The 57,671-nt window shown below is 42.3% G+C and carries 54 protein-coding genes and 2 pseudogenes; 19 read left to right on the forward strand and 37 right to left on the reverse strand.

The genetic code is table 11. The features are described from left to right. Positions 1-279: 279 nt before the first annotated feature. From dtpB to ACGF5R_RS15930, 6 genes are all read right to left on the reverse strand, one after another. On the reverse strand, positions 280-1,749 hold the full coding sequence (dtpB, locus tag ACGF5R_RS15905; RefSeq protein WP_112876799.1) for a dipeptide/tripeptide permease DtpB: 1,470 nt from the start codon (positions 1,747-1,749) through the stop codon (positions 280-282). Positions 1,750-2,074: 325 nt separating this feature from the next. Then, positions 2,075-2,593 carry a 4-hydroxyphenylacetate 3-monooxygenase, reductase component gene (gene hpaC, locus ACGF5R_RS15910; RefSeq protein ID WP_387691692.1) on the reverse strand — a complete coding sequence of 173 codons (519 nt, stop codon included), beginning with the start codon at positions 2,591-2,593 and terminating at the stop codon, positions 2,075-2,077. Between the two features lie 19 nt (positions 2,594-2,612). Continuing rightward, positions 2,613-4,175: a 4-hydroxyphenylacetate 3-monooxygenase, oxygenase component gene (hpaB, locus tag ACGF5R_RS15915; RefSeq protein WP_112876797.1), complete on the reverse strand. Its 1,563-nt coding sequence runs from the start codon at positions 4,173-4,175 to the stop codon at positions 2,613-2,615. Positions 4,176-4,535: 360 nt separating this feature from the next. Next, positions 4,536-4,997 (reverse strand): hypothetical protein, encoded by a 462-nt coding sequence (locus ACGF5R_RS15920; RefSeq protein WP_112876796.1) that lies wholly within the window; start codon positions 4,995-4,997, stop codon positions 4,536-4,538. Between the two features lie 47 nt (positions 4,998-5,044). Beyond that, positions 5,045-7,495: an RHS repeat protein gene (locus tag ACGF5R_RS15925; RefSeq protein WP_387691694.1), complete on the reverse strand. Its 2,451-nt coding sequence runs from the start codon at positions 7,493-7,495 to the stop codon at positions 5,045-5,047. Between the two features lie 249 nt (positions 7,496-7,744). After that, positions 7,745-8,491 (reverse strand): SDR family oxidoreductase, encoded by a 747-nt coding sequence (locus tag ACGF5R_RS15930; protein ID WP_387691696.1) that lies wholly within the window; start codon positions 8,489-8,491, stop codon positions 7,745-7,747. A gap of 894 nt (positions 8,492-9,385) precedes the next feature. Here ACGF5R_RS15930 and ACGF5R_RS15935 point away from each other — a divergent pair. The 17 genes and pseudogenes from ACGF5R_RS15935 to ACGF5R_RS16015 form a co-directional block, all read left to right on the forward strand. Then, positions 9,386-9,479 (forward strand): annotated as a pseudogene (locus tag ACGF5R_RS15935) (IS1 family transposase); the annotation flags it as partial. A gap of 607 nt (positions 9,480-10,086) precedes the next feature. Continuing rightward, positions 10,087-11,352 carry a DegT/DnrJ/EryC1/StrS family aminotransferase gene (locus tag ACGF5R_RS15940; RefSeq protein ID WP_205068645.1) on the forward strand — a complete coding sequence of 422 codons (1,266 nt, stop codon included), beginning with the start codon at positions 10,087-10,089 and terminating at the stop codon, positions 11,350-11,352. Positions 11,353-11,375: 23 nt separating this feature from the next. Next, a complete protein-coding gene (locus tag ACGF5R_RS15945) occupies positions 11,376-12,029 on the forward strand; it encodes a histidine phosphatase family protein (protein ID WP_387691698.1) in 654 nt (217 codons plus the stop codon). Positions 12,030-12,048: 19 nt separating this feature from the next. Further along, positions 12,049-15,729 (forward strand): hypothetical protein, encoded by a 3,681-nt coding sequence (locus tag ACGF5R_RS15950; protein ID WP_262980222.1) that lies wholly within the window; start codon positions 12,049-12,051, stop codon positions 15,727-15,729. Between the two features lie 7 nt (positions 15,730-15,736). Beyond that, on the forward strand, positions 15,737-17,650 hold the full coding sequence (locus ACGF5R_RS15955; protein ID WP_387691701.1) for a hypothetical protein: 1,914 nt from the start codon (positions 15,737-15,739) through the stop codon (positions 17,648-17,650). Beyond that, positions 17,643-18,893 carry an aminotransferase class III-fold pyridoxal phosphate-dependent enzyme gene (locus ACGF5R_RS15960; RefSeq protein WP_112876791.1) on the forward strand — a complete coding sequence of 417 codons (1,251 nt, stop codon included), beginning with the start codon at positions 17,643-17,645 and terminating at the stop codon, positions 18,891-18,893. The genes ACGF5R_RS15955 and ACGF5R_RS15960 overlap by 8 nt, the downstream gene beginning before the upstream one ends. Then, complete coding sequence (locus ACGF5R_RS15965; RefSeq protein WP_112876790.1) at positions 18,890-19,663, forward strand: PIG-L deacetylase family protein; 774 nt, start codon at positions 18,890-18,892, stop codon at positions 19,661-19,663. The genes ACGF5R_RS15960 and ACGF5R_RS15965 overlap by 4 nt, the downstream gene beginning before the upstream one ends. Beyond that, the gene (locus tag ACGF5R_RS15970) at positions 19,648-19,923 is read left to right on the forward strand and encodes a DUF6137 domain-containing protein (RefSeq protein ID WP_112876789.1); all 276 of its coding nucleotides are present in this window, start codon (positions 19,648-19,650) and stop codon (positions 19,921-19,923) included. Before ACGF5R_RS15965 ends, ACGF5R_RS15970 begins: the two co-directional genes overlap by 16 nt. A 14-nt stretch (positions 19,924-19,937) precedes the next feature. Then, the gene (locus tag ACGF5R_RS15975; RefSeq protein WP_387691703.1) at positions 19,938-21,170 is read left to right on the forward strand and encodes a 2-deoxy-scyllo-inosose synthase; all 1,233 of its coding nucleotides are present in this window, start codon (positions 19,938-19,940) and stop codon (positions 21,168-21,170) included. Positions 21,171-21,327: 157 nt separating this feature from the next. Next, complete coding sequence (locus ACGF5R_RS15980) at positions 21,328-22,239, forward strand: radical SAM protein (RefSeq protein WP_112876787.1); 912 nt, start codon at positions 21,328-21,330, stop codon at positions 22,237-22,239. 16 nt (positions 22,240-22,255) lie between these two features. Then, positions 22,256-23,485 carry a glycosyltransferase gene (locus ACGF5R_RS15985; protein ID WP_112876786.1) on the forward strand — a complete coding sequence of 410 codons (1,230 nt, stop codon included), beginning with the start codon at positions 22,256-22,258 and terminating at the stop codon, positions 23,483-23,485. Between the two features lie 37 nt (positions 23,486-23,522). Then, positions 23,523-24,230: a radical SAM/SPASM domain-containing protein gene (locus ACGF5R_RS15990; protein WP_262980220.1), complete on the forward strand. Its 708-nt coding sequence runs from the start codon at positions 23,523-23,525 to the stop codon at positions 24,228-24,230. After that, a complete protein-coding gene (locus ACGF5R_RS15995; protein ID WP_387691706.1) occupies positions 24,220-25,236 on the forward strand; it encodes a hypothetical protein in 1,017 nt (338 codons plus the stop codon). The genes ACGF5R_RS15990 and ACGF5R_RS15995 overlap by 11 nt, the downstream gene beginning before the upstream one ends. Before the next feature lie 70 nt (positions 25,237-25,306). Further along, a complete protein-coding gene (locus tag ACGF5R_RS16000) occupies positions 25,307-26,854 on the forward strand; it encodes a GMC oxidoreductase (protein WP_158537755.1) in 1,548 nt (515 codons plus the stop codon). A 2-nt stretch (positions 26,855-26,856) separates the two neighbouring features. Next, positions 26,857-27,861 (forward strand): ATP-binding cassette domain-containing protein, encoded by a 1,005-nt coding sequence (locus ACGF5R_RS16005; protein ID WP_262980218.1) that lies wholly within the window; start codon positions 26,857-26,859, stop codon positions 27,859-27,861. A 12-nt stretch (positions 27,862-27,873) separates the two neighbouring features. Then, the gene (locus ACGF5R_RS16010) at positions 27,874-28,647 is read left to right on the forward strand and encodes an ABC-2 family transporter protein (protein ID WP_112876781.1); all 774 of its coding nucleotides are present in this window, start codon (positions 27,874-27,876) and stop codon (positions 28,645-28,647) included. After that, a complete protein-coding gene (locus ACGF5R_RS16015; RefSeq protein WP_262980217.1) occupies positions 28,647-29,435 on the forward strand; it encodes an ABC transporter permease in 789 nt (262 codons plus the stop codon). The genes ACGF5R_RS16010 and ACGF5R_RS16015 overlap by 1 nt, the downstream gene beginning before the upstream one ends. 69 nt (positions 29,436-29,504) lie before the next feature. Here ACGF5R_RS16015 and phoA read toward each other — a convergent pair whose 3' ends face one another. After that, positions 29,505-30,941 carry an alkaline phosphatase gene (gene phoA, locus ACGF5R_RS16020; protein ID WP_387691708.1) on the reverse strand — a complete coding sequence of 479 codons (1,437 nt, stop codon included), beginning with the start codon at positions 30,939-30,941 and terminating at the stop codon, positions 29,505-29,507. A 185-nt stretch (positions 30,942-31,126) separates the two neighbouring features. Here phoA and ACGF5R_RS16025 point away from each other — a divergent pair. Further along, a pseudogene (locus ACGF5R_RS16025) lies at positions 31,127-31,402 on the forward strand (IS30 family transposase); the annotation flags it as partial. A 176-nt stretch (positions 31,403-31,578) separates the two neighbouring features. Here ACGF5R_RS16025 and ACGF5R_RS16030 read toward each other — a convergent pair. From ACGF5R_RS16030 to ACGF5R_RS16140, 23 genes are all read right to left on the reverse strand, one after another. After that, a complete protein-coding gene (locus tag ACGF5R_RS16030) occupies positions 31,579-31,893 on the reverse strand; it encodes a hypothetical protein (RefSeq protein WP_387691710.1) in 315 nt (104 codons plus the stop codon). Positions 31,894-31,938: 45 nt separating this feature from the next. Next, positions 31,939-32,247 carry a contact-dependent growth inhibition system immunity protein gene (locus ACGF5R_RS16035; RefSeq protein ID WP_262980215.1) on the reverse strand — a complete coding sequence of 103 codons (309 nt, stop codon included), beginning with the start codon at positions 32,245-32,247 and terminating at the stop codon, positions 31,939-31,941. 45 nt (positions 32,248-32,292) lie between these two features. Then, a complete protein-coding gene (locus ACGF5R_RS16040; RefSeq protein WP_387691713.1) occupies positions 32,293-32,613 on the reverse strand; it encodes a contact-dependent growth inhibition system immunity protein in 321 nt (106 codons plus the stop codon). 3 nt (positions 32,614-32,616) lie between these two features. Further along, positions 32,617-32,937 carry a contact-dependent growth inhibition system immunity protein gene (locus tag ACGF5R_RS16045; protein WP_387691715.1) on the reverse strand — a complete coding sequence of 107 codons (321 nt, stop codon included), beginning with the start codon at positions 32,935-32,937 and terminating at the stop codon, positions 32,617-32,619. A gap of 3 nt (positions 32,938-32,940) precedes the next feature. Then, positions 32,941-33,249: a contact-dependent growth inhibition system immunity protein gene (locus tag ACGF5R_RS16050; protein WP_387691718.1), complete on the reverse strand. Its 309-nt coding sequence runs from the start codon at positions 33,247-33,249 to the stop codon at positions 32,941-32,943. A gap of 126 nt (positions 33,250-33,375) precedes the next feature. After that, a complete protein-coding gene (locus ACGF5R_RS16055) occupies positions 33,376-33,669 on the reverse strand; it encodes a contact-dependent growth inhibition system immunity protein (RefSeq protein ID WP_112879435.1) in 294 nt (97 codons plus the stop codon). 71 nt (positions 33,670-33,740) lie between these two features. After that, a complete protein-coding gene (locus tag ACGF5R_RS16060) occupies positions 33,741-34,061 on the reverse strand; it encodes a contact-dependent growth inhibition system immunity protein (RefSeq protein WP_112879434.1) in 321 nt (106 codons plus the stop codon). A gap of 3 nt (positions 34,062-34,064) precedes the next feature. Continuing rightward, positions 34,065-34,373 (reverse strand): contact-dependent growth inhibition system immunity protein, encoded by a 309-nt coding sequence (locus tag ACGF5R_RS16065; protein ID WP_112879433.1) that lies wholly within the window; start codon positions 34,371-34,373, stop codon positions 34,065-34,067. Positions 34,374-34,397: 24 nt separating this feature from the next. Then, on the reverse strand, positions 34,398-35,264 hold the full coding sequence (locus ACGF5R_RS16070; protein WP_387691720.1) for an RNase A-like domain-containing protein: 867 nt from the start codon (positions 35,262-35,264) through the stop codon (positions 34,398-34,400). A gap of 2 nt (positions 35,265-35,266) precedes the next feature. Continuing rightward, entirely contained in the window at positions 35,267-35,746 is a 480-nt protein-coding gene (locus ACGF5R_RS16075) for an Hcp family type VI secretion system effector (RefSeq protein WP_049583191.1), read from the reverse strand. 278 nt (positions 35,747-36,024) lie between these two features. Next, positions 36,025-36,336: a YjeO family protein gene (locus ACGF5R_RS16080; RefSeq protein ID WP_112879431.1), complete on the reverse strand. Its 312-nt coding sequence runs from the start codon at positions 36,334-36,336 to the stop codon at positions 36,025-36,027. A 16-nt stretch (positions 36,337-36,352) separates the two neighbouring features. Then, entirely contained in the window at positions 36,353-36,589 is a 237-nt protein-coding gene (locus ACGF5R_RS16085) for a hypothetical protein (protein WP_112879430.1), read from the reverse strand. A 231-nt stretch (positions 36,590-36,820) separates the two neighbouring features. Beyond that, entirely contained in the window at positions 36,821-37,705 is an 885-nt protein-coding gene (gene hpaA / locus ACGF5R_RS16090; RefSeq protein ID WP_112879429.1) for a 4-hydroxyphenylacetate catabolism regulatory protein HpaA, read from the reverse strand. 25 nt (positions 37,706-37,730) lie between these two features. Further along, positions 37,731-39,107: a 4-hydroxyphenylacetate permease gene (gene hpaX, locus ACGF5R_RS16095; protein ID WP_387691722.1), complete on the reverse strand. Its 1,377-nt coding sequence runs from the start codon at positions 39,105-39,107 to the stop codon at positions 37,731-37,733. 96 nt (positions 39,108-39,203) lie between these two features. Then, entirely contained in the window at positions 39,204-40,010 is an 807-nt protein-coding gene (hpaI, locus tag ACGF5R_RS16100; RefSeq protein WP_387691724.1) for a 4-hydroxy-2-oxoheptanedioate aldolase, read from the reverse strand. An 11-nt stretch (positions 40,011-40,021) separates the two neighbouring features. Then, on the reverse strand, positions 40,022-40,825 hold the full coding sequence (hpaH, locus tag ACGF5R_RS16105) for a 2-oxo-hept-4-ene-1,7-dioate hydratase (RefSeq protein WP_214054350.1): 804 nt from the start codon (positions 40,823-40,825) through the stop codon (positions 40,022-40,024). Between the two features lie 4 nt (positions 40,826-40,829). Beyond that, complete coding sequence (locus ACGF5R_RS16110) at positions 40,830-42,302, reverse strand: NAD-dependent succinate-semialdehyde dehydrogenase (RefSeq protein ID WP_262980211.1); 1,473 nt, start codon at positions 42,300-42,302, stop codon at positions 40,830-40,832. Beyond that, positions 42,292-43,521: a Bcr/CflA family multidrug efflux MFS transporter gene (locus ACGF5R_RS16115; RefSeq protein WP_192881055.1), complete on the reverse strand. Its 1,230-nt coding sequence runs from the start codon at positions 43,519-43,521 to the stop codon at positions 42,292-42,294. The genes ACGF5R_RS16110 and ACGF5R_RS16115 overlap by 11 nt, the downstream gene beginning before the upstream one ends. Positions 43,522-43,523: 2 nt before the next feature. After that, positions 43,524-43,910, reverse strand: a complete 387-nt coding sequence (locus ACGF5R_RS16120) for a 5-carboxymethyl-2-hydroxymuconate Delta-isomerase (protein WP_112879425.1) — start codon at positions 43,908-43,910, stop codon at positions 43,524-43,526. Between the two features lie 15 nt (positions 43,911-43,925). After that, complete coding sequence (hpaD, locus tag ACGF5R_RS16125) at positions 43,926-44,804, reverse strand: 3,4-dihydroxyphenylacetate 2,3-dioxygenase (protein WP_387691727.1); 879 nt, start codon at positions 44,802-44,804, stop codon at positions 43,926-43,928. 64 nt (positions 44,805-44,868) lie between these two features. After that, positions 44,869-46,335 (reverse strand): 5-carboxymethyl-2-hydroxymuconate semialdehyde dehydrogenase, encoded by a 1,467-nt coding sequence (gene hpaE, locus ACGF5R_RS16130; RefSeq protein ID WP_112879423.1) that lies wholly within the window; start codon positions 46,333-46,335, stop codon positions 44,869-44,871. Then, entirely contained in the window at positions 46,335-47,096 is a 762-nt protein-coding gene (locus tag ACGF5R_RS16135; protein ID WP_112879422.1) for a fumarylacetoacetate hydrolase family protein, read from the reverse strand. The genes hpaE and ACGF5R_RS16135 overlap by 1 nt, the downstream gene beginning before the upstream one ends. Next, positions 47,093-47,725: a fumarylacetoacetate hydrolase family protein gene (locus tag ACGF5R_RS16140; protein ID WP_387691729.1), complete on the reverse strand. Its 633-nt coding sequence runs from the start codon at positions 47,723-47,725 to the stop codon at positions 47,093-47,095. Before ACGF5R_RS16140 ends, ACGF5R_RS16135 begins: the two co-directional genes overlap by 4 nt. Positions 47,726-48,111: 386 nt before the next feature. On the opposite strand from ACGF5R_RS16140, the gene hpaR reads away from it, so the two are divergent. Beyond that, positions 48,112-48,558 carry a homoprotocatechuate degradation operon regulator HpaR gene (hpaR, locus tag ACGF5R_RS16145; protein ID WP_262980207.1) on the forward strand — a complete coding sequence of 149 codons (447 nt, stop codon included), beginning with the start codon at positions 48,112-48,114 and terminating at the stop codon, positions 48,556-48,558. Between the two features lie 76 nt (positions 48,559-48,634). Here the strand turns inward: hpaR and ACGF5R_RS16150 are convergent, their stop codons facing one another. The 7 genes from ACGF5R_RS16150 to ACGF5R_RS16180 all read right to left on the reverse strand — a co-directional run bounded on the left by ACGF5R_RS16150 (position 48,635) and on the right by ACGF5R_RS16180 (position 56,972). Then, positions 48,635-49,378, reverse strand: a complete 744-nt coding sequence (locus ACGF5R_RS16150) for a 4'-phosphopantetheinyl transferase (protein ID WP_262980206.1) — start codon at positions 49,376-49,378, stop codon at positions 48,635-48,637. Positions 49,379-49,423: 45 nt separating this feature from the next. Beyond that, positions 49,424-50,437, reverse strand: coding sequence for a fimbrial protein (locus ACGF5R_RS16155; protein WP_387691732.1), 1,014 nt, complete (start codon positions 50,435-50,437; stop codon positions 49,424-49,426). Positions 50,438-50,658: 221 nt separating this feature from the next. Next, positions 50,659-51,627 carry a fimbrial protein gene (locus ACGF5R_RS16160; protein WP_262980204.1) on the reverse strand — a complete coding sequence of 323 codons (969 nt, stop codon included), beginning with the start codon at positions 51,625-51,627 and terminating at the stop codon, positions 50,659-50,661. A 27-nt stretch (positions 51,628-51,654) separates the two neighbouring features. Next, positions 51,655-54,135, reverse strand: coding sequence for a fimbria/pilus outer membrane usher protein (locus ACGF5R_RS16165; protein ID WP_387691734.1), 2,481 nt, complete (start codon positions 54,133-54,135; stop codon positions 51,655-51,657). Positions 54,136-54,158: 23 nt separating this feature from the next. After that, positions 54,159-54,827, reverse strand: a complete 669-nt coding sequence (locus tag ACGF5R_RS16170) for a molecular chaperone (protein WP_112879415.1) — start codon at positions 54,825-54,827, stop codon at positions 54,159-54,161. Between the two features lie 64 nt (positions 54,828-54,891). After that, positions 54,892-55,401, reverse strand: a complete 510-nt coding sequence (locus ACGF5R_RS16175) for a fimbrial protein (protein WP_387691736.1) — start codon at positions 55,399-55,401, stop codon at positions 54,892-54,894. A 1,274-nt stretch (positions 55,402-56,675) separates the two neighbouring features. Continuing rightward, positions 56,676-56,972 carry a glycosyltransferase family 9 protein gene (locus tag ACGF5R_RS16180; protein ID WP_387691738.1) on the reverse strand — a complete coding sequence of 99 codons (297 nt, stop codon included), beginning with the start codon at positions 56,970-56,972 and terminating at the stop codon, positions 56,676-56,678. Between the last annotated feature and the right edge of the window lie 699 nt (positions 56,973-57,671).

A 57,671-nucleotide genomic window follows, 5' to 3' on the forward strand; every position in this document is an offset into this window, starting at 1 on the left:
TTTCGGTCAGTTGTGTATAGGCCATAGTGCATTTTCCTTTGGCGAGAAAGATGCCTACTATAGCAACTGACCGCCCTTCTGAAAAATTGCACTTATTAGTCGAATCTGCCAAATGATTGAATAATAACATTTGTAGTGCGGGGAATTACAACGAAAACGATTAGCGACGGTTAATTGGGGTCATGAAGAAGCCCCCACTATCACGGGTGATTGAGTGGTGGGAGCAAGTCACACGATCGGTATTTTCTCCTTTGGCGAGGTTTTTTATTTTGGATCAAATCATATTTTTTGTTTTTCATTCATCATACGGTTCAGCCACGGCACGGTGACCGACATGATGATGGCGACGATAAAGGTAGCAATACCAATTTTGCCGAATACGCTGGTATAGATTGGTAATGTTTGCAATGGGTCCGTAATACCTTTCGGTGCGGCCGTAAGGGCTGCGACATGGCCGCCGAGTAAGGAGGAAGTTGCTTGAGTTAAATACCACATTCCCAGAATAAAACCCATTAGGTACTGAGGAACAAGAGCCGCAATCATTGCCAGGCCCAGTGCGCTGATCATCAATTCACCGATGCTTTGGAAAAAATAAACTAGAACAATAAACCAAGGGGAGGTCAAACCTTGTTCATCTGCAAACCACAAACCGGCAGCGGCGGCAGTGAGGAAACCTAAAGAGCACAGGAACATACCAACTGCAAACTTAGCTGGCATTGTGAGGTCTTTACCTTTAGCGCCCCAGTGAGTGTATAAGGCGGCGAGTATCGGGCTGGCAACAACGATCCAGAATGGGTTAAGCGCCTGGAAACTGACCGGATTAATGTCAAAACCAAGCAACTGATGGTGAACGTTATGGATGGCAAAGAAATTGAGAGAAGTTGGCATCTGAGCATACAGAATGAAGAACACAATAGCTTGAAGCATCAAAATGAAAGCAACAAACATTTTGTTACGGCCAGCTTTATCCTGCTTTAATGCTTCACGGAAGAAGATAAATACCACGATAGCAGATAGGGTAATCAGCACAATATTGGCTATTTTCACGTTGTGCATCAGCCATGCACAGACGTAAACCATCGCAACACTTCCTGCTAATACCATGAATAGGTTTTTATAGTTGATTCGTTGATGGTCGGGTTCAGAACCAATATTACGTACCGTATTGCGACAGAAAATATAGACTAACAAAGCAATAATCAGACCAATACCACAAATATTGTAGGTAACGGCATAACTAAATTTTTCCGCAATAACAGGAGCGAGAGCGAGTGAGAACAGCGAGCCGAGGTTGATTGACATGTAAAACAGCGTAAAAGCTCCATCCAGACGAGGATCTTTGGGTGGATAGCATTTAGACAGCAGGCTGGCTGGGTTAGCTTTGAACAGGCCGTTACCAACGGCAATCGTTCCCAATGCGTAGAAAATTAAATCAGGGTGTAGAATAGAAAGGCCCGTCATAAAGTAGCCAATTGCCAGGACTATGGCACCCAACACAATGGTTCGTTTAGTTCCCAGTAAGTGGTCACCTACATAACCGCCAATCGAGATCAAACCATAAACTAACGCGGCAAATGCACCGAAGGTAATAAACGCTTGTTCCTGGGAAAATCCCAATTTTTGTACAAAATAGACAGCAAGAACGCCTTGTACACCGTAGTAGCCGAATCGTTCCCAAAGCTCGACGAAGAAAATCATAAAGAACGGTTTGGGTTGTTGTAATAAACCGATGGATGCGGGTTTATTCATAGTTGATTGCCTCTGATTAGCATTATTGGTTGAAATACACTCGGAAATGTACAGTGACATTCAGTGACATGATCTGTCGCTAAAGTGGTTTTTTTATGTACTTTATTCAAGTGATCGGAGGACGGTAGATTATTATATGGTTAAAATATGTTCCTGGTGGGCGATCACACTAATATAAAGATATTAGTATTGAATTTAATAGTATATTCATCAGGTGAATATCAAAAATAATCAGAAGTTTAATGGAAGTGTTGATAAAAAACGCTATTCAGGCCGTTCAAAGCCTGAATAGTGGAAGAACAATCACTGCCTGATGGAGAAGCAGTTAAACTGTGGCGGCTTCAATTTCCAACATAACTGGACGGAAATTACGCTTGAAATAGATGAGGCCGTGGCCTTGTTCGCTCACCGTGATATGTTTAATGTGAACCAGATACACGTTATGCGTTCCCACTTCTTGAACCTGTTCAATTTCACCTTCAAGGCTGGCGAGGGTGCCGGTTAACACCGGTTGGCCTAATGGCCCTGTCTGCCAGATATTCCAGCGAAAACGCTCTTCCATGCTGACTCCGGTCATACCGGCAAAGTGTCGTGCCATCAATTCTTGTTCGTGGTTTAAAATATTGACACACAGGCGGCCATTTTCCTGAAAAACGGTATTCATAGCACTGCTGCGGTTAATGCATACCATCAGCGTGGGTGGCGTATCGGTGATTGAGCATACTGCGGTAGCAGTGATGCCACAGCATCCGGCATGACCATCGGTGGTGACGATATTCACCGCTGCTGATAGGCTCGCCATCGCATCTCTGAAACGCAGGCGATGTTCATTTTCTACAGACATATTGGCCTCCTGCTACCGATTATTTCAGCAGCTTATCTAACTGGTTAATATCGCTATTGTTGTATAAATGTGGCCTACGCCAGCCATGCTGATCATAATCAGCAAGGCAGCGATCAACCATATCCATCATTTTTTTCATGTTGCCAGAGCCATGAGCATGGCGCAGACATTGCATCCGAATTTCATCCTGACTTCCGGCATAGTTGATTTCGTACAATTCGTGCCGACCACCAAATTCACTACCAATGGCATCCCACATCAGTTTTAAAATCTTAATGCGTTCAACGTGATCGATACCGTTGGAACCCCGAACATACCGGGCGAGATATTTATCAATTTCTGGGTTATTCATATCACGTACACTGGATGGCAAATAAATTAGGCCGCTGGTGACGTTACTTTCAATAATATTTTTAATTTTCGTGTAGGCCATTGGTGCCATAACGCGATAAGTTTGTATTGCCTGAGTATCTGGCAGATAAGCGCCGCCTTTCCACGGCTTGGCTTCTGCCCACATTGCATCACTCAGTGACCAAAACAGGTTACGCCAGGCAACCACTTCACCCAGGTTAGCTTGAACACCACGGAATTCTATCACGCCAGTGCATTCCAGGCTCTTTTGTAGCAGAGCGGTAATAAAATCCAATTTCACCGCCAGCCGTACACAAGCCTGTAATGGGAACAGACTAGTGAAACCCGCTTGGATGGCCCAGTTGCGTGCACGGTCAAAGTCGCGGTAAATCAGGACATTTTCCCAAGGGATAAGGACCTTATCCATCACCAGAATTGCATCGTTTTCATCGAAACGGCTGGATAAGGGATAATCGAATGGGGAACCTGTTGCGCCTGCTACCAATTCATAGGAGCCGCGGGAGATCAATTTCACGCCTTCCGCATCCATTGGCGCGACAAACATCAGGGCGAAATCAGGGTTATCCCCCATTACTTGTGCGGAGCCAAAACCGATAAAGTTATAGTGAGTCAGGGCTGAATTAGTTGCTACCACTTTTGCGCCGCTGACGATAATACCGGCATCAGTTTCTTTTTCTAGCTTAATATAGACATCACGTGTCTGATCGGCGGGTTTATGGCGATCGATTGGTGGATTGACAATGGCATGGTTAAAGTAAACGCCTGTTTCCTGAATACGTTTGTACCAGGTACGGGCGTTATCAGCAAACTGACCATAATATTCAGGAAATGCGCCGAGTACGTTACCGAAGGCCGCTTTATAGTCAGGTGAACGACCCATCCAGCCATAGGTTTGACGTGACCATTCAGCGATAGCATCACGTTGTTGGCGCAGCTCATCTGCACTGCTAGCAAAGCGGAAGAATTTGTGAGTATACCCGCCGTTGCCGGTATCGGTATTCCAGCACAAGGTATCATGGGTTTCTGGGGCGTGCAGGGCATCGTACAACTGACCGATTGAAGCAGCAGAATTGCGGAATGCGGGATGTGTAGTGACATCTTTTACGCGTTCGCCATAAATGTAAATTTCGCGGCCATCTTGAAGGCTTTTCAGGTACTCTTCACTGGTGAAAGGACGTTTTTTGTCGGCGCGAAAATCTTCTGGTTTCATGTCTACCTCACAGTCGTCATAAAAAGCGCCTGTCTTGATATAATATAATCAATATTGGCACATGGATGTTAATTTAATGTTTGTTTTGTGTTTCTTAATTGAAGCTTTAGAACGGCATTTCTTGAATAGATTTTCGGAAGGTTGACTGGTACTTTTCGTTGGAAAGGATGCTTTGTTATTTAAAGTGTGATCCAGACGATATTTTTATGATTGTTATTTCAAGGTCTATTTTTGGCTGGTTGAGTTAATCAGATTCATGGTGATTTTATTATTGAGTTTGGTGATCGTTTGCACGATCACCTTTAGGGAGATAACAGTTATACGAGCTTATGTACAGGACCCTTGATTAAGGCACAGAGATTAATGTACATGCAGTTTTTTATTTCTGGATGATGATGGGGCATCTTCTGGGATTGCCCGCTTTTTGGTTACTACCGGCTGACGTTTTTTAGCTGTAACTAATCCGATGCTATATTTATCTGCTGGGTAATCATGGCCTCGAAATTTGTCTACTTTTTTGAGAAACATTGCCGCTACTGTTTTCGTGCTTTGTAAATGCTCTCCTTCCCCTCTTTCAGGTTCAGATAGATCAGTGAGAATTGAAGCGGCTACTTTTTTATCCTCACCATATATAACAGCTATTGCGGCACCAAAATGAAAAGGATACGCTTTTCCTTTGCTTGTTACTTTTTCCGCTATCATTAACCCTTGTTTTAAATCTGGCAGGTTTGTTTTATCCGTGGATCTTCTTAATGGTAGAACATCTTCTTTTAAATCTATGTCTGATGCGTTTTCAATTGATTTATACCCGTTATCTTTCAAGTTGCCTCTTTGTTGGCTGCACTCACTCACCCCGGTCACATAGTTACCTATGCTCCCGGGGATTCGCTCCCTTGCCGTCGCGATGCATCTTGAAATCCATAGGGTATATTTCCAAATTCCACGGACATTATTACTTCCAGATCTGCTCCAATTGTTGCTTCACTTTCGTAGGAGAATGGTTTAGTTTCATTTTTGTTATATAAGATATCAAGGGTATACTCTGTGCTGCTAATACAGCTTATGGGTAGGTCTTTTTTGAAAGTTAATATCGATTCATCTTTTTCAATCTGTCTATCGAATAATTCTTCTGGTACATTGAGCCCATATTTTCTTTCTGCCGTTAAAGTATCTACAGAGCCGAAATTCAAGAATTTGTTTTTGACTCTTATCTGTGTTGATTCCCATTCTTCTTCTGGGTTATCTATTTGTATATTAAACCCGAAAATCTTGTGAATTTCAGAATTAAGCCCAGAAATATCAACCAGTGTTGACGGATTATTTCTCACCATTCGGTATAGATTCAGCCCATCGATTGTTCCAGCCGGATCGGCGCTTAACCATCTACCCACCCACGGTTGATAATAGCGATAGCCGTAATAGTAGAGCCCGGTAGCATCTCGTTCTTTACCTGAATAACGGAGGGTTTTATAGCTGGCTTCTATTTGGTTTCTTGCTGCCCATAACGCTGTGCCGCCAAATGGATAATACTCTTCCTGACTGATAATTTGTCCTTCATTATCCAGTTCAAGTTGACTGGAACCAATCAAATTATCATAGCTATAACGGAGCTGATTATTGCTGATACCGGCTGGTGGTGTGGTTTCCCAGTGAAGAACCCGTACCTGTGCGTGACCTGCTGCCCCTACGGTAATAACATGCAGGTCTTCCGATATCGCGGTTCCACTTTGCGTTGTACGTAGCTCTAATCCGGGAAGATAAGTGACTCGTTGTTGCTGCGTATTGTTGCCTGTCTGTTGTTCACTGACTTTTAACTGCCGCATGCCGTCGTTGCCATAACGATACCACTCCCGATCACTGGCATTTTCGCGGCTCACTGGCGTTACCTGTTGTAGTTCGCCCCGGGCATTCCAGCTCAGATCTTGCCCCGGTAGTAGTTTTCTTTGGTGACCACCGGCATCAAACAACGCATCTACCTGTGTTGAATCTGTGGCAAGTGAACTCAACACTGCTCGATTACTGCGATTCGAGACGGCTATATCTGTGGTGTAGTTATTTTGGGTAGCGGGCGAACTGTGCCGGATTTGAACCAGATTGCCGCCGCGATCGTAATTATAGTTGCGAGTATAGTTGGTATATGAGCTGTCATCAGTAGGAAGAGGGATGATTGGTGAAGGAAGTTGGTTGCTTTGCTGGTTGATATTAGCCATCTCACGTCCTGTTGCACTGATGAGCTGGTACAGGGAATCGTAGGTATAGATATTTTCAGGAACTATTTTCTGATTACGCCAGAAACGAGTGGCTTCAGCATCATTACGAACACTGATAATGTTTCCGACCGGATCATGTTCATAGCGTAGATCTTGTAACACCTTGTTATCGGCTTGACGACGGGTAGTCGTGCTAATCAATCGCAAAGTTTCTGGCTCATAGCGGTATTCGGTGACAACACCGTTGCCATGTTCTTCACGCAGTTTCTGCCCTGCGGCGGAATAGGTCAGGGATTTGATAATGACTTGCTCACTTTGGTTTTTCAATGTCAGCCAGCTACCTTTCAATTGCCCTGCCACATTGTAAGCCAGACGTTGTATGTTGCCTTTTGCATCGGTTTGGGTCAGCAAAGCGCCAGTAGCATCAAAGGTGCTTTGTGTCGTATAAACTTCGCTATTGAGTTTGGTCTGCCAGAGGGTTTCATCGTTACCCGTCCAGTCTGCTTCCTGACCATCGGCCAACAGCTTGCAGGACTGAGATAAGATATTTTCTGTCAACGACAAACTTTCCAGTTGCGTCACGCCTGCGGTGTCGTAGTGACGCACATACTGGCCGACAAGGTTATGATCTTTCTCTGTCTGTGTATTACCTGCCCAAATAAAATACTCAGTAACGCGGGGAGCCTTTTCTTCGGGAGCTTGTTCGCTTACGGATAATAGGCGGCCGGGCAGGGTGTTAGCTTCATATTGTCGGGTCTGAGTGACGCCAGTTGCAGTTACAATCAATACTTGACGACCTTCAATATCATTGAGGGCAATGGTACGGCCGGCATCGGCACTTTCTGTTCGCAAAGTGTCGTCGGTCAGATTGTATTGCCAGAGAAAGTTGGGGGTTATTGAGTTGTCGAGCTGTTTGGCGTCATACAGGTGTGGATCGATGCTTTGGCTCAAGTGTCCTCGGACATCATATTGGTGGCGGGTAATGCGAATATCCGTATCACCTCCTGCGACAGAACGGTGGAAGTCGATGTTACGAATGGTCAGGCCACGGTTATCGTAGATGCTAACCGTGGGAGTATGTTGATAAAGTTTTGGATCAATGTTTTTCATGATTTACCTCTTGGCTGTATTAAGGATTTTGGTTGTTGCAGTTTGGCCTGCATTCAACCGAATAGGCTCATGGGCATATTATTTCCAGAAAATAGCAATAAGTTCGGTTATCAATATGCCAGCCCATACTAATTAATAATACATCCTAAATATTGATTCAGAGTGATTGAAAATATGGGTCATCTTTTATTTTCTGGTTTCTTTCCCATGAATTGGTAAATTCAGCTCAATCTATACTTGTTTTAAATGCTATTTCCCTCCGGCCAGATCAATAAAATTTCCGGTTACATATGAAGCTTCATCCGACAGCAACCAGGCTATAGCCTGTGCAACTTCTTTCGGTTGTCCACCGCGTTTCATTGGTAAGGAGTTTTTCACCCGATCAACGCGATTTGGCTCGCCGCCATCGGCGTGCATCTTGGTATAGATGAATCCAGGACGAACGGCATTTACCCGAATTCCCTGATCGGCCACTTCCAGAGACAGGCCGATAGTCAAAGTATCGATTGCACCTTTCGATGCGGCGTAATCTATATATTCGTGTGGTGATCCCAGTCGGGATGCTGCGGATGAAACATTGACAATTGATCCGCCTTGTCCACCATGTCGGAAAGACATTCTTTTAACTGCTTCCCGTGCACAGAGAAAACTGCCTACAACATTGACGGCAAAAATATCATTCAGGCGGTCAGCGGTGAGTTGTTCAATTGGTGCTTGTGGTTTGAGAATACCGGCATTATTCACCAAACCGGTTATACATCCGAGTTCTTTATCAATTCTTTGGAAGAATTCTACAACTTGTTTTTCATCAGCGGCATTGACCTGAATGGCGATAGCTTTACCTCCCATTTTATGGATAATTTCTGTGACTTCCTGCGCTTGAGCTTGATTGGTGTGGTAACCAATTCCAATATGATGCCCTTTTTCTGCCAGATAAAGCGCTGTTGCGCGACCAATACCGTGAGATCCGCCCGTAATTAATGTGATTTTTTGCATAGTGTTCTTGTTCTCATTGAAAGTTTTATATTAAGAAATTAAATATCAAACGAATCGGTATTAATAAAGTAAAATTGAATAAAAAGCAAATTTTTGCATATGGTATGAGAATGTTTATAATGTCGACATTATTATTTTTAATTAAAAACAAAATAATCTAAGTATTATGTTGTGGATATTATAAAATATTTCTATAAATTTGGTGGGTTATTATGGAATAGCGATTTTACTTGAAAATTTTATGGATGGAAGTTCGATTTATTTATCCTTTTCAAGATATTTGTTTATATAACCTCGAATTGTTTTTGATGAATGATTCAGATGCTATAATATATCCAAATATTCTTGTGCCAATTTTGACACATGATTTAGAAAACCTAACGCAGAGGTTTTCCATAATTCAGAAACAAATTCATCGTCATTCTAATTATACCCTATGGATTTCAAGATGCATCGCGACGGCAAGGGAGTGAATCCCCGGGAGCATAGCAAACTATGTGACCGGGGTGAGCGAGCGCAGCCAACAAAGAGGCAACTTGAAAGATGACGGGTATATAAAAGTCTTTTTCTACATCATTATTAAAAAGCAGTCTATGACTTCATCCAAAGTTTTTCTATATAATAAATCATAATATTGGAAAAAATAATCACCTACTAAGAGGTCTAAAAATGGATATTGTCCGTTCATTTAATTGGGGGTTTCCATATTATTGTGATCTCCTAAATAAACTATTCAAAATAGTAGATCACTTTACAAAACGCTTTGTACAACAAGGGGACAAGCTATATATAGCAACACCATGAATTAGTGTTGGTTATCAGGTATCAAACTTTCGCTGCTCAGACATCAATCAAATTGACTACTGTATCGGTATTACGAAATGCTATTTAGTTGGAAAACAGTTTACTCAGTGTATAGAACTAGCTAACTTGAATTCCAGAACTCGAGGCAAGCGATTGAATCGAAAAACCATTTTTTTCTAAATAAGAAGAAATTCACGATAAAGTCATAGGGACTTTCATCGAGCGTGAAAACTATATTTGACATGTGCATCTAATTATTTAATGTATGATCTTGATTATTAAGGTTAAATATATTTTATGGTGTGTAGCTCTAATTGGTAATATTATATTTGAATTTATGGTGTTTACGTGTGATTAATTAATTATGACGTGAATCACGATATTGGAAATTAGATTGTTAATTTATTGATTTTTTTTCATATGGTTTGTATTTTTATACAGAATTTAAAATAAATCATAGATTGAAAAATTAAAAAATCTAACCAGACAATACATCTTCTATTAAGAAACAGAATGCCCAATGTTAATATTTTTCAAATCTTGCAATTTTATTTAAATGAAACTTAAAAATAGTGTAACACCTTGTATTAAAGTGAAAACCTATAGCTATAACTGAGTTTAAGGACTAAGTGTAGCGATGTTATTGGTTATTTAACTTAGTAAACCGGTGGTAATTCACATAGGATATTCTATGTAAATGAAAGGGAGACATATCCCCTATAACTTAACGATACCTATGGATTTTTCGCTGGATTAATATCACTTCTTATTTGAAAAGGAGATTACTTATCGTGTCTAAACTGGCAATACATGGTGGCTCTTCCATTCGAACAATATCTTGGCCTAGGTGGCCTACAAGTTCTTCCGAAACTGTAGATAATCTACTTTCTGTTTTAAATAGTCAGCGTTGGTCAATAAGTGGACCATATCGTGGGGTACCTTCTTTTGAACAGCGTTTTGCCGAAGCTTATGCGCGTTACACAAATGCTAATTATTGTGTTCCTGCCTCCAGCGGTACTGCTAGCTTGACTATGGCTTTAGAGGCAGTAGGGGTCGGAGCTGGGGATGAAGTCATTGTACCTGGTTTATCTTGGGTCGCTTCAGCATCAGCTGTTCTTAATATTAATGCTATTCCAATGCTAACCGACGTGAATCCTCAGACAGGATGCTTAGATCCAAATGCGGTTGAAAAAGCAATTACTTCTCGCTGTCGTGCGATTACAGTTGTACACCTCGGTTCTGCGGTTGCGGATCTGAATGCCTTAATGCATATCGCAGAAAAAAATAATTTGTCACTCATTGAAGATTGCTCTCAAGCGCATGGTGCTCGTTTTGCCGGTCAACATGTGGGGACATTTGGTATTGCTGGAACGTTCAGCATGCAACACAGTAAGCTGTTGACCAGTGGAGAAGGTGGAGCGGTACTAACTCAAGATGAGCAAATTGCTAGACGATTAGCCCATCTACGCGCCGATGGACGCACATTAAGCAGTGTACCACCACCGTTAGATCATATGGAGTTATTAGAAACCGCTGAGCTAATGGGTTCGAACTATTGCTTGTCTGAATTTCATGCCGCAATTTTGTTAGCTCAATTAGAAAAACTTGATACCGAGAATGCTATCCGGCGCTGTAATGCCGAATATTTGGATGAATTGATGCTGCAAATTGGCTGTTTTCCTCAGCAAACCACTCTGGGTACCACTGAGCGTGTCTATTATAACTATGTCATTGGTTTACCTGAATCTGTCTTAGGGAAGGCTTCAGTAGAAAAACTGGCAGAAGCCCTGTCAGCAGAGCTGAATTTACCTTGTAAGCCTATGTACGCCGCATTAAATCAATGTACGTTATACCAACCCGCGAGTCGGCGGCGTTTCGCATTAAGCAAAGACTTTCAGTCATCTGTTCAGCCGCAGCGTTTTAGCCTGCCAATAGCGGAGGCATTCTCCCATAGCCACATTGCCTTGCCGCATCATTTTTTACTTGCAGAAGAAACAGATATGCTTGATGTTCAGCGTGCTCTGGAGAAGGTAATGAGCCATGCCGGGCATCTGTGAATCACCAAAAGGCCAAAACTATTATGACGTCAACACATTGCCATCGTTTTGTGTTCATCCGACATGCAGAAGCAACATGTAATCTACAGGATAACCATGTGTTAATCAGTTCAGTTTTGCCTGATTCGCCACTGACGGAAATGGGCCAGCAACAAGCACAATTATTGGCGGATAATTTTCCCAAGGAGTTAATCGGAGACAAGATATTTAGCAGCCCAATGGTTCGAACAATGCAAACGGCCAAATTTCTCACTGCACGGTACAACTTACCGTTGATACCTGATGAGCGTTTGGAAGAAGTGCGTATAGCACCTTCACTGATACCGCCATTAAGTTTGTCGGAATGGGATGCAATGCTGGAAGAACGTTTGAATAGTCCCACAATTAAAGTAAGACCTGAAGTAGAAACTGTTATTGAACAACGCGCACGAGTGACCGATTTTTTGCGTCAACGACACCAACAGCGTGGCCGGGAAAAGGTCACTGTGATCGTTTCCCATGCATTCACTATAGAGCTAGCAATGTTTGTGTTGTTAGGGCTGGAAATCTCCCTATTACAACGCTGGCATATGCGTATCAGTAATACGGCATTGCACGTTATAGAGAATGAAGAGATAGGTGGAAAATCGAGGCTTGTCCTTGTTAACGCGAAAAATCATTTGAGATTATGGCTTTAAAGGTAAGAAGATAAAACGTATGGCTGCAAAATTTGAACGATTACAACAACTTTCCCGGCACACCGATTTTTCAGCATTGGTTCCACCTTTAGTGGGATTTGCGGCTGATAAAGCGCTTGCCATTGTAAAGCATTATCCGCAAGCAGATACCGCGCTGCTCTGCACCCTCTACAGTCAGTACATCACTGAGCACCCCGACTGGATAAAACAGGTTGAGAAAGTTTGTGGCCCAGCCCCCTGGATTATTCGCAGTGCGGGTTTAGAGGATGGTGATACTTTCGTGAATGCTGGAGGCTATGCCAGTATCGTCTGTCATTGTCCGGCAGATTTTAGTGATACGCTTTCTATGGTGGCTTTCAGTGGATTTGAACCTCAATCCATTGAACAGCAACGGTTAAGTGATCCGGGTTATCAACCGCAGCCAATCACCTGTTTTGTTCAAAAATTGATTGAAGGTACGCCATCTACAGTGGACGCCTTACAGGCTCCGTATCTGACAGCCGATGCATGCCATGATTTGAATAAAATTATCAATCAATTACATCAATATTTCTCTGAAATTGCGTTAGACACTGAGTGGGTTTTGGAAACGGATCATGGCCTGGTTTCCGTGACCGGATTGACTTTACATGCCTCTGAAGGTATCCGGGGAGAACTGGCGTTTGGTTTTGGTTTTGCGTCTGCACAATCCCCTGGCTCAAGGGCAAACTCTGTAGCCTATCATTGGCCGACGTTAGCTGCGCCTTTGTGGTATGGCGCTCAATTATGTCAGGTTCGCGTGGATAAGATTTGGTTAGTACAGGCACGCCCCGCTCCGGGTTATGTACTTGAGCGTCAGGTTGAACAGTTAACCACTGAAGTGAAAGAAGAGCTGGCACGTAGTATGCGGGTGGTTCCCGTAACAACATTGCTGCATCCGGCAAAGCCCAATTTAGGCATTTTCCTTTCGGCGTCCACATTAGACGATGCCTGGTCTCGTTACCTGCGTCTTCCTTTGCCAGTGCGATCCACTCTTGTGGCTGTCTTCGTTGAATCAGGCGTTGCCAGTGAACATGCTGGCATCATGTTCCGTCAACAAAAATTGCCCGTTTTTCTTACCCAGTTAACCAATATCCCCGCAGTTCCCTTGGTCATTATTAATAGTGTGGGAGAGCAAGCCTACTTTAGTGCGCAAAAACCACTTATCGAATTGGAAACGGAAACCATTGAATCGGTTAATTTGCCTGCGGCTGTACAGCATATTTTTGACGATAGAGAATCTCTGCCCACTACGGCGCTATCTTCTCAAGATCTTTCGGATGTTTTGCAACGTGCGCTGGCTGGCTTACCGGTATTAGAGGAAAAAATCGGTGCCTCACTCAGGCAACGTACTCTTTTCCCAACGGGGACGTGGTTACAGCATGGTGACATTGTCCGAAGCCCAAGTTTAACAGGTTGGCTCCTTGCACAAGTAGGTGAGAAGGCGATGACGCTCTACCCTGCTCATTGGTCGGCAACCGATGCAACAACAGATTATCTCTGTGCTTTCAGAGCCAAAACCGATCCGCAATCGACATTACCGCACTTATGTAAGGCTATCCCAACATTGGCAGACAAGGTCAGGCAACTTAATGACCTGCGCCTGCTGATGTTATTTATCAAAGCCGAATCGTGGATTGAGAGAATTCCCGCGATGCCATTGGCGCAATGGGTTGATGCTGCGATAACGTCCCCAAGTGGGGATGGGCGTCTGCTACTGGAATGTCTACTTCATGTGTTCGCAGATACAGACATTATTCCCATTTATGAAGATGCAGACCGGATTAACATTTTACACGCTTTAACCCAGGCAGCAGGTTCTACGCTTTCTGTTCACGAACTGTTTGAAGTTATCCATCATCGCCAATTGTCACCGACTGCACTGGCGAATCTGGTTTGTGCGCCCAAAGCGTTTGCTGACTATGTGGCTTTCTTGTCTCCACTTAAGCGCTTTAAAGCAGCCGCAGCACTGGCAGGAGCGAGTGAAGCCGCTGATTTGCTACAAGCTACGGATAGTCTGATGAAAGAGTTACATCATGCGAAATTACCCACTTTGAGGGCACTTTGTCGCATAGATTTAGTGGATACTTACGATCAGGTACTCAAGGCGGTATTAGCCGATGTTGTTGATAGACACGAGCTGATCACGTATCAAAATTATCTAGATCTACTCCGCGATTGGATGGAATTTGCACAGCTATCAACGCTTTCCGCCACAGAAAAATCGGCATTATGCGCTTTCCAGGGGTGGGTAGAACATGTTCGTCATAGCCCCATGCCGGACACTTTTTTTCTTGAATTAAAAGAAGATGTTGTAGAAATCTTGGGGGATGATTTCTTACGTTGGCAGGCTTTAATGCCTGTCGCCGGTAATATGACACCGGAACAACTACCGATAGAAAATGCCCACCAGTTACACAATCTATTGCATCAATGGATGCTGGTTCGTTTCCGGGCTGAATCAGGGCCTGATCTGCCTGCGCCTTTACATAAATTGATCAATATCGCTGATGGTTTTGGTGATGCCCGTTCTTGCCTTTTAAGGTTAACTAATAACCTCTTTGAGATTTCTCTGCCCTTTGTCGTACACAAGGCCAGTTTCCTCTTTAATGAGAAGGAATTAGTTGTTGAGTTCTGTGAGCTTCCGAATGCCCCGGAAGAGGATATTGGTCGCTTATATGTCTTCGATGCATTGGCATCACGTATTTCAGAATGGAAACCACAATGGCAGATATCATCAAATCGGGTCTGTCAATTAGGTACTTGGACACTTTTCTTACGCTTAAAACGTGCTGATGGCTTACATTGGCAGAGACAGGATCTCGAGCAACTGGTGCTTTGGTTACGAGTGCTATTCGATACTGCTTATGATTTCTCCTATGTGCCTAATGATGAAGTTTCCCATGTATATGACATGCTGGGGCATTCTCCTTGGTGTGATCTATTCCACGCTTATGTCAATTACCGGGCTGTGATTGATTTTTCTGTTCAGCGTATCACGGTTTATTCGTTGCCCTTTGCCTCAACGCTCGCTGCACTCTGCCTGAATGAATCTATACGTGATGAGGTCACCAGCGCTTGCCTTGCTGGTTTTAACCATGCCTGGGATGCTTTCCACCGAATTATTGAGAAGCTGGAAAACACAGAGGATGACCAAGAACAGTGGGAATGTCTTCACACCACCGCGGGGCAGATGGGATTACTCCTTTCAGCAATATGGCCAGAGCAGACGCTGATGCGAATGGTACAAAAACCACTCTCCCCGGTTGGGGCCGAACGGATCGCGGTCAGCTTGTTACATCGTCGTGATTTGTCGGCCACATTGCAGCAGTTGGTTACTGCTCCAGAAAATGCCGAATTGCGTAATTTAGTTTTGCACCACGTTCCTGAAATCGCAGTAAATGCAGATTCTGCTGCCTCAATCGCAGATGAAATCGCGATTTGGCAAAGTCAGTTTAAACGCTGTAAAGAGTACTTGCTTGCCTATCATGCAAATGTACTCTCTGAGGGCCAATGTCAACAATTTGTCAGACAACTTAGTCTTATCCCTTATGGCGTCACAGAGGAAATTGAAACGTATATTCAATGTGCTCTGGCCCCTATGGCCATAGAGGAGAAAGGCCGTTTTAAATTGTCTGAAGTTGATCCAATTGCGATTATTAGCACTATGCGGACAAAATGAGAGCAGAATGACCAAATACTTTGGCAAGGTCGCCAGAATGCAGATTACACCCTCAGAGTTAGTGGCGAAGTTATTCGCCACCGAATATGCTCAAAACGGTGATGGTTATGTATCAGCCTGCGCTCTGGGGCAAATATGGAGTGACCTGAGTCTTCTTACTGAAGCCAGCCAACAGCCGTTATCAGTCCGCCGTCAGGCCAAATGTTCTGCTACACATGCGCAGCAGGCCGCTTTGTCTATCGCTTGTGGCCACAAAATCACGGCTGAAACGGAGTCTTCCCAACAAATAGGCCTTGTATTGCAAGGTCAATTTTCTCCCTGGATGGATCTACTGACTCGTATTTTGGCACTCCCCTTGCCAGAGTGTTATGGCTATGATTTAGGGGATACCGAAGTCTGTGTGGATGATGCAATCCGTTTCGCCCGCCAGTTTGCCTCCGGGCGTTCCATCGTGGTTGTCGGTCTCCGCAGTGGTGGGAGTTTTCTTACTCCACGTTGGGTTGCAGGGTTAACTCAGATTAATGGTGTGCCCCCTGCATGGCTAACACTGCGTCCTTTAAGGCATATTAACGCCTATTGTCAGTATCATCCTTCAGAGTTAGATACTCTATTTCGTCTTCTTGACGCACAATCTGAACGTCCAGACGTCGTGATTGTTGATGATCAACCCGATACTGGCAATACCGTTGAAAAACTTGCGGAATGGTTAGCTGTCAAAGCAGAAAACATATGGTTTGCCAGCATTGGGCATGTGAGAAAAATCACAACATCAGCTTCATGGTCAACTGTATTTGTGCGATCACCTCTGATGACACGTGAACGGCGTCCACTCTGGCAATCACTGTTAAAAAATGATCACTGCCATTTTCTTTCTACATTGACTTCCGCGATACCAGCGTCGGATTTACTGAATTCGACAATAATAAATGACGCTGATACACAGATCTTTATTCATTGCCCAACAATGGAAAAAAGATATGGCTTGGGTGAGGCTTGGTTGCCTTGGAACTCGCCAGCAATGGAAAAATATGCAAGAAGGTTGATTAACCCCAAGAAAACCCCCTTGTTGGTCACGGATAAACATGAAACGCCATTGTTGCACCTGAGATTTATCGGGGAAAGCACCTATGGACTCACGGAATTCAATCGGGTGAAGCAAGCCAATACTGCCCATCCTAAGGCGTGGTTTCTTGATGGTTATCATATTGCTCAACATCTTCCAGGATTGCGGCCATTACGGGATCTTATGGCCGAAACACCTCATGAAAATCATCAGGTTTGGCTTACACAGTGCAACGCTATTATTCAGTCTGTCAGCCAATCGCCATTAATAGATATTGTTGGTCAGCTACCTCAGGTTCCAATAGGCGCAGCCATTCGTAATGCATGGGAACGTCTGCAACACAAAATGGGTAAAAGTAAATTGAGTGAACACAAATTACCTGACTTACCCATTTGGCTCGATTCGCTCAATATTCCTCCTTTTGCAGGAAGTACCCGACCAATACGCTCTTCCCTTAGCTATGCCTTTGGTGATTGGCACTGGCAAGTTGGCAATGACGGGCATCTCTACCGTTTTCATCAGGAGGCTAACTGGGGAGGGATAAGTTGGACAGAATTGGAGATAGCTGTTTTTCTGTTGGTATATCAACTGCCGCCCGCCACATTACAGCTGATGTGCAACAGTAACCAGACAGAGAATGATAATTCACCAGTGATATTCACCTCTTTACCTGTTGCGCTGCTTTTACTACTCGACGGTTTCCGCCGGGAAGTACGTCAATTTAGCCCTATAGGTAAGATGCGCGCATGTGAAGATCTCACCTTGTTATTCCAAACTTTTATCCAGTACCACAACTTGATTATCGAAAGCATCGCAAATATGCAACCGACTGAAATATCGAGGAGTGTCTATGAGTAAACCTGAAAAAATCGCCTCTGCTGTCGGCGTACCAGTACCAAACTTACGTGCTCTATCCGCAAGTGGTGCTATCGTCAGACTGAGTGATGGAAGAGACTATATTGACCTGATGAATGGCAAAGGTAGCATCACGTTGGGACACCATCATCCGGTAGTTACAGAAGCAATAATCGCCAGTTTAAATAATAAACTGGGGTCTTCCACCTGTTGGTCAGAACCTTTTGAAGCTCTTGCAGAAATCATTGTTGCTGATAGTGGTATTTCCAATGGGCAAGTTGCTTTTTTCAGCTCAGGAACTGAAGCCTGCCGTGCTGTTGTCCAGTGTGCCCGGAAGATAACAGGTAAAAAAATCATCGCCAGCGCAGGTTACCACGGCTGGGGGGATTTATGGGCTTCGCCTTCCCATTTTTTGCAGCCAAATGAAAGAGGCATTATCGATTTCTACTTCATCCCCGAATTACTGGCTGATGTATTAGAAAACTATCATGGCGAAGTCGCAATGGTGATGATTTCTCCCGACTATGTACATCTCAAACCAGAAACATTAAAAAAAATAGCCCATCTTGCCCGTGAATATGGCGTTCTATTTTGCAGTGATGAAGTCAAAAATGGCTATCGTTCAGTGACTGGTTCTGCGTTACCACAGGTTATTGGCGAACAGGCTGATTTTTATACCTTTGCTAAAGGACTATGCAATGGTCAACGCTTATCCTGCCTCGTCGGGCCAACTGAAATGATGCAAAAAACTAAGCACATGACCTATACCGCCTACTTTGACACAATGCCTATTGTTGCTGCTTTAGCCACATTGAAATATATGCATGACGAACAAGGTTACAAACGTCTGGTCACGTGTGGGTCAATGCTGGCAAACACATTACGCACACTGATTGCACAGGCAGAGCTGCCAATAAAAGTCATGGGAGATGGACCATTACTGCAATTTATCTGTGCGACGCCAGAATTGGATGAGGCTTTCTATACTGCTTGCGGTAAACACGGCCTGTTACTGTATAAGTTTGATAATCAGGCTGTCTCGCTGGCAACTGAAGCCGTTTTAACGAAATTGGAGATCCACTTCAAACAAGTATTTTCAGAACTTGCTCTACACTTTTCTACGCAGCACCAAATCCATGTCTCTATCGAGCGACAAATGGAAGCCGCATTCAATATGATCGACGGTGCCAGTGATATTATGCCTGCTGCCGATGCTATCCATTGGTTACAAAGGTATGCCTTATGAGCAGAATAAAAGACTGGTATGGTAAACGTCTGACTTTAATTGCTCCACATCCCGATGATATTGCTTATTCGATAGGTGGTTTCGTCTCACAATTGGCGGCTGTATCCACATTAGAGGTTGTGACCGTATTTACCCAAAGTCGATGGGCGCTCCCTAAATCCCTGCGTGATGAGGGTTCCGCCGTTATCAGTAAAGTACGGGTAAAAGAAGAGCAAACTTTTTGTCAAAATTTTAAGATGAAGTTATACCCTCTTGGGCTCTCAGATTCCAGCCTGTCCGGCTATGACGATGGGAGTGAGCGCCAATTGCAATTTACTCAGGGACAACTTACTAATGACATACGAACTTCAATCGTATTGGAGAAGCTACAGCAGGTCTTGGCAGAGTCCAGCCCTGATGTTGTGATTGCGCCAGCCGCCATTGGTCATCATATCGACCATCAGATTGTCCATCACGCCATTTGTTCACTACATAATCATCAATGGCAGCTCGCTTTTTACGAAGACCTGCCCTATGCAGCTGAATTTACACTGGATATTTTGGAAAAACAATTGACAGAGCGAAAATTCAGCATACTAGAAGCCATCAGTATCGATCAAACATTAGCAGATAAATACGCAGCACTATCTAATTATGCCAGCCAAACCGATCAGGAAACGATTGATGCAATTATTGTCCATGCACAACGTCTGGCGCAGACATGTTTCCATACCGGGCAAGCAGTTTACCATGCAGAAAGATTTTGGGAGAAATCATGTCAATATCAGTAGGTTATATTCGTCAATTAATTATCAAAATCGCCTGTGAGACAACGGGAGATGACACAGAAGAACTAATCAAGCGAGGACGGTTAGAGATCCCTGCACGGGATGCCATTGAATTTATGGTACGTCTGGAAGCACTCCTTGACTGCACTCTGGGTTGGTCGAAATACGAACATCTGTCAATGGAAATTAATAACCTCGCGGAAATAATAAACAAGAAGCTTAATGCACAATCATCTGATGAACCAATGCCATTATCACCTTAATTATAGGTAAAAAAATGATAAATACCGAAAAAAATGGTATTGATATACCTTTTAATAACAATATGTTACATGAAAAAAGCAATGTGTCATCCTGTTTACTTCAAGATAATGCGCATTCTATGCATAAAATTGAATTGCGTTTTGAAGATGTTGCTTATCCTTTTTGGATAGGGAGCCACTGTACAGAGGAAATTTCGGAGCATTTAGCTGAGATGTCGGCGTCTTCTCTGCACATCATTACTGACGATATCGTAAACCGGCTTCATGCTGCTCCTTTCGTACAACGGCTAACTCTAAAAACAAAAGTGCCGGTTTGGGTCTGGTCAATTCCAGAAGGAGAAGCAAACAAATCGCTCAATACATTGGATTATCTGGCAAATCAATTGTTTAATGCGGATGTTGATCGCAAAAGTGTTATTGTTGCGATGGGAGGGGGGGTTATCGGCAATATAGCAGGGCTGCTGGCCGCGCTACTATTTCGTGGTATTCGTTTCGTGCATATCCCCACTAGCCTGATTGCAATGAGTGATTCTGTTATTTCTCTTAAACAAGCGGTGAACATGCCACAAGGCAAAAATCTGATGGGCTGTTTTCATACGCCAGAAGCGGTTTTTGCTGATACTGCTTTCTTGCTGACGTTGCCGTCCCAACACTTGCGATCTGGATTATGTGAAATCATTAAAAATGTGCTGATATTAGAAACCGAAAATATCCCATTTTTAACCAGGACACTGAATACAGAAGCGCATTACGACGAACAAACACTTGCATGCATCGTTCAGGCGGGGGCTCTCACCAAACAAAAAGTCATGGTTAACGATAAGCGGGAGAGACATCATGCCCTTGTATTCGAATATGGTCACACTGTAGGGCACGCTATCGAATTAAGCTGTAATGGAAGACTGACTCATGGTGAATCCGTGGCGCTTGGCATGATAGTCGCAGCTGAAATTTCTCACACCCTTGGTTTATTGACATCACAAGCACGTGATATGCACTACCGCCTGATTCACCTTAACGGCGTCGATATTAAGGCACCTGTAGGAGCAACCCCGGAAGCCATTATGCAGATACTGCAATCTGATAATAAACGTGGTTATCTGCGTGCTAAGCCCAATGAAATTCCGATGATTCTGTTAAATGAATTGGGAACCCCCCTTTGGAGTGGTGAAGGGCATCCCTTAACGCTTGTGCCTGTTGATTTAGTCGAATCAATGTTGCGCCAGCATATTTTTCAAACAACCTAAAATTTAATCAGAATCTGATTACAATCTGTCATGACAATTGTTCAACGTAGCGCAGCAAAGAAATAAAACCTACTGGTACTAATATGAGAGTTCTCAGTTTCTAGAGGTGCTTATAAATGTCGAACTATACGCAGTAATCAGGTTCTTAGGGGGTATTATGTCAGACTTAATCAATATCATTCATACTATTCAACCACCTTCATCTTGGCCCCCCGTGACTCGCCGGGTGCGTCGTTATCGTAATATCGGGATAAAAACATCCTGTAATCTACGTTGCAGCTATTGTGAGATAAAGCGGGCTAGAGTGAACACTGAAGCTGTTATTAGTTCATTAACACGCATTTTGGAGCGCTTTAATCCGCATGATGTTTTCCTTCGGGTTGAAGCCGATGGGGAAATTACACTTTATCCAAAAATACTCGATTTTTTGGCTGAATGTGTTCAGAAAAAAGATTATTCCATCGAAGTACTCACCAATGGCACACGTCTTCCCGCCTGTCTTCGTCCTGGTTTGCTCTGGGTCATTTCTATTGATGGGCATACTGAACAAATGAATAAGGCACGGGGTTTAAAACAAAAACAGATAGATATCATTTTAGACCATGCTGTGAGCCTTTCTGCCGAACTGCAATGTGTCTACCACGGCCAATCCATCGAAGAAATTAATGATTTTATCGATACCTTACAGGCTCGTGGTTTCACTGGTCGACTGCATTTTTTACCCCTGCTAGCAACTAAAGGGCGACCACTGACAGTGCATCTGAATTATGAACAGCTTCATAAATCCCCTTTTTTGGAATGTAAGGCTTTCTTCGACCGTTGGGATTATATCTACCAACATGGGCGACGTGGTGATTTCGTCTGTGACCAGATTAAGAATGGTTTCAACTATTACATTGATGGCGAAAATATCTCAATGGTGAAGTGTGATTGTTACTCTCCCGTTCCCAAGTATCTGGAAATTGAAGGATTGCAAGAAGAGCAGGAATACGACCACTTTCCTTGTGGTACTTGTCTTTCTCACCAGGAGTTCAACAACCAGCGTGATCGTATGACTCTTAATAAATAGGAAAAGAGGACAAGATATGCGTGTATTGCGATTAACGCCTTTTTTTCATCACCCTGATGTAAAGAGTTGGCCTGCTGAATATGACTCTGTCGGTGGAATGCAGATCCAGATTTGGCGGCAGGCTATGTGGCTGGCGGAGCGAGGAGTACAACAGCATGTGATGACTATCGGTTTTCCTGGTCTGCCACACCAGCGTAATTTACACACTAATCTCTGTGTAGAAAGAACTTATCTCCGGTTACCTGAATTACGTTCGGAGTTGACTGGATTAAAAGGATTAACCCAGTCCTGGGCACTGGCAACGTTGTTAGCTATCCGCCCAAAAATGCGACAGGAACCTTTTGATCTGATTCATCTCCATCTTGATGGGCAAATCCCTGCGCTGTTAGTCGCTTATCTGGTTCCTAAGTTGCTGTCTTGTCCATTGATACTCACTATCCACTGTTCACGACTGTCAGTTTATCAGCCGATGTCAATTTGGGATCGTATGACACATAAACTGGCTCGCTATCTGGAGCGTAAGGCGGTAAATATTGCCGCAACAACCATCGCACTGACCGAACGTACCGCCTCTGTTATTCGTCCATATGCTCGTCGTGTGGAAATCGTTCCTGATGTTGTCGATCCCAAACAATTCCGGCATCCCGGTGAATCAGCAATTCAGGCTTTTCGACAGAAATATGGATTAAAAACAAAAAACATTGGCTTTATTGGGCGTATAGCAAAAGAAAAAGGCTGGACACATTTTGTTGCTGTGGCTGATCGTCTGCGTCATCTTGACCTGCATTTTTTAGTCGTGGGAGATGGCCCGCAACGGCATAGGCTCGAAGAGACTATTGCTCAATATCAGCTAGAGTCCCAATTTACTATCACGGGATTTATCCCCAATGATCAGGTGGCAACCGCGATTGCGGCCTGTCATGTCATTGTCATGCCGTCAGAACATGAAGAGTTTGGTGGTGTATCCATTGAAGCTACTGCGGTAGGAGTGCCGGTGGCTGCCTATGCCGTTGGCGGTATTAACGAAATACTGGGGAAAATTTCGCCTGAACTGCTCGCTCCTGCTGGAGACATGAACCAATTGGTTAACTGCATTAACCGTGCTCTGACCCAGCCTCAACAGTCTCCCATCGTAGAAGAGAGTGATAACAACAAAAATCCGATAGAAATCTTTGCACCAGACGCTGTATTGCCTCGATTAAAGAGTATCTATCACGAGCTAGTCGAGCAATCTGTTACCAAATAACAGTATCCAACCAGATAACACTATAAGGATAACGTATATGTTTTCTATGGTAGAGATTGAAATCAATTCACGATGCAATCGACGTTGTGTGTATTGTCCTAATGTAATAGCGCCACGCGATGCCCCTAACAGAATGAAGCCTGAGCAATTTGAGCGTATTATCGACAGATTGGAAGAAGCAAATTTTACCGGGAGACTTTCTTATCATTTTTATAATGAACCGCTGCTGCATCCTAAGTTACCGCAATTTGTCGCCCGGGTCACTGAACGGCTGCCGGAAGTCAGACAAATACTGTATAGCAATGGCGATTATCTGACGGATGAAAAATATCAACTGTTACATAAAAATGGCATTAAACAGTTTATTATCACTCAGCACGACAGCAAACCTGGAGCGCCCAAGCCTGATCTTATCTGGCTTATTCCTGATCAGTTACAGTTGACCAATCGTGCAGGCAATGTGATCGCCGGCCCAGAAATCGTCTCGAATCTTCCCTGTTTTGCGCCATCAGACATGTTGATTATCACGATCACAGGGAATGTAGTGCTTTGCTATGAGGATAACAAAGAAGAAGTGGTTCTTGGCAACGTCTTTGACACGCCTATCATGGGAATCTGGAATTCACCTCAGTTTCGTCGGGCCCGTGAAGCACTCTCATGTGGAAATCGAAATGCAACGGACATTTGCCGTCGTTGCAATAATCGTTCACATCAAAAAAGTGAGGCGTTCGATTATGTCCTTTAAAAAAACGTCACAATATGTGGTATTGATAGAACGGTATCCAGACAATTTTGATCGTCGGGGGTGGGGGGGAATAGAAACGGCCTATTGGAATCTTGCGCATATCCTGCCCAGCTATGACGTTGAGGTCATCTGGTATTCTGCGCAGGAATACCCAACCTTTGATAATTTAGCAGAGCGAGTCTCATCCCAAAATATCACGGCTATCATTCCTTTAATGGAAAGCGAGTTATTTCGCGCAGGCCAACAAGCGCCAGAATCGCTGAGACAGCGTACTATCCGGGTCTGGCATGATGTCTCGTTGCTCTCCCATGCTAATTTGTCTGCCTGCCATGCTCATCAGCCCGGAGCAAATGCCGCTGATTGCGTCGCCATTGCTGCTGCGCCAGACGCCTATGCTGCCGATGTCTTTTTTTATGAGGCGCCATGGACATATTGTTTTCCCAAACGACATTACATTCCCTGGGCGGCGGATCATATCCCCGCCCGTGATTACCATTCCCCCAACGGTCCGGTGGTCTTATTAGCGGGTAAAGTAACGCTTGAGAAGCTCTCTCCGGTTGTCGAGGCTTGTCTGGAGAAGGGATTGCATCTGCATATCCTGTTTAACAACTGGTCGAAACGGAGCAAAGAAGCCAGGCACTATTTTAATGGCTTAAATTTGGGTGAACGACATAAGGTTTTCGATTATTACGATCTGGAACACGATCACGAGCTGATTTTTGGCGGAGCCAGTGCTGCACTAGTATTAAGTGATTATCATGAGACATTTAACTTTCTGTCCGCTGAAGCCGTACAACTGGGTATACCGGTTGTGGCTTATGCCCATTCGGGTGCTACACGCCGTTTTGCCGCTCATCTTGTTGAAGATAACAACGCCTTACTTGATTGGTTGAAAGAAGAGGGTATTGCGGGGCTGACCCCAGTTCCCCGATCTCATTGGTCATGGAATGACGTGGGAGCCGCTTATAGCCAATTGTTACACCACATGGCAGTGCGCCACCGATGAAAACAACCTCCTTAGACCTTTTTAGTGATGAAAAGAAGTGGTGATAATGGACCCTGGAGAAAATCATAAGATGTTAATTCAAGAAAAATTACAGTTAGGTGCACGTCATTTTCATGGATTAAAACAGGCGCCTGCTGAGTTAGTTGCCGACGCTTGTGTGATAGGTAGCGGTGCTAGTGGTGCGGTAGTTGCGAATGCCCTGCAAGCATGTGGTTGGTCGGTCATTATGGTTGAAGAAGGAGACCTACTTGCGCCTAAAGTAACACAAGAAGAGGTGGATAGTTCGTCTCCCATGGCAGAAATTAAAGGGGAAAATGGCTGGGAAGAGCGGGGATGGTCTTGGAGTACGCGAAATGTAGGCGGGGGGACACTCTTTTATGGCGGTGCATCTTTCCGTTATCAGGATTGCGATTTTGATGCTCGCTCCTGGTTATCAGGTATTGGGCTTGATATTGCTTGGCCAATTCATCTGACTGATTTAGAAAAATACTATGCTATTGTTGAGAAACAATTGCGTGTCAGTGGTGGGCCACACACAGCACCCGCAAAAGAGGGAGGCAATGCCCTCCCAAGGTCGCTGCCTGCGGATATCATGGCAGCGGCGGCAAAACAGCTCGGTTATTATCCGTTCACAACGCCGATGGCGATTGATCCTAAACTCTGCACACAGGAAAAACGCTGTATTGATTTTCAATGCCCCAGCGGTGCTAAAAGTGATGTCCTGAATATCTATATCAAGCATTTGGTCAACCACTGCAATTTTACCCTCCTTTCAGGTATCCGTGGCGTGGCGCTGGAACAAGAACGCTCAGGGCAAATCAGTACGCTGCGCTGTCTGGATCTGGAAGATGGCAGTATTCGCCATGTGAAAGCACGGTATTTTTTCGTTGCCTGTAACGCAATACAGAGTGCGGCGCTTTTATTGCGATCAGTCACCCCTTTTGCACCCAATGGTATTGGTAATCGGCATGATCTCGTCGGTCGTGGGCTATGTATGAAACTCAGCCAGCGTATACGTGGTGTAGTGCCAGTAACTGATGCCATGCGTAATCATGCCGTTGGGCTTCGTGGCCCTTTCTCTACGTTGGCGATTTTGGACCACTATCTTGATGCTCGTTGCCCTAGTGGAATGGGAGGATTAATTTACGAAGCTCGTACTATCCCTGTCCCCGATGAGTTCCCTGAACTACTACCCTTAGAATTAGAAACCATCATTGCAGATACCCCTGCCTATGAAAACCGGGTGAAACTCTCTTCCCGTCGTGATGTCTGGGGGATACCTAAAATCATGATCGACTATCAGACAGCTCCCCATGATTTGGCACGCCTGTCCTATATGGCTGAACGCGCTGTCGATATTCTTCACGCCGCAGGTGCCACACAAATTCATTCTAAGCGTACACGTTCTGAAGAAGGGAGTACTCACCTGCATGGCACATGCCGCAGTGGTACAGATCCGGTACGTTCTGTTTTAGATCCTAACTGCCGGGTTCACGAACTCGAAAACCTTTATATTGTAGATGGTAGCTTTATGCCTTTCCCCGGTGGGCTCAATCCCACACTCACCATTCAGGCAAATGCATTACGTGTAGCACAACATGTTGTTGGAGTTGACTGAGCATGATCCGAGCAGAAGAAGTTTCCAGAATTTATCAGGTGCATCAACGTAACGAAAGTTTCCGTTCCGCGCTCAATTCACTCTGGAAAAGGAAGTATGAAACCGTCGTCGCACTAAAAAATGTCAGCTTCCAGATAGAAAATGGTGAAAGGGTAGGGATACTCGGCCCCAATGGTGCCGGCAAAACCACATTGGTCAAGTTACTTAGTGGGTTATTGCATCCCAGTAGTGGCCGAATCACCGTCGAAAGATATACGCCCTATCTGCGCGAAAAAACTTTTTTACACAGTGTTGGTCTTGTAATGGGTAATAAGGGGCAATTGATCTGGGATTTGCCCCCAATTGATACGTTTGAAATGATCCGGGTCCTGTTCGAGATTCCCTTGGCCGTACATAAACAGACTCTGAAGGAGTTGGGCGACTTACTGCAACTGAACACCATCATGACCAAACCCACCCGCCAGCTCTCATTAGGGGAACGTATGCGGTGTGAAGTGGCTGCCTCGCTGATCCATCAACCCAAGGTTCTCTTTCTTGATGAGCCGACGATTGGGCTTGATGTTGCCATGCAAGCTGCTCTGCGTGATTTTGTTGCTGAATATAATCGCCGCCACAATGCTACTATTCTGCTGACATCACACTATATGGAAGATGTGCGGGTATTGTGTCAACGCATTATCATTGTTGACCGTGGAACGATTTTCTATGACGGCGATCTGCGAACCTTCACGGCGAAACAAAACCCTGAAAAAATCGTCTCGTTCTCGATGAATCGCCAGATCAATATTCCCGATTTTTCACGCTTTGGCGCGCTCATTTCACAAACCGAAGAACGTTCCCAAATTCGAGTTCACCGCGATCATGTCCCTAGACTCGTACATTTTCTGGTTGAACAACAATTGGTAGTTGACCTCACCATAGAAGATCTTCCATTGGAGGAAATACTGCGCCAGATTTTTGGTCATCCCAACCAGAATAAAACCGAACAAAAACAAATTCCTGAATAGAGGCGAACCGACATGTTTTTCGCTCTTATAAAAGTCCGATTATTTGAAACATTCTCATTCCGAGCCGAATTTCTGCTTTGGCTTGTCACACTCAGTATGCCGTTAATCATGCTGGTTTTTTGGCGTTCGGTAACTCAAGATGGCTCTTTTCAAGGTTATACCGCAGAGGATTTTAATCTTTACTATGTTGCCGTTCTCGTGACCACCATATTAACCAGCTGTAACAACGTCTGGGAAATTAACGAAAATATCCGCCTTGGTGAACTTTCTTTTTGGTTAATGCGCCCCATTCATCCTTTTATCAACTACTTGGCAATTACTATTGCCGAACTGGGATTAAGCCTAATTGTTGCCTTACCTATTTTTATATTGGCACTGATCATGAGCTTACAGAGCCAGCCGCTAAATTTACCGCAACTAGGTTTGCTGGCGCTGGCGTTATCAGGTGCCTTCCTTATTAATCAAAGCATCCACTTGCTGATCGGGAGTCTGACCTTCTGGATCGAGCGCTCATTAGTTGTACATAAAATATATGTTGCCGCCAGTAGTGTACTATCAGGATATATGTTTCCGTTGGCCTTATTACCAGATTGGGCAGGTCAGATAGCAAACTGGCTGCCATTCCGGTTTGTGATTTCACTGCCAGTAGAAATATTAATCGGAAAGCATTCCCTGCTTGTCGCTGCTCAATGGGTGGCCTGTCAGTTCGCACTGGTGGCTTTGTTGTTTGCTGCCGCATTTTTTGTCTGGCGGCGAGGTGTCCGCTGTTACTTGGCGTTTGGATAATGATGCACTCTCTTGTAGTCATTCGTATGGCGTTTATCTTGAGTATAAAACGCTCGATACAATACCGTTGGGACTTCATGGTAGATGGTTTGCTTTCACTCATTATGGCGATACTACAACTGTTACCGCTTTTCATTTTGTTTAATGAACGTGGTGCCGTCGCCGGCTGGTCATTCGAGCAAATGCTGGTATTAATGGGCTGGTATATGATGCTATATGCTATTGTTGAAGGTCTGATTGCTCCCAGTCTTGCCGCCGCTGTTTCAGGTATTCGAACAGGTTTATTTGATTATATTTTAATGCGGCCCGTCGATTCACTTTTTCTCTGTTCACTCGTCGATATCAGGTTATGGAAAAGTATTGATTTTTTCTTCGGACTTGGCTTGGCTATTTACGCTTTTATACAGCTTGATATTCAACCTTCGTTCATGGATATCATGATGACAGTCATCTTATCGCTTGGTGGGCTTGCCACGGCTTACGCGTTGTTCGTTCTCGCCATTGCGACCTCTTTTGCATTAGTCAGGGTACAAAATTTGACCAACGTTCTCTCTTCGTTATTGGGTTTTGCTCGCTGGCCTATTCATCTATTTGGTATGCCTTGGCGGTTAATCTTTAGTTTTCTGATCCCCATTGGTGTCATGACAAGTTCCCCGGTTATGGCGTTGTTAGGGATGTTGACTTTGCCTTTAGCAATGGGATCGCTGGGAATAGCCATCTTTTTCTTTATCGTGGCACGATTAGTTTGGAAGCGTGCATTGCGTGGATATCGTTCGGCTTCTAGCTGAATAAATAAGATCACTCGCGCAACATTATGCTGTGCGAGTTTGATCATATAACAAGCTGTTCCATCTATATTATTTCAAACCCATCGCATCCCGTATGGTAAAAAATAGATCGGTCTGGTCGGTTAATCCAACAATATTTGCGGCGTGTGGGCCATAAGCTGCTACACGTAATTGTGTACCAGTATGTTTCTGAGAAGTTGTTTCTGAATTACCATAACTGACTGTGATAACGGCCCCGTCTTTGGTAATCAGTGAGCGGGTCAAACCGGGGGCTTTAACATCAGGTTCAATAATCTGGCTGGAATGTCCATGATCCGCAGTAACAATTACTAGTGTATCCCCATGTTGTTTAGCGAATCTCAAACCGGCTTGTACTGCTTCATCCAAAGCAACCACTTCACCGATTTGTGCGCAAGGATTGGCGGAGTGCTCATAATCATCAGTCAACGCACTTTCCACTTGCAGGAAGAAGCCATTTTTATTGACTTTCAGTAGATCAATGGCTTTTTCGGTCATCTGTACTAATGTCGGCTGCTGTGAACTCCGTTTGATGTTCAATTTGCATTTCACCGGGGCTTCGTTAAGATTTCCATGATAAATCGCTTTCGGTCCCTCCCACATTCCGTGTAAAACTTCTTCATTAAATAATCCTAATAGCGGTTTTTTTTGATTCGCTTTTTTCACCGCGTTCAATGATGTTATATCTGTTACCCATTGATACCCTTGCTCCAACGCCTGCTGCTTCAGCGTTTTTCCTGTATTGACACCTGCCACTGATTGCTGGGAAAAGATATCGATTCCTCCCCCTAACGTGACATCTGCACGTGCCGCCAGAAGTTGTTCCGTGATAGAACCTTTTCCCCCCTTTTCGAGGGCATCAGTGGGACACATTTCCGACGTTTCTGTTGGGCCATAGCATTCACGCTGCGTGACATGCGCATACAGTGCTGCCGATGTTGCATCCTGAACTTCAGCCGTAGTGACATTACCGGTTGCTTTTTTGTTCTTTTTTGCTAGCTCCAATAAGGTTTGATGAGGTTGGTTAAAAACATCAATGGATAATGCCCCGTTGTAAGTTTTTACTCCAGTAGCCCAGGCAGTGGCTGAAGATGCTGAATCCGAAACATAATTGGGTTTCTTGGTGTCTTTATTTAATGAGTAATGTGTATATTGTCCAACTAATGGCATTGCATCAATTCCCTTGAAAAATCCTCCTGCACCTTCTGCGTAGTTACGAGCTAATGTAATTGCAGAATCTCCCATTCCATCACCAATAAACAAGATGACGTTCTTGACTTTCTTATTATCTAATGAATCTCTAAGCGCTGTAGTTTGTTCTTGTGTAAATCTGCGTGCCCCACCAAATTTTGTTATGTCACCTCTTGATATACGATATTCAGACGGGAATTGTTCTTTACTATTGATAGCCAATGTAGGTAAGCATGTTCCTAGTGTTAATAATGTCACAAGAAACATAATGAATTTCTTAAATCTTTTATTAGTCATCGTGTTTTTCCTATAAAAATTTAATTTTATTTGAGGGTTTGATAGTGAAGAATTTATCACACTTTACTTAGATAAATGAAAATAAAGCTGAAAAAGCTAAATAACTGCTTTTAATTTTACTATATCATGACCTTGGTTTTGCTACATTTGTAGATATTCCGTATCATCGAGAACTACAGCTATATGGTTTAGAATTTGCGAGTCATTGAATTATCGGGAAAAAATTAGAAACAAATATCCGCTTTGCGGCTCCTTATGCTCTCAGGGAAAGAGAGGTAAATGAGGATATTAGTGGGCTAATCAGACAATACTTTCCAAAGGAACAGGCTTCAATAAAGTTTCTAATCGAGAGATAAATTTTGTCGTAAACCGATTAAATAATTTCCTACTGAAATATTCGGAATGGAAAAGATCCCAATGAATTATTTAAAGGAATACGAATTTGTTTACTCGCAGCATAATTATGTTGTGCTTGCTATGCGAAACAGTTTAACTTGTTTATATGTAATTAATGTTTTTAAAGTTTGGCTAATAAATGGCGTGGGTTATCATTAAATGACGCTTTTGAAATGTAATATATAATTAATTACCTTCAAAAGTGTTTTTTACTTGAAAATTTCATGGATACAAAGTTGATTTATTTGTCCTTTTCATGTTGTTTATTTATATAACTTTGCATTATTTTTGATGACTGATTCAGATGTTCTAATACGGTGGAAATAGTTTCCCATAACTTTGGATCAGCTGCATCATAATCACGGATGCTAAAACATCCTTTTATATTTTTGGCGGCATAGATAAGATTATTAATATTTTCTAATAACATTAGCGGTGCGACATTAAGATAATTTCCTTGCAACTCATTGAGTATTTTGTGAAATAATTCAAAATCATTCCTATCAACAGCATTTGTAATCTTATCTATGTACTGCAATTTTTCTCTCATTTCCATTATATTTTACCTCTTTATTTACTATCACATTAAAAATGACTATGATTAGTCATCTTTATCCAAATATTCTTGTGCTAATTTTGATACATGATTTAAAAAGTCTAACGCAGTGGTTTCCCATAATTCAGGAACAAATTCGTGGTAATTAAAATTATGAAAGTCTTTTTCTACATGATCAGAATTACGGATGAAAATATTAATTTTTCTTATTAAACTTATTATGGTTATTGGATATTGATGGTTTAGATAGTCAGTTATTATTTCATCTATTGTTTCGCCAAATAACTGACAATCTTGATGAAAATAAGTAATCATTAAATCATCTATATATTTTCTTTCTATTTCTCTTTCCATTGAATTAAACCTCTTTGTTTATTTTTTCATTTAAGAATACTTTAACTATTCATCTTGCTCAGTATGCTCGTTTAAAAAATCCTGTGCTTTTTTGGATACGTGCTCTAAAAATTCAAGTGCTGTGAGTTCCCATATGTCAGGGAAAACGTCAGCATCAGAATAGATAAAATAAAATTCTTTCTCTACATCTTCGGAATTACATATGAAAGTGTTAATTTCTTTTATTACTTCTCTTTTCATTCTATTGCTTGTGTTACTAAAGAAATCATCTATGACATCATCAAGCTCAGGGCCAGATATTATTTCATAGTCCTGATTAAAATAGGCGTACATTAAATTATCCAAAAGTGGATATTGTCTGTTCATAAGCTAAACTTCCTTTTCAAGGCGTTCGTTTAAAAAATCCTGTGCTTTTTTTGATACGTGCTCTAAAAATTCAAGTGCTCTCATATTCCATACTTCTGGGAGAACGTCAACATCATGATAATGATAATCAAATGTGTTCTCTACATCTTCAGAAGAGTCAATAAGATCGTTGATTTCTTCTATTAACCCTTTTCTCATTCCCTGAGATGCATCATTAAGAAAATCATTGATAACATCATCAAGCTCGGGACCTGATATTATATCGAAGTCCTGATTAAAGTAAGCATGCATTAAAATGTCTAAAAATGGATATTGTCCGGTCATAAGCTAAACCTCCTTTTTTAGATAATCCTGTGCTCTTTTGGATATATAGTTTAAAAAGCCAAGTGCTGTAGCAGTATCCCAAAAGTCTGGGTCAAAGTCACTATAATAGAGAGCGTCAAAATCTTTTTCTATATCTTCTGAGGTGTTAATAAAAGAGTCAATCTCTTCTATTAATTTTTTTATCATTTCCTGAGTTGCAACATTAAGAAAACAATCTGTGACTTCATCCATAGTTTCTCCATACAATAAGTCATAATCTTGACAAAAATAAGCACCTACTAAGATGTCTAAAAATGGATATTGTCCGTTCATTTTAATTGGGGCCTTTCATATTATTGCGATCTCTTGGTAATCAAAATCAATAGAATTGCTTGAAATATATAAACCACTCTTATTGATTAAATTTCCTTGTTTGTTGTTGTCTGAAAAAACGTTTAATTACTCGTTTTTATCCAGATAATCTTTTGCTCTTTTTGATACAAATTGTAGAAATTCAGATGCTGTGGTGTTCCATAATTTAGGGCAAAAGCTAGAACTATAATAGAGAGTTTGAAAGTCTTTCTCTATATTTTCTGAATTATGGATAAGAGACTCTATTTCCTCTATTAGCTCTTTCTTCATTGCTTTATTCGTGGTATCAAGGTAGTCATTTATGACATCATCAAGCTCAGGGCCAGATATTATGTCATAGTCTTGATTGAAATAAGCAAACATTAAGCGATTTAGTTCCATCTTCCTCTCCATAAATTTTGGAATGTTGTTAGTATATAGTGTTGTTTACCGTTAAATTCAGAATGCCTTAATTACTCATCTTTTTCAGTATGCTCGTTTAAAAAATCCTGTGCTTTTTTTGATACATGCTCTAAAAATTCAAGTGCTGTGAGTCCCCACCATTCTGGGAGAACGTCAGCATCATGGTAATGATAATCAAATGTGTTCTCTACATCTTCAGAAGAGTCAATAAGATCGCTGATTTCTTCTATTAACCCTTTTCTCATTCCCTGAGATGCATCATTAAGAAAATCATTGATAACATCATCAAGCTCGGGACCTGATATTATATCGAAGTCCTGATTAAAGTAAGCATGCATTAAAATGTCTAAAAATGGATATTGTCCTGTCATAAGCTAAACCTCCTTTTTTAGATAATCCCGTACTCTTTTGGATACATGATTTAGAAAATCTAATGCAGTAGTTTCCCATAACTCTGGATAGAATTCATGACCCAAATTATCAAAATCTTTTTCTACATCTTTTGAGTTACTAATAAAGTAATCAATGTCTTCTATTAATCCTTTCATAAATATGGGAGGTTCGCTATTTAAATATTCAGTTATTACCTCATCTATTGTTGTTTCGCCAAATATTTCACAATCTTGGTTAAAATAAGCCCCGATAAAATTATCTAAGTGTTGTATTTCTTTTTTTCTCTTCATTGCATTGATCCTCTTTATATATGATTAATATTTAGGAAAGGCGGTTAATATATAGTACGGCTTACCATTGAATTCATAGTAATATAAAACAACTCTCACTTTATATAATTGGTCTACTCCTTCAACACCTTTGGTAATGCCGATGCCAACCGGTACTTTTGAAACATCATCTATAGTTAACCTGCTACCTCCAAAAGCATATTTCGTCCAGTTAGTTATTTTTGCCTGATTATTTTTGATGGTATTTGAAATCACTTTCTCTGCTATTTTTGTATCATAAAAACAACTTGATTCTTTCATTGTTTTAGATATTAAAAACCTCGCCCTTAACTCCTGCTCCGATAGCCCAACATGTTTAAGCAAAGTATGTCCACCCGGTTTTAACCCTGTAGGCGATTCATGTTCAATTAACTTAATTCGGCCTACCCGTACAGAGGCAACTCTGACAGCGCCCGCTATTGAAGCAAATGACAATGGTACAGCGATATCGACAGTAAGCCCTATTTCAGAAGCGGTGTAATCATCAGCTCCAAATTCTTTTGCTAAGTTTACCGCCTCTTGATAAGTTTCCGTCGTGGTTTCTCTGCCGGTAATTATTTGACTGGCAGAAGCATTCATTACGTCAAGACTGTGCGCGCCGATAATAACGCAGGCAGCTTTAGTTAGCGTTGAAGGATCGGGCGCCAGACAAAGAGCGCCAGCGCCAATCAGTTCAACGACTCCCGCTGCTAAACTTGCCCCACCTAATATTCTGTTACTCCAGGTCTCTTCCTCGGTAATGGTATTATCCGATAGGATCGCCGCAAGTTGCACAGGCGATAAAACAATGCGTAACCCATTCTCAGATTCTGAATCAACAGGGGTATCAGTTAAATAAGCGGCATTATTCATCGTCAATAAACCCTGTCATCCCAGAAGCTATAAGAACCGGTGGAGCAGGCCAGATTGTTCCACGTGATATTTTTATAAGTGAAGCAGATAATTTCTTGTGGTACGCCGGCATTATTATCTCTGGAATGCGGAAAATGGCATTTTATGCTGGAGATAAAGGCGTGGCCTAGCCTGATGGAGTAATTTTTTTCTAATCCTCCGGTTGGTGATGTTCGATAATTCTCAAACAGGCATTCCAGCTCTTCATTTTCATCGAAGCTTCGCGTCAGTAAAGGCGAAGATTTATCGACAGGTTTTATTACCATAACCGGATGATGGGATACGTGTTGTTCCCTCGTCATTAAATGTTGAAGAGAGTAAATAAAAATCTCATTCTCATGGCCGTGCTGGTAATTATTTCCTATAGAGTTTAAGGAACCGCAGCCAGCGGAGATCAGCCCCTGTTTTTTGCCTTTCAATGTTAGATAAATGATATTTGCCATACTGGTTGCTCCCCTTAATGTGCTTTTTTTATCCTGCTGTAGGGTGTGTGTAAAAAGCAATCAAAAATTTATAAATTTAAGATAATTTACATTTGTAAGAGGAATAAATTAATAAAACCGAAACACTTAGAAATGTGGTATCAAAGTATTAAGAGGGACTTAAAGATCTGGACTATCAAGATGGCATGTTTGTGATGATCGCATAGCGTGAGTTGATATAGTGTGAGTTGACATTCAGGTAGCACTCAGTAGTCACTACCTGAATATTTGAAATCATTCTAAACGCACACGACTAATCTGATAAAAAACCGCCACACCCAGTATCCTAGCAAAGCAAATGTAATGACATTAAGAGAAAGGGATTTGAATCTTTTCTTCACGGTTGCATAAATTAAGGGTGACATAATCAGTAAACATGTTGGAGCAAATACATCACGATTATCATCTATCAGCTCTCTGTAAACAGTACAGAGATTATCTATATCCTGACCACCGATATAATACGCTTCTTCTAAGTATGACATCATATATATAAATAATATACAAAAGATAGCATAAGTGATATTTAAAACTATGGCTGATTTGCTCATTCTGAAATTCTCACGATTAAATGCGTTGTCTTGGTTTTAATCCTGCAAATAATAAAACAGGTGTTTTTTCTTGGTGAGCAGATTTTGTTATTAATTTCTTGTTGTATCGTACATGAGGTATCCCATGTGCCCATAAATAATGTTGACCATTTACGTCATGTAGATTGTTGGATAACCATTTATAACGTATGAAATCGGTGGCACCAAAACCTGGGGACCTGAATTTATCTGCCGTATAGTGAAGGCTTTGCATATGTTGTGTTTCCTTTTCTTAAATAAATTTATATCGGCACTCCGGTTGCCATCATTTATCCTTCAAAAAGTTCCAGTGAGTTACAGAGTCTCAGTATATTCAGAATTTTAATTCTTGGAAGAGATTTCGTAATAAAAATGAGTCAGTTTAGCACGAATTAATAGCAGGAGGTTGGCTTCACAAGCCGAATGAAAATGCCGGTCTTGGTATAATTAGCATGGATATTTATTTTTAGTGAATATTTTTTTCTCGCCAATGACTAGGTGAGCAGCCAACTAATCGATTAAAGAAACGGGCAAAATAAGCTGGATCTTTAAATCCAAGCTGATAAGCCACTTCAAATACTGGGCAATCACTGAATAATAATAGCCGTTTGGCTTCACGTAGTTGACGGTCAAAGATGAGTCGTTTTGGTGGACGGTTAGTGAATCGACGGCACATATCTTTTAACCGAGATTCTGTAATATCTAACTTATGGGCATATTCCGGTACGGAAAGATGATGATGATAATGATTATCTATTAATTGGTTAAAGCGCTGAAATAATTTAATTTCTCCTCGCACGCCATTAATCGGGTGATCATCAAGAGGAATATTGCGTAATAACAGGGTAAATATAGCTTGTGCCAGGAATGTCAACGATTGCTCTCGACCAATAAAGTTATTAGATGATTCGCGGGCGATTAACGCCCAATAGTGATTAAAAGCGGCTAGCTCTTCAGGTTTATCCGCGACGGATAAGCAAATGGCCGGAATATCAAGAATATCTTTATTAGCCGGATAGAGTGATTCCAATAACGGTAATATCAGATCTTGCCGTACAGTAAGGACATATCCGTCACTGTCATCTTGAGTGAAAAAAGCGTGGGGAACGGAGGGAGGTGTCAGGATAAACAGCGGGGCCTGTACAGAATAGTGTTGAGCATCCAACTGTAATTCAATATGTCCGGTGATCAAAAAATGAAGTTGGAAGAAACCATCGTGACGATGAGCTTGCATATTACGACCAAAAAATGCCGCCATCCGGCCAAAGGTCTGATAATGCACATCATCAGTGCCTTGGGTTTCATCATAATCCTTGCTGATATCAATGTTGGCAATGATAGGTTCAGCCATGATGGTTTTTCCTTTTTATTGAAAATTACGGTGCTGCTCTCTGTCTCGCGTGTTTCATTGGGATCAGCCAGATAATGGCTGCGCCAATGACCAGTAACCCAGCAACGAAATAGAGACCGGTATTAAAGCTCCCTGTCTGATCTTTCAGCCAGCCGATTAATAACGGGCTGAGTGCTGAACCTATATTACCTGTAGCGCTAATAACTGCAATGCCGATCGCTCTTGCGCGTAAACTGATAGCTTGATCCGGCGTTGTCCAGAAGACCGCCATTGCGGTAAATGAACCGGCTGAAGCCATAATAATCCCAGTGAGCTGAATGACACTGTGGTGAGTCAATGAGGTCAATATCCAGCCCGCAGCGGCGAATAGATAGGGTAGCGCCGTATGCATTTTACGTTCTTGTAACCGGTCTGAACGGCGACTCCAGTAAACCATCCCGATGATGGTACAAAACTGAGGAATAGCGGTCAGAATGCCGATCATGATGTTACTGCTGCCCTGATTGAAGCTTTGTACAATCTGTGGCGTCCAGATATTAATCGCGCTCAGGGTATTGGTTAGACAGAAGTAGGCCAGGGTATACATCAGCATGATTGGCGCGAAAATTTCACGCCATATACTGGGTTTTTGCATTGCCTGATGCGTTGATGAGCTTACCGGTTGAACCTGAGTGGGCTGGTCGTTATCCATCATCTCTTGTAAGCATTTTTTGTCTTCATCTGTCAGCCATTTAGCGCGTTTTGGCGAATCATCAAGATAGAACCAAACGACAATTCCCAGTAGTACCGAAGGAAAACCTTCCAGCAAGAATAACCATTGCCAGCCGTGAAGGTTCAGAAGGCCATCCATTTCCAGAATATAACCGGAAGCCAGAGAACCAAACGCCATCGTCACCGGCATGGCCACCATAAACAGCGCATTGGCACGGGCGCGATAGTAAGCCGGGAACCAGTAAGTCAGATACAACAGGATACCCGGCACGAAACCTGCTTCGGCGATACCAACCAGCATACGCAAGATATACAGACTGGTTGGTCCGGTGGCAAACATGGTGGCAGTGGAGGCGATCCCCCAGAGCACCATGATCGCGGCTATCCAGCGTCGCGCCCCGACAATGCTGAGCATGATATTGCTAGGAATACCGAAGATGACATAAGTGACATAGAATAGTGTTGCTGCCAGACCAAACATCGTTGCGCTCAGTCCAAGATCTTTACCCATTGTCAGGCCGGCAAACCCAATATTAATTCGATCCAGAAACGAGAATACAAATAAGACGAACAGGAAAATAATCAGACGACGGAATAGCTTATTAATGACGGATTGCTGTTGTGCCGTTAGCGGTTTATGTTGACCAACCGGAAGCTCCGGCTGTTGCACGGCAGTTGATGAATCGCTCATTATCATTTTCCTTAATTACTGTTTTATGTGTATTACGTTGTTTAGGAAATTAAAAGCTTATTGAGTAAATCGGTTGTTAAATTGTGATTGCTGAGATTAATAAACACCGGGTGAAGGTGTTGCCGGCAGATCTTTATTCGCGATAAATCGTGCTGCCAGTGCTTCCGCTGTCCGAGCCAGTAAAGTTGTATCAATACCAACAGCAACGAATAGAGCGCCGAGTTTCAGGTAATGCTCGGCAACATTGGGTGCTGACATCAGAATGCCCGGCGCTTTACCCGCTGCTTTGATTTGGGTGATTGCCTGCTCAATTGCGGCTTTCACTTCAGGATGTTGCGGATTATTGGTAAAGCCCATGTCGGAACTTAGATCCGCCGGACCGATAAAAACACCATCCACACCGTCTACTTTGAGGATTTCCGGCAGGTTACGGAGTGCTTCACGGGTTTCTACCTGAACCAGAACGCAGATTTCATCGTTGGCACGATGCAGATAATCAGGAATTCTGTTCCAGTGGGAAGCTCTTGCCAGAGCGCTACCCACACCACGGATACCCGCCGGTGGATAACGGGTTGCGCGAACCGCTTCGTAAGCCTGCTCGGCGTTTTGTATCATGGGGATTAATAACGTTTGGGCGCCGATATCCAGTAGTTGTTTTATGATGACCAGATCATTCCAGGGCGGGCGCACAATGGGATGACTTGGATAAGGGGCGATGGCTTGCAATTGGCTTAAAATCGTCTGAACATCGTTCGGTGCATGTTCGCCATCAATAAGTAGCCAGTCGAAACCGGCTCCGGCCACTAATTCAGCACTATAGGGGTTACAAAGCCCCAACCATAGACCGATTTGTGGCTGGCCTGCTTTTAATGCCTGTTTAAATTTATTGGTTAACCGATCCATATTTTTTCTCCTTAAACAAAACGGCAACTGATCGCGCCGATGGGGCCGTAATCCACATGGAAGGTATCTCCTTTATTAGCTGGAACCGGGCGGGTAAAAGATCCACTGAGAATGATTTGCCCCGCTTCAAGCTGAACACCATGTGGGGCCAGTTTGTTTGCTAACCATGCGACACCATTAGCCGGATGATTAAGTACCGCAGCCGCGACACCGGATTCTTCAATCACACCATTGCGATAGAGCAGGGCGCTGATCCAGCGCAGATCAAACTGATCGGGTTTAATTGGGCGGCCGCCCATAATGACGCCGCCGTTGGCGGCATTGTCAGAAATCGTATCGAACACTTTACGTGGACGCTTGGTTTCCGGATCGATGTTATGGCAACGGGCGTCGATCAATTCCAACGCTGGAATGATGTAATCGGTCGCATTGTAAACATCAAACAGGGTGCAGTTTGGGCCACGCAAAGGTTTTGCCAGGATAAATGCCAGTTCGACCTCAATACGGGGCACAATAAAGCGATCACATGGAATATCACTGCCATCAGGGAAAAACATATCGTCCAGCAGAGCGCCATAATCTGGCTCACTGATTTGTGAACTGGCTTGCATGGCCTTTGAGGTCAGGCCAATTTTATGGCCTTTGAGTACGCGACCTTCGGCAATTTTCAACTCCACCCAGTGACGCTGAATAGCATAAGCATCGTCGATGGTGATTTCAGGGTAATCCAATGAGATCTGGCGTATTTGTTCACGGCTTTTTTCTGCCTGATGCAGACGATGTGCAACCTGTGATACGACTTCTTTCTGTAACATGCGGTTAAACTCCTGTGTCCTCTATGCCACCAAAGCAGAGGTATTTCACTTCCAGATAATCTTCGATACCGTAACGAGAACCTTCACGTCCCAGGCCCGATTGTTTAATGCCGCCAAATGGGGCGGCTTCATTAGAGATCAAACCTTCATTGATCCCGACCATGCCGCTCTCCAGTGCTTCTGCCACACGGTAGATCCGGCCGATATCGCGGGAATAAAAATAAGCCGCCAGCCCAAATTCAGTCTCATTTGCCAGATGGATGGCTTCTGCTTCATCACGGAATTTGAACAGGGGAGCAATAGGGCCGAACGTTTCTTCTTGGGAGATAAGCATGGATTTATTGACATCAGCTAATACGGTAGGTTCGAAGAACAGACCGCCAAGAGCGTGTGGTTTACCTCCGGCTAATATGCGTGCGCCACGAGAAACGGCATCGTTGATATGTTCCTCGACTTTATCGACGGCGGCTTGATTGATCAGTGGGCCTTGTTGTGATTTGGCATCGTTGGCCGGGCCAACCTGCAACCGATTAACGGCTTGTGCCAGACGTTCGGCGAAGGTGTCATAAATGGTTTCCTGCACCAAAATTCGATTAGCGCAAACACAGGTTTGACCGCTGTTGCGGAATTTAGCTATCAACGCTCCTTGTACCGCGGCATCAATATCAGCATCATCAAAAACGATAAATGGTGCATTGCCGCCCAATTCCAGTGATAGCTTTTTCACGGTGTCGGCACTTTGTGCCATCAAGAGCTTACCGACACGGGTTGAACCAGTAAAAGAGAGTTTGCGAACAATCGGGCTTTGGGTCATAACCCCGCCGATGGTTTTCGCATCGATGCCAGTCACCACATTGAATACCCCTGCGGGAATGCCGGCTTGTTCCGCTAGCGCGGCCAGAGCCAGAGCGGAAAGTGGGGTTTCCGAGGCGGGTTTTAGGATCACCGTGCAGCCCGCTGCCAGAGCAGGGCCAACCTTGCGGGTGATCATGGCGTTGGGGAAGTTCCACGGTGTAATGGCTGCCACAACGCCAATAGGTTGTTTGATCGTGGCAATCCGGCGACCGGGCAATGGGCTTGGAATGGTTTCACCGTAGGTACGTTTACCTTCTTCCGCGAACCATTCGATGAAACTGGCGCCATAAGCGATCTCGCCCATAGCTTCTGTCTGTGGCTTCCCTTGCTCCCGGCTCAACAATTCAGCCAGTGTCTGTTGATTTGCCAGCATTAACTGAAACCAATGTTGCAGGATCTGGCTGCGTTGTTTGGCTGTCATGGCTCTCCAGGCAGGCAGGGCTTGCTGAGCGGCTGCAATTGCGCGTTCTGTTTCAGCGGCGCCCATATTACTGACGTGGGCAATAACTTCACCGTTTGCCGGGTTAGTCACCTTAAAAGTTGCTTGGTTGTCGGCATCAGTCCACTGTCCGTTGATATAAGCTTGTTGACGCAGTAATTCTGTATTTACATTATTTGTCATGATTTTTTTCTCCTGAAGACACTTGTGTGAGAGGTTTTCGCTGGTAGAAAGTGGCTAGCTGTTGGCATAACCAACACAATCCAGCACAAACTGTCATTACAAGGGCCATCGCAAAAGGGGTTTCATCTTGGAGTAAAGAGACGGCAACACTGGCGAGTGCTGCCATAGCGAATTGCGCGGAAATAGCGAGTGCGCTGGCGCTGCCGGCAAGTTGACCGCGATGTTGAAGTAATAAAGAGAGGCTGTTAGTACCAATGGCATTAACCAGCGAGATAAACAGTACGACCAAAATGACGATTACAGTCAGACTTTGTTGATAAAAGATAACCAGTAAGATGCCAAACAGCAGTTGAGCACTGGTTTGAATGAATAACAGACGAGAAAGATCGTAGACTTTTAGTAAACGAACATTGAGCAGCACCATTGCCATCATGCCTAGCGCATTACAGGCGAACAGTAAGCCGTAGTAATTTGCCGGAACCTGAAAATAATTGATATAAACGAAAGGGGAACCACTGATAAATGCGAACATAGCGGCACAAGTAAAGGCTAATGTGCCGATAGTTGCCATCGCTTCACCGTCAGTCAGTAACTTGCCGTAATTTTTAAAAGCGGTGATAAGTTTTCCATTGTTACTCTGAGCGGGTAGCGTTTCTGGCAAGAAAAATAGTAATAATATCCCACTGATACAACCAAATAGGCTCAATAGCGTAAATATGGCTTGCCAATTGAAATAGGTTAACAATAAACCACCAAGTAATGGGGCGATAAGCGGCGCTATCATGGTCACTAAGGTCATGAGTGATAGCACGCGTGGTAATTCCTGCGGGCCATAGATATCACGGGCGATAGCTCGGCCCATGACCACTGCGGCGCCACTGCCAAATGCCTGTAATGAGCGCAGTAAAATCAAGTGTTCAACTTGTGTCACCAAGGTACACAACGCACTGGCAACGACAAATAATGTTATACCGCTGAGCAGCAGTTTTCTGCGCCCTAAATGGTCGCTCAGTGGGCCGTATAACAGCATACCGATACAGAAACCGGCGAAAAATGAGCCCAAGGTATGTTGCATCTGCCCTTGTGTTGCCTGTAATTGCCTTGCCATTTCCGGCAAGGCGGGCAGGTACATATCAATCGACAGAGGCCCGAAGGCCACCAGCGCGCCTAATAAAGGGATTAACCAGCGAGGAGGATGCGGATGAAAGGGCTTAGGCATCACTACTCCTTACGAAACAAGGCGTGGACGTTGTTTTGTTTGTAGTTCAATACCGGGTCTAATTCTTCCATTGTAAAAGAGAGGGCAAGGTAACGTTGTGCCATCAGCGAGGCAAAATGTTGTTTGATCAGAGTGAATAGTATTTCACCAACCTGTTGACGGCTTTCAAGGCTGCGTCCTGCGCCGATTTTCAGTGTCATATGGACGAAGGCGTAATCATGTTGACCATCGGCCATTTGCCAGGTATCCAGCCAGATGGCGCGGCTGCGTATGCCGCCTAATGGGAAAATACTGGTCTCGGCCAGCGCCTGATTCACTTTGGCAAACAACTCAGGCAAATTGGCTTGTTCGCGGATGTTTTCCGTACATTCAGCATAAAAATGTGGCATATAGGTTGCTCCTAATCAGGGGATCGCGGGTTTATCGGTGATGTAATCAGGTAGTGGAAATACGGCGTTGACTTGCCCGGTGCCGGAACTAGCAAACAGTTCAGTCAGAAATTCCACTTTACCGTCATATTTATCCCAACCGAGTAGACCTAATAACATCACCGTGTCGTGCATATTGCCTTCGCCATAACAATAATCTGCATATTCCGGCAGCATCTTGCAGAACTCTTTGAATTTGCCCTCTTTCCAGAGCTGAACTACCCGATGATCCATCTGTTCATCAAATTCTCGGGTATAGCTATTCATGCCCTCTTCAGCGCGTTGATCATCAATAAAGCGGTGAGAAAGGGAACCACTGGCGAGTACCGCCACGGTGCCGTCATATTTCTCAATCGCTGTCAGAATTGCCTCTCCAAGACGACGACTGTCTTCAAAAGCGTGGACCGTGCAGAATGCGGAGACAGAGACGACTTTAAAATGTCGGTCACTGTTCATGTAACGCATTGGTACCAGCGTGCCGTACTCCAGTTTCAGGCTTGGGATTTCATGCGCCTGAGCGCGTACGCCGACATTGCGCGCCTCTTCTGCGATCATTTGTCCCAGTTCAGGATTGCCGTCATATTCATAACTCATATCCCGGATGAAGTGGGGTAATTCATTACTGGTGTAAATGCCGGAGAAATGGTCGGCGCAATTGATGTGATAGGCACTATTCACCAACCAGTGCGTATCAAACACAATAATGGTATCGACACCCATTTCGCGACAACGGCGACTGATCTCTTTGTGACCATCAATCGCTCCCTGACGGCAACCATGATGCTTCCCCGGTAGTTCAGACAGATACATGGATGGCACATGTGTAATTTTGGCTGCTAACGCTAACTTACCCATAAAATCCTCATTTGATATCAGGACGGCGAACCGGAATTCGCCGTGGTTAACGCTGACGGAACGGTTATACCCCCCAACGTGGGATTGGATGATCCCCCATAGAGATACAGACGTTTTTCATCTCAGCAAACACTTCAAAACTGTATTCACCGCCTTCACGGCCGGTGCCGGAGGCTTTCACGCCGCCGAATGGTTGACGCAGGTCACGGACGTTCTGGGTATTGACGAATACCATGCCGGCTTCAATATTACGGGCCAGACGCAATACCTTGCTGACATCCTGCGTCCAGATATAAGAAGCCAGACCGTACTCCACATCATTTGCCAGGCGCAGACCTTCTGCTTCATCCTTGAATGGCAACAGGCAGGCGACAGGGCCGAAGATCTCCTCCTGAGCAACCCGCATACGATTATCAACATCCGCCAGCACCGTTGGGCGCAGGAAATGGCCCTCTTTCAGGTGTGTCGGCAAATCGATGGGCTTGTCTGGTCCACCAGCCAGCAACGTTGCACCTTCCTCTATTCCCAGACGGATGTAACCGGAGACTTTCTCCCAATGCGGCTTGCTGATAAGTGCACCGATCTGGGTGGTTGGATCTTGTGGATCACCCACCCGCAAACGATTAGCGCGTTCCGCAAAACGCTTAATAAACTCAGGGTAGATACTTTCCTGAATGAAAATGCGTGAACCGGCGGTACAACGTTCACCATTGATAGAGAAAATGGTGAACAGCGCGGCATCCAGTGCCCGCTCAATATCCGCATCTTCGAAGATCAGAACCGGAGATTTACCCCCTAGCTCCATTGAATATTTTTTCAGGCCGGCATTTTTCATAATCTGACGGCCGGTTGCTGTGCCGCCGGTAAACGAAACTGCCCGTACATCGTGATGTTTCACCAGCGCGTCACCAGCGGTAGCGCCATATCCCTGAACCACATTTAGCACACCGGCAGGGATACCGGCTTCTAGTGCCAATTCCCCTAAACGGTTTGCGGTTAATGGGGAAAGTTCTGACATTTTCAGCACTGCGGTGTTACCTAGCGCCAGACAGGGTGCAACTTTCCAGGTTGCAGTCATAAATGGCACGTTCCACGGAGAAATCAGCGCACAAACGCCAACGGGTTGCACCAGCGTATAATTGAGCATCTTGTCATCAACGGGATAGGTATGGCCGTTCATTTGCTGACAAATTTCAGCAAAGAAGTTGAAGTTGTGAGAAGCGCGAGGGATCAGGACATTTTGTGTTTGATGAATGGGCAGACCGGTATCTTTGGTTTCCATTGCGGCGATTTCAGGCACATTCTCATCGATCAGCTCACCCAAACGACGCATCAGGCGAGCACGTTCTTTCATCGGCAGATCGGCCCATTTGGGGAATGCTGCCTTTGCGGCGGCGACGGCTTGATCAATCTCTTCCTGACCACCGGCAGCGACTTCAGCCAGCACTTCGCCGGTAGCCGGGTTTGTGGTTTCAAAATAGGTTTTACTGCTGACGTTTTTGCCGTTGATCCAATGGTTAATTACGGTCATTACAGACTCTCCTCATACTCTTGCTGGCTGACAATACGGTTGACCAGACGCCCTACACCTTCAACTTCAACAATAACTTCATCTCCCGGAACCACATCGGATAATCCTTTTGGCGTGCCGGTAGCGATCATGTCTCCCGGTTGCAGCGTCATGAAGTCGCTTAGATAAGCGATCAAGAATGGGATATTGAAAATCAGATCAGCCGTTGTGCCGCGTTGACGCAATTCACCATTAACCCAGGTGCTTAATGTCAGATTATGCGGATCGGGTACATCTTCTTTATCAACGAACCACGGACCGATGGGAGTCAATGTATCGCGGCTTTTTACCCGGAGATTAGGGCGATAGTAGTTTTCCAGATAGTCACGGATTGCGTAATCGTTACAGACGGTGTACCCGGCAACGTAATCCATCGCTTGTTCTTTAGCGACTTTGTAGGCGGTTTTGCCGATGACAACAACCAGCTCGGCTTCATAATGCATATATTCCACATTATCAGGGCGAACGGAAACCTGACGATGACCGGTTAGCGTATTGGCGGCCTTGATAAAAACCAGCGGTTCTTTGGGGGGCTTAAATTCCAGCTCAGTGGCGTGATCTGCATAATTCAAACCGAGGGCAAACAGGGTACCGTTTGCGGGTGGCAGCCATTGAACAGATTCGCCGGTGATTTTACTGCCATCAGGCAGACAGACATTTTCCTGTTCATCGACGGTAACAAGCAAATCGCGGCCTTGATAGTGAACTCTTGCGTGTTTCATGCTTTTTCTCCCACTTGCACAACCTGATTTTCCAGTGATGGGAAACCCGCTGCCCGAATAACAACTTTGTCGCCCGGTTTGATAGCCACGCGTTGGTGTGGCGTTCCAAGCAGGATCACATCCCCCTCTTTAAGGGTTGCGAAATCACTCAATGCTGCAACTAATTCCGTGGCTGGACGCACCAGATCGGCTGTTGACCAGCGATCAACTTCCTGACCATTGATTTCGGTAACGATATCTAACGCATCAATGAATTTAGGATGGATCATTTGGCCTATGGGGCAAAAACCATCACGACACTTAGCTTTAATTGCCGGACGATAAAAAGCGGTTTCAGGCAGGCTGACTTCATTAGCTAATGCATAACCCGCGATATATTCGGCTGCATTTTCAACGGCAACTTTGCGAGCAGTTTTACCTATCACTAATGCCAATGTCGCTCCGCTTTGGACCTCTTCATTCGCAGGATGGGGAATTGTCTCACCGCAAGTGATAACGGTATTGCGTGGTTTAATGAACCACACCGGTGTTTTAGGTAAGGTGTTATAAGGTGCTTGCTGAAATGAATCATGCCAGAAATCTACTTGGCTCTGATGGTTGAGGGCGACGGCGAAGACAGTGCCTTTCATTAACGATTCCTCATGAACTTAAACAGGCGGTTTTAAGATGCGTTTATTAATATATTAATAAACCAAGGATCGCGTTGTTGCAACATGTTAATGTGTTTGTTAATTTTAATTGTGATCTCAGTAACAATATCTCCACTAAATTTGTTTTTTATCATTATTAATCAATATATTAATCTTTTTATGGATAAAGTACTTACTTCTGTATTAACCTTTTATTAACCTAATTTTAAGAGTTTATTTTTATTTACTTATTAATATTTTTATGATTTTTTCTTTGTGGTTGACTGAGGGACGTGCTAGTCTTTTTTATTGTGGTTATAGAATGAGATAGTACTTTCAACAGAGAGTAAATCAGTGATTAACTAAGATAAGAGCCTTCATTACCCATGCATGAATCTCTGACAATTGCATTACTTCAGGCGCGAGAAACCGCAATGGGTTTTTTTCGTCCAATCCTTAAGAGTCATAATCTGACTGAACAGCAGTGGCGTATTATTCGTGTACTGTCTGGTAATCGGTCAATTGATTTTTATGATTTGTCTTGCCAGACCTGTATTCTTCGTCCAAGTCTGACTGGGATATTGACTCGCATGGAGCGTGACGGATTGATCTTTCGTCTTAAACCGATGAATGACCAACGCAAACTTTATGTTTCTTTAACGCCGGATGGCCAGAAACTTTATGAAAAGGCGAAAGAGCAGGTAGAACAAGGATATCAGGCGATTGAAAAAGCCTTTTCGCCGGAAAAATTGGTTCAGCTTTCAGCTTTGTTGGAAGAATTAATTGCTGTGGGCAATAACTCACTGATAAATACGGAAAAGGATATCAAGTAAATAGAATCTTTATTGAAAATGATGGTAATAAATAATAGTGAAATTGCTGAGCAGAATCAGCAATTATTAGTTTTAGCTATTGAATAATTAGCGTTAATATTTCCTGTGGGTAGATAATAAATTGCCCGCGAAATAGTGTACCTGTTGGGTAATGATGGGTGAGCGTTTCCCGCAACACTAATGTTATTTCATTATTTTCTAGGGATAGGGCAGTAATTTCAGCCGCTTCAAAGCCAAAGAACCGTTTTACTTGTGGATAGAGTGCTTTATACAAACTCTCTTTTACCGAAAAGGCAAGGGTAAATGCTTGTTCAAGTGGTAAATGACAATGTTTCAGAAGTTGAATTTCCTTGTCATTCACAATCATTTTTGTGATTTCATCTATATTTTGACGATCGACGATAGCTTCTACATCGACACCAATTAATCGGTTATGAATTTGCGGTGCAGCCAGCACAATTGCACAATGAGATGAATGAGAAACAGAACCGCAAATACCTTCCGGCCAGATTGGAGCGCGATCATTACCAGAGATCAAATTAAATTCAGGTTGCCCTAATTGTGCTAAAAGTTGTCTGGCGCAATAACGTGCTGCCAGATATTCAGCTCGTCGTTTCTTGACGGCTTTAGCTAATGTGTCAGGGAAGGGGAGATTTAATTGATTGAACAATTCATCGTGATAATGTGAAAGTTCAAAGCGAGCTTGCCAGAAATGTACTTGGGGGTGTTTAACAACCGTTCCATACTCGATTTGAGTGATAAATCCACGGCCATCTTTTGGCAGCGGTGCTTGATTGGTGTGTATAACTGTTTGTTCCATGTTTATTATCCAGATAATGAGATATCTTACAGTTTATACTTAATATCATTCATATTGAATGGTAAAATATGCTGTGGCATTAGCTTTTCCACCTGTTATTTTCTCATCGGTTTGGTAATAGCGGGCAGTGAAAGGTAATTTATAGGTGACGTTTGTTGCTGCATAGCCGAAAACTAGCGGATTTTCCAGAGAAACAGGTGTTGTTCCCATATATAAGATTTGTATACCAACTCCTTTAGCTGTATTTTTACTATTAGGGTTATTTAATTGAATTATACTATCTGGGGCATAATTTATTTTTTCTCCTGAAAAAGTAATTTTGGGTTTAACACTTTCTGTACATTTAATTTCGATATTAAAACCCGCATTACCCGCAGTAGAGCCGATACCTTTAAATAAATAACTCTTCACACGACCAAAATCGACCATTGGCCTTGGGGTTGTTGTCGAGCAAGTTTGAGTTTTTATCGTATAGTTATTTTTAGTTTTTATTCTTATTAATTCTGTACCTGCAAGTGTCTGTAACATAGCAATCTTTCTTGGCCTGAGTACTTTACCGGATGGCAATATTCCTTCTTGGTAAAGATAAACACTGATTTTCCCTATATCTTTTAATGTCATTCCATCTTTATATTTATAAATGTAATTACTGCCGTTTGTTGTGGGTAATTTCATGTTTTCCTCTTCTCCAGAGGCAATAAGATAGAAATAGAGATTATCTATTCCTGTGGTTATCATACCTGTGCCATGAGGTGTATTTCCAGCTTTAGATGGATATACATCTCCCGTAAAAATAAGCGGTTCTCCTGTTGGATCACAATCATGGGGATTAAGAAGCGGCGTATTTTCATTAATATTCATGAGTTGGGCGAGTTGCAATGGTCTAAACTCGCCAACAAGAATGCTTTTTTTCTCATTTATATTGGGATTAATGTTAATACTATTAAGCTCAATATCTAAGCTAATCTGTTTTGCATTTAATAAGCAGCGTGCGTATGTGTTTATAATACTGAGTAATATTAATGTAAATATTGTGATTATCATTAAGTAGCGTTTCATATATATTCCAGTTGAGATTTATTCTTAATTGCCGATAATTCAATGAAGCCAGAATAATGCTATTATCTTTCTGATATAATTTACTGGTGAAATTAATAGAGCAGATTTATTTCTCGTATAAATCTGCTTTTAATTATTTGTTAACACGACTGCGGAGAGTTTCGCTTTTTATATGTTAGCATAATGTTAATATGCTAATATCAATAGAGGGAGTTGTAAAGCTATTTGTATTCAATTGTGAAGTGTATTGTTGCATTAGCTTTTCCACCGGTTACTTTATCATCTATTTGGTAATAGTGGGCAGTAAGCGGTAAATAATAAAGATCTTTTTGACCTCTCCATTCAGTTATAGTAAGAGGTGTATCCATATAAACAGGATTATTTTCATGTAACAATTGAACACCAATACCTTTGGCGGTTTTTCCCTCGCTGTATTGATGTAGTTTAACAATGCTATTTAGACTTGGGCTCACTACTTCTCCTGTGAACTTAATAGTGGGGATATTTTTATCTTTGCATTGAATGAGAATATAAAAGCTATTACGGCCAGCAGTAGAGCCTTTCCCTTTAAATGAAGAAGTATTCATCCTTCCAAGTTTTATTTCTTTATAGGGTGTGGATGTCATACAGCTTTGACTGCCAATTATATTGTCCTTGTTATATTTGATATTTATTAACTTTTTACCATCACTTGTTGATAAAGAAGATATCAACCCTCTTTTTAGTATGGAGCCTGATTTGATATCACTCGTTTGAATAAGATAGATTGTTATTTTACCGATATCTCTTAACGTTATTTTTCTATGGATGCCATCATGAGAGCTACCCTTCCCATCTCCATCATAAGATACGGAAAAATATAAATTATCTACACTGGTTTTTATCCTACCACTCTCTTTAGAGAATCCTATTCTCCCTGATGTTGTTTCGAAAGATATATTTTCATTATTATCACAGCTAGCAATGGGGGAATCGGCTTTAATTCCTATTTTGTTAGCCAGCTCCATAGGACCGTATTCAGCGATGGTAATAGGTCTTCGGATATTATAGTCTGCATTGATAATTTCATTTATATCAACATTTAAATCAATCGCTTTAAAATCTCTGTGTAATTTACATGAGGCAATTGATTTTGTAACGTTGAGTAGTATTAGTAATAATGTTGCTAATGTAATTAATTTATTTTTCATGCTTTCCCTGGGTAAATACTATTTTAATTACTGACAACGCAATGAAGTCAAAATAATACCATTAATTTTTTGATATAATTTACTATCGAATTGAATATGACAGCTTTGTTTATCGCCTAAATCGGCTGTTAATTTTGTTGTGTCACTTACACCACTGAGGAAAACTTCTCCCTTTTCATTCACCATACCATTGACACCATTTGGGCCAGTAATTACTGTGCCGAATGGGAGTTTCTTACCGTTATGTTGTAAAGTTAAAAATACTCGATGACCGACACGAATAGAATAATCCGCCAATACCAATGCCCCCTTGGTTGGAATGACCTTAGTGGTTGGATTATCAGTATCTACGTCATCACCGAGTGTATTGGTATCAAGAGATAACATATTTTCCCGATACTGCGATATATAAGGCACAATGGTATATCCCCGCCAATCTGTACTTATAGAGCTATTATTCAGTACTTTGGCATTGGTTGCGCCAGGGGCACGAATTAAGGCACTGGCGCCGCTTTCGCTAATATTTTGCGCCAGGGTAACGCCATAGGGATGGGCAATAATTGCGCCTTCTAATCCATAATTAACCCGCTGATTTTTTCTATGATCAGTGGTATAGCCTACATTAATTGAACCATATGAACCTCTGTAATATAGACTGGCGGCATTACCTGATTGTTTTTCTTTCTCTGATTTTTCGTAGCTGTAATCCTGAGAAATCATATAGTTCAGATTTTGTTGTTCCAGTAAAGAGCCGGATAATGTCATTGAATGCTGGCTGCTACCGTTGGTGTTATAAGCGGTATCATAATCTACCGATGCGCTGTGATTATCTGATGGCAGCCATTTATCCAGAGGAATACTGATATTGAATGAAAACACTTGATCATTATTAATACTTGAGCGATTACGATGGTAATTATAGCTCAATGACAAAGAGATATCATGAATATTAGAATTATAGGACATAGAATATGACTGATTCTTACGGGTTTTATCTTGCCAGTAATCTTGCTGCCAAGCCGATAATGAAAGACTGCCATATTGTCCTAAGCTTTGACCCATCGTTATTTGCATCCGGTTTTTAGGCGAGCTATTTCTGTTATTATCAGCAAATGGGTGGTTATTATTGGCATCGCTAAAGCTATAATAACCATTGGTATTGTAGCGATAACCTGCTAATGTCACTGTTGTATTGGTTTCAGTAAAACCTTTACTGTAGCGTATCTGATAAGATTGTCCTCTTTTCTTTTCTCCATTTGGAAAATGAGTTGCTGCATTGGTGACATCGATTGACACCGCCCCAATTTTTCCCAGATTATGCCCTAAACCTAATGCATGACTTTGATAGTCAGAAGAAACAATGACTCCACCATAAATGGTGGTGCTATCCCATAACCCGTAAATCGCTTCTGTCTGAATAAATCTTTTTTTACTGGCCTGTTTGCCACCACTGAATTTACCGATATTAGCAAAATATTTTATTTGACCGGTACGGATCATCAATGGTGAGGCAGCAAAGGGCTGAGTAAATTTTCTGACATTGCCATTTTCTTCATGAATGGATATTTCCAGATCACCATTCAGGTTACTGGGGTAAATATCGGTAATTTCAAAAGCGCCTGGTGGAACAAAAGTCTGATAAATAATATTATCTTTCTGGTGCACTTCTACTCTTGCGTGAGTCATCGCAATACCGCGGACAACAGGCGCAAACCCTTGCTGGCTATCGGGCAACATTTGGCTATCAGACATCAATTTAATGCCATTAAAAGTGAAACTATCGAATACCATGCTATCGGTGGATGTTTCACCCAATACCAGCCGAGATCTCAATGAGCGAATATCCCGTTCAGCATAGGCTTTAAGCGATTGCCATTCAGATGTTGTACCCGTATGGTTGTAGTAACTATTATGACGAATTCGCCACGGACCTAAATTAAAACCACTACGTAAATTCAGATATTGATTCTGTTCACTTTGATTTTTATTCCAGGATTGCATTCCTGTCAGATGGTAATTGGTGAAAAACATAGGCAGACCATCATCCCATTGATCAGGAGAGATATCTCCCCTGATTTGTGATTGCATGGCGGCCTGAGGAAAATTTAGGTTCAAAGTAAGCTGACTTAAATCCAGTTCTGCTGATGCATGTTGGATATATTTTTCTGGTTGAGAAATGATTTCTTGTTCAGCAAGTGATGCTAATTCAGGGAAGCTTGTTATTTTTACCCCGATTTCTTTCAGTAAACGGATAGATAATTCAGGACAAAGTTTCTCACCACAGTCAATAAAGGATAGGCTTTTAATGCCAATATCCTTTTTATTGACGATAACGTTAACTTTATAGACACCAGGAATGTAGGAGTCAGTTTTTGCCAGACTCTCCAGATTAATATTTTCTCTGTCTTCGTCTGATAATTGTAATGCATTGATATCGAAATACAGCTCCGCATATGCTGGCAACGATAAACAACAAATCATTAAAGCAAAACTGATTATTCTTTTCACAATACACTCATCAGACAATATTATCAGAAATTAAACTGGCGCTCTTCTGTTGTGCCACCGTAATCATTGATAGCAGTCAGAATTACGCTTTTTATGCCATTTTTGGTTGCAAATACTTTATGACTAAAAGGAGGAATAAATCCGGGTCTGGGTATTAATGTTCCGTCAATTTTCATCTCATTAAGATTAACGTAATAAGCTGTGGGGTTAGTTAATTGAACACCATTGGCATTACGTGATGCTGCCAAACGATTAATGGCATCATTAGCATCGTTATCAGATAGCCCTGATGGACGATAAATCAGTTTGATAATGTTTTTTATCGTGATGATCATCTTGCTATTGTCATTTTTTTCAACTGCCGGAATCGCATTGACATTGAGTAAAAATATCGATTCACGATCCGCTGGCAGATGATTGCCGATATATGAAACACGGATTTGGTGCTCGCTCTCTTTCGACATTTTAAACAATGGCGGGGTAATAACGAACGGTACTTTATTTTGGCTATTATCGATATTATCTACCCATGATTGTACAAGGTAAGGTCTTTCTGTATCCGAGTTGGTGATAGAAATCGAGGCTTCTTTTTGTGAGCCATTATAGATCAGGCGAGTTCCACCTAAAGTAATCCCTGCTTGTACTTGTCCCATAAAAAAGACAAGCAAAAAGGGAGTAATAAAGCGAAGCATTTTTACTCCTTTAGTTATAAATAATATTTTGTTAAGTTAGCTTTAATAAAGTATTTAGCTTATTTTATGGGTATATAAGTGTGAAGTTTACGTCTGAATTAATAGTACCATGACCTATTGTAGCATGGGTTGATTGTAATTTTGCTATAAGAGGGATGCTGGTATTTCCTCCTGTGATTTTATAACCAGATACTTTTTCGTTGGCATTTATTTTAGTTGTATTATCATCTTTAGTGAGCTGAATACCGACGCCGGAAACTCCTGAAGAGTATAGGGTAGAATCATTGCTGTCAGGATTACCAAAAAATTGGATATCTACAGTAGTTGAGCTAGGGCAATTAGTTAAATTAATTGTAAATGGTTTAGAGATACCTCCGGTTTTTGGTATGTTTTTAAGGCCTTCTTTAGATACTTTACCAAAGTTAACTTCTTGATCTTTTCCTCCATTAATAGTACAGCCGTTCTCAAGAATAGTACCTCGGAATTTAATTGTTCCATCATAAGATAACGCACTGAAACTACTGAAAACTGCTGATACCGTCACTAAAGAAGCCAAAATAAAATTCTTTTTCATTTAAAAACGCCTTACCTTAATAAATATGTTTTTTAGTCTTGTCTATCCAATAAAAATATATATCTGACCATTAGGATAGTTTAATGGTTGATAATATCATTGAAGTCATTTTTATCATGGTATAGAATGCAATCGCATTTTTAACCATTTTTTACATATATTTTTAGTTTATCATAAATTAGTCATTGTTTCTCACCATGTTATAGTCTGTGTATTTATATTGTTGATAATAAATTTATGATATTGATTTTTGATATAGAAAAGAATGGTTTTTTCTCTGAGATATCATCTATTCTTGTAAGCTTATTCGTGTTGTTAGTAATAATTCTTATTTTTATTAAGATGTTTAAAACCCTACGACACGATAAGCCCCGTGTTAATATACCCGTTATCTTTCAAGTTGCCTCTTTGTTGGCTGTACTCACTCACCCCGGTCACATAGTTATCTATGCTCGCAAGGATTCGCTCCCTTGCCGTCGCGATGCATCTTGAAATCCATAGGGTATAACAAAATTCTTTTAATGTATTGCTAATAACGTAGTGAAAAGTTCTTATAGGCAAGGTACATAGTACATCATATGGATAGATTCATCTTCACTATTTTTATTGAAATGGAGATTCAATAGCGATATTAATAAAAGTAGTCTATAGCTACTCAACGCACTAGTATCTTACTCAAAGAAAGTGAATATTCTGATTGGGCAAACCGTAATATGTAATGCCATCGCATTAATGATATTAATACGATCGGATAAACTGCCATCTTAACCACAGTTAAGATAACGAAAATTTCTTCTTATTTTTCTTAGAACCTTAAGTTGATTTCCAATTCAGAATTTCGTCTTTGCTTTAGTTTTATTCTCACTCGATGGAAAGTAGTATTAACTAAAATATGATCTTTTTCAACAATTTAAACAAAAAAATAGTATTTTTTTTGAAATTAATTAAAATTTCTTTCTATTTCATTGTGTTATAAAATTAAATTAATCGATTGATTGAGTTAATTTAATCAAGAAATAATAATGATGTTTATTTAATGTCTTATTTTTCATCATGATATAAATTAGACAAATTGATTCATTTTTGTCTTATTATTAATTCGGATATTCTATTGCTATCGATGTGGCTGTATATTTCATCGTCAAAATCATTAATCACAGTTTTAGTCATGGAAGAAATTAATTGAGCTGGAACTGCGGCGTTAACAGATGTCATCTATGTGGTGTATACATATACATTTAGCGTTTCTGTTTGGTGGAGTGACATCGAAACAGTTAACAAGTTACTGCGCATTCGCATGAGTAAGTGTAAATAACTTTACCTACAGCTTGTAATTTTTTGTTTAACGCGGCGGCTAAATGGCATATTCCACCATCACTGACAATGATCAGATCTGTACTGTTGAGAAGTGATAAAAAAGAGTGTAATGATTGGCATTCTACTATTTGAGCTTGATCTCTTATCATTGCAGATAATTTCTCAGCATTTGATCTGTCATGTCGAAGAGTGGAGATAATAAATCTCACATTTGGAAAATAATTTCTAAACATTTTTGGGTCCCTAAACGCCATAAAAATAGATTATTCAGTTTCATGGGGGTGGGTTTTGCTGAAATGGCGATATCAAAATGTAATTTACGCCATTTCAATGCGGTTCCCAGAGTCGTAATATATTTATTTCCTCTGGGAATAATATGTATACCCGTTATCTTTCAAGTTGCCTCTTTGTTGGCTGCACTCACTCACCCCGGTCACATCGTTATCTATGCTCCCGGGGATTCACTCCCTTGCCGTCGCGATGCATCTTGAAATCCATTGGGTATATTGTAACTTCAGGGCAAAGATAATCAGCTAATTCCTTATTGTTAGATTCGATAAATAGATGGATCTCTGCTATGGGAAATTTATATTGTAAATATTTGATTAATGGTTGAGTGCAAATTAAATCACCAAGGCCATTACGGTGTAAAATTGCAATTTTCATTTGTTGTTAACTAGCATATGGGCAAATAGTGCTAATAATATTGTAACTTTCGATACCATGAAGTGGTCATGGTAACTTTTGTATCCGTAAATTGCATATAGTAATTAATACGGAACTCCCTGAAATCGCTTACATCGAGCTTATCATAATTGGGGAACAAGCTTAGCTACTGTTGGAGGGTAATGTTCTGTTGCCCTGGTAAAAGAATGATATGAGGCAGGTGTTCTACCTAACATGCAACAGTTTCAGGTGGGAATATAAAAAAGGTCATTCCGTCTCATCTGTTA

Source organism: Photorhabdus sp. RM71S, assembly GCF_042879355.1.
Lineage (GTDB): Bacteria > Pseudomonadota > Gammaproteobacteria > Enterobacterales > Enterobacteriaceae > Photorhabdus > Photorhabdus kayaii.

Bases quoted from the DNA above. Each gene is read 5' to 3' on its own strand.
- dtpB (WP_112876799.1), bottom strand. From the start codon at position 1,749: ATGAATAAACCCGCATCCATCGGTTTATTACAACAACCCAAACCGTTC.
- hpaC (WP_387691692.1), bottom strand. From the start codon at position 2,593: ATGTCTGTAGAAAATGAACATCGCCTGCGTTTCAGAGATGCGATGGCG.
- hpaB (WP_112876797.1), bottom strand. From the start codon at position 4,175: ATGAAACCAGAAGATTTTCGCGCCGACAAAAAACGTCCTTTCACCAGT.
- ACGF5R_RS15925 (WP_387691694.1), bottom strand. From the start codon at position 7,495: ATGAAAAACATTGATCCAAAACTTTATCAACATACTCCCACGGTTAGC.
- ACGF5R_RS15930 (WP_387691696.1), bottom strand. From the start codon at position 8,491: ATGCAAAAAATCACATTAATTACGGGCGGATCTCACGGTATTGGTCGC.
- ACGF5R_RS15945 (WP_387691698.1), top strand. From the start codon at position 11,376: ATGACGTCAACACATTGCCATCGTTTTGTGTTCATCCGACATGCAGAA.
- ACGF5R_RS15950 (WP_262980222.1), top strand. From the start codon at position 12,049: ATGGCTGCAAAATTTGAACGATTACAACAACTTTCCCGGCACACCGAT.
- ACGF5R_RS15955 (WP_387691701.1), top strand. From the start codon at position 15,737: ATGACCAAATACTTTGGCAAGGTCGCCAGAATGCAGATTACACCCTCA.
- ACGF5R_RS15960 (WP_112876791.1), top strand. From the start codon at position 17,643: ATGAGTAAACCTGAAAAAATCGCCTCTGCTGTCGGCGTACCAGTACCA.
- ACGF5R_RS15965 (WP_112876790.1), top strand. From the start codon at position 18,890: ATGAGCAGAATAAAAGACTGGTATGGTAAACGTCTGACTTTAATTGCT.
- ACGF5R_RS15970 (WP_112876789.1), top strand. From the start codon at position 19,648: ATGTCAATATCAGTAGGTTATATTCGTCAATTAATTATCAAAATCGCC.
- ACGF5R_RS15975 (WP_387691703.1), top strand. From the start codon at position 19,938: ATGATAAATACCGAAAAAAATGGTATTGATATACCTTTTAATAACAAT.
- ACGF5R_RS15980 (WP_112876787.1), top strand. From the start codon at position 21,328: ATGTCAGACTTAATCAATATCATTCATACTATTCAACCACCTTCATCT.
- ACGF5R_RS15985 (WP_112876786.1), top strand. From the start codon at position 22,256: ATGCGTGTATTGCGATTAACGCCTTTTTTTCATCACCCTGATGTAAAG.
- ACGF5R_RS15990 (WP_262980220.1), top strand. From the start codon at position 23,523: ATGTTTTCTATGGTAGAGATTGAAATCAATTCACGATGCAATCGACGT.
- ACGF5R_RS15995 (WP_387691706.1), top strand. From the start codon at position 24,220: ATGTCCTTTAAAAAAACGTCACAATATGTGGTATTGATAGAACGGTAT.
- ACGF5R_RS16000 (WP_158537755.1), top strand. From the start codon at position 25,307: ATGTTAATTCAAGAAAAATTACAGTTAGGTGCACGTCATTTTCATGGA.
- ACGF5R_RS16005 (WP_262980218.1), top strand. From the start codon at position 26,857: ATGATCCGAGCAGAAGAAGTTTCCAGAATTTATCAGGTGCATCAACGT.
- ACGF5R_RS16010 (WP_112876781.1), top strand. From the start codon at position 27,874: ATGTTTTTCGCTCTTATAAAAGTCCGATTATTTGAAACATTCTCATTC.
- ACGF5R_RS16015 (WP_262980217.1), top strand. From the start codon at position 28,647: ATGATGCACTCTCTTGTAGTCATTCGTATGGCGTTTATCTTGAGTATA.
- phoA (WP_387691708.1), bottom strand. From the start codon at position 30,941: ATGACTAATAAAAGATTTAAGAAATTCATTATGTTTCTTGTGACATTA.
- ACGF5R_RS16030 (WP_387691710.1), bottom strand. From the start codon at position 31,893: ATGGAAATGAGAGAAAAATTGCAGTACATAGATAAGATTACAAATGCT.
- ACGF5R_RS16035 (WP_262980215.1), bottom strand. From the start codon at position 32,247: ATGGAAAGAGAAATAGAAAGAAAATATATAGATGATTTAATGATTACT.
- ACGF5R_RS16040 (WP_387691713.1), bottom strand. From the start codon at position 32,613: ATGAACAGACAATATCCACTTTTGGATAATTTAATGTACGCCTATTTT.
- ACGF5R_RS16045 (WP_387691715.1), bottom strand. From the start codon at position 32,937: ATGACCGGACAATATCCATTTTTAGACATTTTAATGCATGCTTACTTT.
- ACGF5R_RS16050 (WP_387691718.1), bottom strand. From the start codon at position 33,249: ATGAACGGACAATATCCATTTTTAGACATCTTAGTAGGTGCTTATTTT.
- ACGF5R_RS16055 (WP_112879435.1), bottom strand. From the start codon at position 33,669: ATGGAACTAAATCGCTTAATGTTTGCTTATTTCAATCAAGACTATGAC.
- ACGF5R_RS16060 (WP_112879434.1), bottom strand. From the start codon at position 34,061: ATGACAGGACAATATCCATTTTTAGACATTTTAATGCATGCTTACTTT.
- ACGF5R_RS16065 (WP_112879433.1), bottom strand. From the start codon at position 34,373: ATGAAGAGAAAAAAAGAAATACAACACTTAGATAATTTTATCGGGGCT.
- ACGF5R_RS16070 (WP_387691720.1), bottom strand. From the start codon at position 35,264: ATGAATAATGCCGCTTATTTAACTGATACCCCTGTTGATTCAGAATCT.
- ACGF5R_RS16075 (WP_049583191.1), bottom strand. From the start codon at position 35,746: ATGGCAAATATCATTTATCTAACATTGAAAGGCAAAAAACAGGGGCTG.
- ACGF5R_RS16080 (WP_112879431.1), bottom strand. From the start codon at position 36,336: ATGAGCAAATCAGCCATAGTTTTAAATATCACTTATGCTATCTTTTGT.
- ACGF5R_RS16085 (WP_112879430.1), bottom strand. From the start codon at position 36,589: ATGCAAAGCCTTCACTATACGGCAGATAAATTCAGGTCCCCAGGTTTT.
- hpaA (WP_112879429.1), bottom strand. From the start codon at position 37,705: ATGGCTGAACCTATCATTGCCAACATTGATATCAGCAAGGATTATGAT.
- hpaX (WP_387691722.1), bottom strand. From the start codon at position 39,107: ATGAGCGATTCATCAACTGCCGTGCAACAGCCGGAGCTTCCGGTTGGT.
- hpaI (WP_387691724.1), bottom strand. From the start codon at position 40,010: ATGGATCGGTTAACCAATAAATTTAAACAGGCATTAAAAGCAGGCCAG.
- hpaH (WP_214054350.1), bottom strand. From the start codon at position 40,825: ATGTTACAGAAAGAAGTCGTATCACAGGTTGCACATCGTCTGCATCAG.
- ACGF5R_RS16110 (WP_262980211.1), bottom strand. From the start codon at position 42,302: ATGACAAATAATGTAAATACAGAATTACTGCGTCAACAAGCTTATATC.
- ACGF5R_RS16115 (WP_192881055.1), bottom strand. From the start codon at position 43,521: ATGCCTAAGCCCTTTCATCCGCATCCTCCTCGCTGGTTAATCCCTTTA.
- ACGF5R_RS16120 (WP_112879425.1), bottom strand. From the start codon at position 43,910: ATGCCACATTTTTATGCTGAATGTACGGAAAACATCCGCGAACAAGCC.
- hpaD (WP_387691727.1), bottom strand. From the start codon at position 44,804: ATGGGTAAGTTAGCGTTAGCAGCCAAAATTACACATGTGCCATCCATG.
- hpaE (WP_112879423.1), bottom strand. From the start codon at position 46,335: ATGACCGTAATTAACCATTGGATCAACGGCAAAAACGTCAGCAGTAAA.
- ACGF5R_RS16135 (WP_112879422.1), bottom strand. From the start codon at position 47,096: ATGAAACACGCAAGAGTTCACTATCAAGGCCGCGATTTGCTTGTTACC.
- ACGF5R_RS16140 (WP_387691729.1), bottom strand. From the start codon at position 47,725: ATGAAAGGCACTGTCTTCGCCGTCGCCCTCAACCATCAGAGCCAAGTA.
- hpaR (WP_262980207.1), top strand. From the start codon at position 48,112: ATGCATGAATCTCTGACAATTGCATTACTTCAGGCGCGAGAAACCGCA.
- ACGF5R_RS16150 (WP_262980206.1), bottom strand. From the start codon at position 49,378: ATGGAACAAACAGTTATACACACCAATCAAGCACCGCTGCCAAAAGAT.
- ACGF5R_RS16155 (WP_387691732.1), bottom strand. From the start codon at position 50,437: ATGAAACGCTACTTAATGATAATCACAATATTTACATTAATATTACTC.
- ACGF5R_RS16160 (WP_262980204.1), bottom strand. From the start codon at position 51,627: ATGAAAAATAAATTAATTACATTAGCAACATTATTACTAATACTACTC.
- ACGF5R_RS16170 (WP_112879415.1), bottom strand. From the start codon at position 54,827: ATGCTTCGCTTTATTACTCCCTTTTTGCTTGTCTTTTTTATGGGACAA.
- ACGF5R_RS16175 (WP_387691736.1), bottom strand. From the start codon at position 55,401: ATGAAAAAGAATTTTATTTTGGCTTCTTTAGTGACGGTATCAGCAGTT.
- ACGF5R_RS16180 (WP_387691738.1), bottom strand. From the start codon at position 56,972: ATGGCGTTTAGGGACCCAAAAATGTTTAGAAATTATTTTCCAAATGTG.